The following is a 57,671-nucleotide window of genomic DNA, read 5'->3' as shown; positions in this document are numbered from 1 at the left end:
TCGAACAGGTCGATGTTCCCCGCTTTGAGCAGGGGGAGCGACAGCGTTTCCCGATCAAACAGCAGCGTTTCCGGATAAACCGCATATGCCTCGCCGGAAAACTGGCAGGGCAGGCCGCGGAAGCCCTGCTGCGCGGCGTGCAGCACGCTTTCGTCCGCGTCCGCCGCGGCGGCATACAGCGCGCCCGTATCCGTGCGCACGAACAGCCGGCCGCTGCCCGCCGTATAAACCAGCGTCTCCACCGCCAGATCGCTCTGCCAGGAGCCGCCCATCCAGCCGGCTGCAACGCTCAGCGGAATCGCGCCGTGATAGCGCAGCAGCGCGCAGTCCCCGGCCCGCAGGGCCGCGACCAGCTCCGCCTCTTCCGCCTGCTCCAGCTCTCCGTCCGACAGCACCGCCGCCCACAGCGGGCGGACCGCTTCCAGGCCCGCATCGATGTCGGTCAGGCTGTACTGCACGCCGTAAAGCTGTCCGTCCGTGGTCAGCGCGAGCTGCGCGGGCTCGGCCGCCGCCACGCCGGACGAGCGCAGCTCGTACCCGACCGCGCCGCCGAACACATGGTCGTACGCGCGCCGCAGCAGGTTGTCCGCCGGCATCTGGTCGACGTTCATGCCCGCCAGCCAGTTGGCCGCGCAGAGTATGCCCAGCAGCAGGACCAGCACGATCAGGGAAACGTTTTTCGCGGTGTTTTTCACCGAATGTCCGGCCTGGTTCATACCGGCCCCTCCTCGCGATTCGGGGTGAGGTCGGTCGGCAAGGTGATGGTCACGGTCGTACCCTTGCCATATTCGCTGGCCAGCGCGATCTTGCCCTCGTGCTGCTCCACGATCTCCTTGGCGATCGCCAGGCCCAGGCCGGTGCCGCCCGCCTCACGGCTCCTTGCCTTATCCACGCGGTAGAAGCGCTCGAACAGGCGCGGCACGTCCGCCGCCGGAATACCCACGCCATCGTCCTCCACCGTGATGCGCACGCGGTTGGCTCCGGCCGTGCGCGCGGACAGGCGCACATGGCCGCCCGCCGGCGTGTATTTGACCGCATTGGACAGGATGTTCACCACAACCTGCTCGATCCGCTCGCGGTCGCCCACGATCTGCGGCAGGTCGTCCGGCGTATCCACGGTCAGCTCATGCCCGCTGTCCTCCGCCGTGAATTTCATGGCGTTGGCCACGTTTTTCAGCATATCCCCCAGCGGGAAGCGCGTCATGCGCAGCTCCATCCGGCCATAGTCCAGCTTGGACAGTGTCAGCAGGTCGGTCACGATGCGCGCCATGCGCTCGGACTCGCTGGAGATCACGCCGAGGAACTGCTTTTCCGTATCGATCGGGATGTCGCCCGCCGCGTCCAGCAGCGTTTCGGTATACGAGCGGATATTGGTCAGCGGCGTGCGCAGCTCGTGCGATACGTTCGCCACAAACTCGCGGCGCGCGTCGTCCAGCCGGCGCTGCTCGGTGATATCGTGGATAACCGCGATCACGCCGCCCTCTCCGTCCAGCGCGCCGTACGGCGCGAGCGTGACCGAAAGCACGCGCCCGAAGCGCGTGATTTCGCTGGTCAGGAACGACCGCATGGCGGTCTCGTCCGAATTGGGCATATCCAGGTCGGCGAACATTTCGTCGAACGTCAGGCCGTCCTCCACCCGCACGCCCAGCAGACTTTCGGTCGCCGGATTCATATGGATGAGCCGGCCCGCGGTCGTGAACGCCGCCACGCCGTCCGTCATATGCAGGAACAGGGTGTTCAGCTTGTCGCGCTCGCCCTGCACCTCGCCGACCGTGTTCTTGAGCTGGCCCGCCATGTAGTTGAACGAGCGCGTCAGCTCGCCGATCTCGTCCGAGGACTGCACGCCCAGCTCCTGATCGAAGTTGCCCTCCGCGATCGAACGGGCGCCCTCGGTGATGCGCTCGATCGGGGTGGTGATGGTTTTGGAAAGCAGAAAGGAAAGCAGGATGGCCGCGAGCAGGCCGAACATCATCGACTGCATGACGATCTGGAAGAACCGCCAGGACATGTCCGACACCTCGCGCTTGTCATCCGCAATGTACACAATATAATCGACCTGGTCGCCGTCCCCCGCGCGGATCGGGACCGCGACGTCCATCACGCTGTCCGCGACCGACGAGCGGGTACCCGTCTCCCCCGCCATCGCCGCGACGACGTTGCTTGTCCGCGTGAACGAGGCTTCGCGGAGCGCGTTTGAGCTTGCCAGCACGCGCCCCTGGCTGTCCAGGATGTAGTAGGTACGGTAATTATCGATACCGAGCTGCCCCTCGTAGCTGTCCACGACCGTCTGGATATCCGTTGTGCCTGCCTGGGCCGCGTTTTCGAGCGACTGCATCACATCCGCCTGGTTGAACACGTTCTGCATATCCTCATAAAAGCTGTCGATATAGAACGTGCTGACGCTGTTGATCAGGAACGTACCCACCACGGCCATGACCGAAACGATCATCAGCACCAGGATCAGCACGAGCTTCATGTGTAAGGATCGAAACATAGCTTACTCCCCGTCGGCAAAATAGTAGCCCATGCCCCGCTTGGTCATGATGTGCCGCGGGCTTGCGGGCTGGTCCTCCACCTTTTCGCGCAGGCGCCGGATCGCGACGTCCACCGCGCGCAGGTCGCCGTAATATTCATAGCCCCATACCTGCTCCATCAGCTCCTCGCGCGAAAAAACGCGCCCCGGCGCCGCGGAAAGAAAGCACAGGATGTCGAATTCACGCGCCGACAGCTCCAGCGGGCGTCCGTTTTTGTACACCATGCCGTTGTCCTTGGAAATACGCAGCCCGCCGCCGGACGGCAGGGGCGCTTTTTCCCGCTCCTCGCCCGACACCGTGCGGCGCATATTGGTTTTGACGCGCGCCATCAGCTCGCGCATGGAGAACGGCTTGGTGATATAATCGTCCGCCCCCAGCTCAAGCCCCATGACCTTGTCGGTCTCCTCCTCGCGCGCGGTCAGCATGATGATCGGCGTGTTGTGGAATTTTTCGCGCACACGTTTGCAGACCTCGAAGCCGTCCATGCCGGGCAGCATCACGTCGAGCAGGATCAGGTCGGGCGCGTCCTCCAGCGCGTGCCGCAGGCCCTCCGTCCCGTCGTATGCCACGATGGTATCATAGCCCTCGCGCTGCAGGTTGAACACCAGGATATCCGCGATGGCCTTTTCATCCTCCACCACGAGGATCGTTTTCTTTTCCATAGATTCCTCCTTTTCAGAGGGTGGGTTACGCGGGAAACCGCCGGTCCGCCGGTTTCCGTTCTTACAGCAGGCCTTTCAGCCTTGCGCGGTACATCGCGACAATGGTTTTCGCGTCGCGTATCTCATCCCGCGCGATCATGGCCTCCACCTCGGCGATGGGCAGGCGCACGACTTCGACGAATTCGTCCTCGTCCGGCTGCATCTCCCCCTCGGTCAGGTCGAGCGCCGCGAACAGATGCACCACCTCGGTCAAAAAGCCGGGCGAGGGGTACTGCGCGCCGAGCGGCACGATGCGGCCGGCCGTGCAGCCGGTCTCCTCCTTCAGCTCCCGCGCGCCGCACGCGGCGAAGTCCTCCGCCCCGTGGTCGAGCTTGCCGGCCGGTATCTCCAGCAGCTCGGTATCATACGGGTAGCGGAACTGCCGCACCAGGATGACGTTGCCCGACCGGTCGACCGGCAGCACACCCACGCCGCCGACATGCTCGCACACCTCGCGCCGCGCCATCCTGCCGTTTGGCAGCAGGACCTCGTCCAGCCGCGCTTTCATGATCTTTCCCTCAAAAAAATACTGGTGGGAAAGCTGTTTTTCTCTCATATCCATCTTTTATGCTCCCTTTCTCACGGCGTGCCGAAGCAGCGCAGAATATAGGCGGTTTCCGGCGGCACCGTGACATGAACGCCGCGGCTGTCCGCGCGGTCGAACTCCGCCCCGTCCAGCATATCGACCGCATAGACCGCGCGCGCATGGGTGCGCACCGCATGGTGGCCGCGGTTGACCAGGATCAGCAGGCGGGAATGCTCGGTCTCCCGCTCGTACTGCAGCAGCGCGCCCTCGCAGTGGAGGAAACGCAGCCCGCCGCGCGCGAGCGTGTCGCTGTCCGCGCGCAGCGCGCACAGCTTGCGGTAAAAGCCCAGCAGCGTGCGGTCCTCCGCGCCCCACGGATAGGTACGGCGGTTGAACGGGTCCTCAAAGCCCTGCCGCCCCGCCTCGTCCCCATAGTAAATGGTGGGCGAGCCGGGCATGGTGAACTGGATGACCGCGGCCAGCCGCAGCCGGCGCTGCGCGCTTTCCAGCCGGTCGGGCGGGAGCGCATAATGCGCGCGCCCGTCGCGGTCCATGTGCCACTCCTCCTCGGACACGCCGAGGATGGTCAGCGCACGCGCGGTATCGTGCGTGCCGATCACATTCATCAGGTTATAAAATACATCGCGCGGATAATTTTCGCGGATGCACTCCATGGTTTCCGCGAAATGCTCGGCCGTGCCGCCGTTCAGGAACGCCAAAATCGCGTCGCGCAGCGGGTAGTTCATGACCGAGTCCAGCTCGCCGCCCTGGAAATACCGGCGGCGCTCGGAATAGGCGATTTTGTTGGAGGCGTCCTCCCACACCTCGCCAATGATGAGCGCATCCGGCTTTTCCTGCTTGGCCGCCGCGTTCAGGCGCCGGATAAAGGCGTCCGGCAGCTCGTCGGCCACGTCCAGCCGCCAGCCGGAGGCGCCCAGGCGCAGCCAGCGGCGAATAACGCTGTCCTCGTTGTCGATGATATAGTCGAGATAGCTCTCGTCCATCTCGCGCACCTGCGGCAGCGTATAAATGCCCCACCAGGAGCCGTATTGGTCCGGCCACTGCTGAAAATCAAACCAGCGGTAATAGGGCAAGTCCTGCGACTGGTGCGCGCCCACGCTGTCATACCGGCCGCGGCCGTTGAAATAGCGGCTGTCGTAGCCCGTGTGGTTGAACACACCGTCCAGCACGACGCGCATGCCGCGCGCCGCCGCCTCCGCGCACAACGTCCGGAAATCCTCCTCGCTGCCGAGCAGGGGATCGACGCGCTTGTAGTCGCCCGTATCATAGCGGTGGTTGGAATACGCCTGAAAGATCGGGTTGAAATAAATCGTGCGCACATGCAGGCTCTCGAGGTAATCCAGCTTTTCGATCACACCGCGCAGCGTGCCGCCGAAAAAGTCGTTATTGAGGATCTCGCCGTTCCCGTCCGGCTGATAAACCGGAATGTCGTCCCAGTTCTCATGCAGCACGCGCGGCGCGACGCCCTCGCCCTCGGGCTGGACGGGCATCCTGTCCCGACAGAAGCGGTCCGGAAAGATATTGTAGGTGATGCCTTCCCCAAACCAGGAGGGCGGCCGGTACGCCGGATCGTAAACCGTGAGCTGGTATTTGTCCCCCAGGGTGTCCAGAATCTCGCAGCGGCCGCCATAGCCGCGCATGGCGTACACCGGACCGTCCGAGCCGTCTACCGTGAAGTAGTACCAGTATAGCCCCGCGTGGTCGGGCGTGAACGACGTGCTGTACCGGTCCCGCGCGCCGGCCAGCCCGTACCAGCGCATCGGGAACGCTTCCGGCTGTCCGCCGTCCTCCTCGACCCACAGCGTCACATACTGGATGCCGTGCTCGCGCCTGGGATAAACAGAAAACTCGACCGTTTCCCCTGCCTTTACCGCGCCGTAGGGATTCTTGCAGGCAAGCTCACGGGAGTGGAACATACAATCGGGAATGGCTTTCAAAAACAGTTCCCCCAAACATAAAAACTCTTTATATAGTATAGCACAAAACGGCCTGCCGGTAAACAGAAAACGGCCTGTACGGTCGTTTTGTTCACAATCTCTTCACTATTTGCCGCGAGCGCGGCGCTCTCTCCCACGGGAAAAAAGGGGCTGCCCGCGGGCAGCCCCTTTCCCTTTGTTGTGTTTTTTAGAATGCAAAGTTTGTTTTGACGCGCCAGATATTCTGCGCATATTCCGCGACCGAGCGGTCCGCGGCAAAACGGCCGGAATTGGCAATATTCATCAGGGACATATAGTTCCAGTTCTCCGGCCGGCGGTACATCTCGCCCACGCGCTCCTGCGCGACCGCGTAGGAGGAGAAGTCCTTCAGGCTCATATACCGGTCGGCCGGACCGCCGTTGCCGCCGTGCAGCAGCAGGTTCGCCAGGTCGGTATAATCCACCCCGTCGCCGAAGCCGTGGATCATATGGTCCATCACGCGCTTGATGACCGGATCGTTCTGGTAGATCAGCATCGGCTCATAGTTGCCGGAGGCGGCGAGCGCCTCGGCCTCGGGCGTTTCCATGCCGAAGATGAAGATATTCTCGCGGCCCACGGCCTCGCAGATCTCCACGTTCGCGCCGTCCATCGTGCCGATGGTCAGCGCGCCGTTCATCATGAACTTCATGTTGCCCGTGCCGGAGGCTTCCTTGCCCGCAATCGAGATTTGCTCGGAGATCTCCGCGGCCGGCATAATCATCTCCGCCAGGGAGACCTTGTAATCCTCGATGAACACAACCTTGAGCTTATCCCCGATATCCGGATCGTTGTTAATCATATTGGCGATCGAATGGATGAGCTGGATGGTCTTTTTCGCCACCGCATAGCCCGGCGCGGCCTTGGAGCCGAAAACAAACGTGCGCGGCACGAAGTCCATGCCCGGGTTATCCTTGAGCTTGTGGTACAGCGAGATAATATGCAGAATGTTGAGCATCTGGCGCTTGTACTCATGCAGTCGCTTGACCTGCACGTCGAAGATCGAGTCCATGTTGACCTCGATGCCGTTATGCTCCTTGATATACTCCGCCAGGCGCAGCTTGTTGTCGCGCTTGATCTGGCCGAGCTGGGCGAGCAGCGCCTTGTCCTCGCCGTAGTTAGCGAGCACCTGCAGCTCGGAGGGGTGCTTGCGGTAGCCCTTGCCGATCTTGCTCTCAATCAGCGCGGCCAGCTTCGGGTTGGCCTCGCACAGCCAGCGGCGGTGCGCGATGCCGTTGGTGACGTTGCGGAACTTCGCCGGATAGATCGTGTAGAAGTCCCTGAACACGCGCTCCTTGAGGATATCCGAATGCAGCGCGGACACGCCGTTGATCGAGAACGAGCCGGCGATGGCCAGATGCGCCATACGGACGATCCCGTCCGACACGATGGCGAGCCTGGAGATCTTCTGGAAGTCGTTCGGGAAGTAATTCCACAGGTCCCGACAGAAGCGCTCGTTGATCTCATGGATGATCTGCATGATGCGCGGCATCAGCTCCTGCATAAGCGATACCGGCCAGCACTCCAGCGCCTCGGGCATGACCGTATGGTTGGTATAGGCGACCGACTGGCTGGTGATGTTCCACGCGTTTTCCCAGGACATATCGTTATCGTCCATCAGAATACGCATCAGCTCAGGGATGACCAGCGTCGGATGGGTGTCGTTGATGTGCAGCACATGCTTGTGCGCAAAGTTGGCGAGCGTGCCGTACTTGGCCTTGTGCTTGGCGCAGATATCCTGCAGCGTGGCCGAAACCAGGAAATACTGCTGCTTCAGGCGCAGGGACTGGCCCTCGCGGTGGTTATCCTCCGGATACAGGACCATGGAGATCGTCTCCGCCATGGCGTGCTTTTCCAGCGCCTTGAGGTATTCGCCGGAGGAGAACAGCTTCATATCCAGCGCGATCGGGCTTTTCGCCTCCCACAGGCGCAGGCGCGCGATGTTGCCCGTATCATAGCCCGAGATCGGCATATCGTACGGCACCGCCAGCACCGGCGTGTAATCGTGGTATTCCACGACCAGCTTGCCGGTTTCGTCAAAATGGGTGTCGATCGTGCCGCCGATCTTGACCTCGCGGGTATCGTCCATGGCCGGTATCTGCCATACGTCGCCCGAGGCGAGCCAGGAATCCGGCAGCTCCACCTGCTGCCCGTCCTCGATCTTCTGCTTGAAGATGCCGTGCTCATAGCGGATGGAGTAGCCCGTGCCGCGCACGCCCGTGGTGGCCATACCGTCCATATAGCAGGCGGCCAGGCGGCCCAGGCCGCCGTTGCCGAGGCCGGGGTCGGCCTCCTGCTCGAAGATATCGGCCATCTCGTAGCCCATTTCCTTGAGCGCCGCGGTCAATTCGTCCAGCATGCCCAGGTTATAGGCGTTGTTGCGCAGGCTGCGGCCGACAAGAAATTCCATGCACAGGTAATGCACCTGCCGCTCCCCATAGTTCTCAACCTCGTTCTGGGTCTGGATCATATGCTCGGTCAGCGCGTCGCGGACAACGAGCGCGCAGGCTTCGTAAATCTGATCCTTGGTGGCGTCCGCCACTTCGCAGGCAAAATGCCGCTGCAGCTTGCCGGCGATGGCCTCTTTCAGCGCATTCTTGGTGTACAGGTTCTTTGGCATGGTATCTCTTGTCTCCTCACTTAATTTGCTTTGCGGGTTTTACCACCCCAGGGCAGAGTGGTAAACCTCTATGTATTTATCAGCCGAGCTGCCCCAGCTGAAGTCGCTCTTCATGCCCTGGAGCATCAGTTTGTTCCACGCGGGCTTGTTATAGCGGAACACGCCGCAGGCCTCGCGGATCACATGCAGCATGTCATGCGCGTTATAGCTGGCGAAGGTGAAGCCGTTGCCCGTGCCGGCGTAATCGACAAACGCCTGCACGGTGTCCTTCAGGCCGCCGGTCTCGCGCACGATCGGGATGGTGCCGTAGCGCAGCGAAATCATCTGCGCCAGCCCGCACGGTTCGAATTTGGACGGCATCAGGAACATGTCGCAGCCGCCGTAAATGCGGTTGGCCAGGTCGCCCGAGAACATGATGGACGCGGAGATCTTGGCCGGATAGCGGCGCTTGGCCTCCAGGAACATCTGCTCGTACCGCCAGTCGCCCTTGCCCAGCACGATCAGCCGCAGGTCGTCGGACAGGATATCGTGCAGCACAGCTTCGATCAGGTCCAAGCCCTTCTGGTCCACAAAACGGGTGACCATGCCGATGACCGGCGTGTTCTCGTCGCCTTCCAGGCCGCAGAGCTTGAGCAGCTCGAGCTTGTTGACCGTCTTGTCCTCCGGATTGCGCGGCCCGTAGTTTTTGAACAGCTTGGGGTCGGTTTCCGGATTGAACGCATCCATATCGATGCCGTTGAGGATGCCGTGCAGCTTGTAGCTGTTCATGCGCAGCACGGAATCCAGGCGGTAGCCGTAATACTCGGTCTGTATCTCGGCCGCGTAGGTGGGCGAAACCGTCGTGACCGCGGTGGAGGCCACGATCGCGGCCTTCATCAGGTTGACGTCCCCGTCCATCGCCATGAAGCCGGAGCGGAAATGCGCGTCGTCGATGCCGAGCACATACTCGAGGATCTCGCGGCCGTAGCGGCCCTGGTACTGGATGTTGTGGATGGTGAACACGGTCTTGATATTCTCATAGAAGGGGCGCGCGGAGAACATCAGGTTATAGTACACCGGCACCAGCGCGGATTGCCAGTCGTTGCAGTTGATGACGTCCGGCTTCCATTCCAGGTCGGGCAGCACCTCGAGCACCGCCTTGGAAAAATAGGCGAAGCGCTCCGCGTCGTCATACTCGCCGTAGACCTGGCCGCGGGCGAAATAGTACTCGTTGTCGATGAAATAGAAGGTCACGCCGTCCGACTCATAGCGGAACACGCCGCAGTACTGGTTGCGCCAGCCCAGGCGCACATAGGCGTTTTTCAGGTAATAGAATTTTTCCCGCCATTCCTGGCCGATCGACGAATACAGGGGGCAGAACACGCGCACGTCGTGTCCCTTTGCCGCGAGGGCCTTGGGCAGAGAGCCCGCGACATCGCCCAAGCCGCCGGTTTTTACAAACGGGGCGCATTCGCTGGTAACGTACATGATTTTCATAAGAGCCGAGCCTCCCCAATAGGCGGCGCGAAAGCGGGGAGAGGCCCCCGCTTCCGTACCTCGGTATTTTCATTATACTAAATTCTGTCTCCCTGCAATATAGGGAAATTCAACGAACATTTCTTGCTTTACAGCCTCATTTTGGCCTTTTTGTCATGGTTTTAACAATTTCTTAATCAAACCGTGGCGTTTTTGGCAATCGTGATCGGGTAGTTCTCATGGCCCATCATGGTGCGTCCGTTGCGGACAATGACGTTGCGGTCCGTGATCACATGGCGCAGCGACGCGTCGGACAGGATGCGCCCGCCCTCCATGATGATGCAGTCCTCGACCTTGGCGCCCTTTTCGATCACCACGTCGCGGAACAGGATGCAGTTTTTCACATAGCCCTCGATCGTGCAGCCGTCCGCGATCAGGCTGTCCTCCACCTCGGCCTTGTCGCCGTAATACGCGGGCGCCTCGTCCTTGATGCGGGTCAGGATCGGGCGGGTGCGCAGGAACACCTCGTCCCGCACCTCCTTATCGAGCATATCCATATTCGAGCGGAAATAATCGAACGTATCCTCGATCTTGACCGCGTATTCGTTGAACAGGTAGCCGGCGACCGTGCCGTCCATCTGCGCGCGGGTCAGGAACTCGCGCTCGAAGTGGATGCAGTTGTGTGTAACGCAGTCGGAGAGCATGTGGATGAGGTACTGGCGGCTCATCACATAGATGCCGAGCGAGGTGTGCTTGCACTTGCCCTCGTTGGAATCGCCCACGCGGATATCAACCGCCTCCTTTTTGCGGTTCAGCTCAACATAGGTCGCATACGGGGAATCCTTCTGCTTCTTGGTGCAGACCATGGTCAGGTCCGCGCCGGATTTGATATGCCGGTCGAGCACGTCGTCCAGCGGGACGTTGGCAACGATATCGCCGTCCGCTACCACAACGTAATCCGCCTTGTTTTTCTGCAGGAAATCGACCGCGCCAGCCAGCGCGTCGATCTTGCCGCGATACTCGCCGGTCACGAGCGGCGAGGCCTTGCGCGCATACGAATACGGCGGCAGCAGGGTGACGCCCGAGTTCTTGCGGGACAGGTCCCAGTCCTTTGCGTTGCTGATGTGGTCGATCAGGGACTGATACTTGTCCTTCATCAGCACGCCGATGCGGTAAATTCCGGAATTAACCATATTGGACAGCATAAAATCGATGATGCGGTACCGGCCGCCCCACTGCACCGCGCCCACCGTGCGGTGCTCGGTGATCTCACGCAGATCGTTGTCATTGTCAAACGCAATGATGATGCCTAAAACACTGTTCATCATGTCCGCCCCCTTAAATCATGTCCGGCAGGTCTTCGTCTGCCATTTCCTTCGCTGCCAGCTTGGCGCCGCGCCCGATGCGCACGCCCTCCGCGACAACGGCAACGCCCCATTTTTCCACGTCGCCATCCGACGGGCTGCCGCCGACAACCGCGTCCTTGGCGATCACGGCGTTCTCCGCCACGATCGAATACTGCACGGTCGCGCCCTCTTCCACAACCGCGCCCGGCATGAGGATGGAGTACTCGACCTTGGCGCCCTTGGCGATCTTCACGTCCGAGAACAGCACGGATTCGGAAACGTCGCCCGCGATCTCACAGCCCTCAGAAAGCAGCGTATGCTTGACGACCGCGTCCTTGGCCGTAAAGTGCGGGGGCGAGCCCGTGGTGCGGCCGTAGATCTTCCAGCTGTCGTCCTTGAGGTTGAGTCCGGAATTCGGCGAGAGCAGGTCCATGTTGGCTTCCCACAGGGATTCGATCGTGCCGACGTCCTTCCAATAGCCCTCGAACCGATAGGAGACCATCTTCTCCCCGTTGCCTAGCATGGCCGGAATGATATCCTTGCCAAAGTCGTTGGAGGACTTCTTGTTCTCCTCGTCCTCAATCAGATACTGGCGCAGCTTTTTCCAGGAGAAGATATAGATGCCCATGGACGCCAGCGTGGACTTCGGGTTCTTGGGCTTTTCCTCGAATTCGTAGATCGTGCCGTCCGGCTTGCAGTTCATGATGCCGAAGCGGGACGCCTCGGCCAGCGGCACGTCCAGCACCGCGATGGTCGCGTCCGCGCCGGTCTGCTTGTGCTGCTGCAGCATCTTGTTGTAGTTCATCTTGTAGATATGGTCGCCCGAAAGGATCAGCACATATTCGGGGTCATACTCGTCGATAAACGCGATGTTCTGGTAGATCGCGTTCGCCGTACCCTTGTACCACTCGGACACCTTGCCCTTCTGGTACGGCGGCAGGACGTACACGCCGCCGCGCAGGCGGTCGAGGTCCCAGGTCTGGCCCGAACCGATATAGGCGTTGAGCACATGCGGCTCGTACTGCGTGAGCACGCCCACCGTATCAATGCCCGAATTGGTGCAGTTGGACAGCGGGAAGTCGATGATGCGGTACTTGCCCCCAAACGGTACCGCGGGCTTGGCGACGTTCTTCGTCAGCACATACAGGCGGCTGCCCTGTCCGCCTGCGAGCAGCATGGCCACGCATTCTTTTTTCCGATACATTGATGACTCTCCTTTTTCTGCGGTTTACTCTATATATGCCGTGGGAACGGCATTTTTCCCTACTTTTCCCCGTCCGGACGAACGGCCGGCGCCTTTTCCGCCGGTTTGACGACCGCCCGCGTGCCGGTCTTGGCAACGGCTTTTTCGCCCGTTTTCGCCACCGCCCTGGTGCCGGTTGCCCGCACTGCGCGCGCCCCCGTCTTGGCGACCGCCTTGGACGTTTTGCCCTTTTTGGCTTCCGCGGCTTTCTTGGCCGCTTCGATCTCGGCCTTGGTGCGGCGCTTGGCGCGCGGCTTGCCCTTGAAGAACAGCACGCCGAACCGCGGGATCTGGATCTTGATGGACTGCTCCTGCCCATGCAGCGGCTTGTTTTCGCTCCTCACCCTGCCGTTGGACAGGCCGCTGCCGCCGAATTCCGTCCTGTCCGAGGTGAAGATTTCCTCATAGCTGCCCGCGAACGGCACGCCGATGCGGTAGCCCTCCTGCATCTCCGGCGAGAAGTTGACCACGATCACGATATCGCTTCCATCTGCCGCAATCCGCCGGAACGCGATGATGTTATTGCGGTTGTCCTCATGGCTGATCCATTCAAAGCCGCGCCAGTCGGTATCCTGCTCCCAGAGCTGCGGCGTTTCCAGATAGAAATGGTTGAGCGCCTTGACATAGGTCTGCATCTGCTTGTGCGCCGGATAATCCAGCAGCATCCAGTCCAGCCCGCGCTGATAGGCCCATTCGGAGAACTGCGCGAATTCACCGCCCATGAACAGCATCTTCTTGCCCGGGTGCGCGGCCATATAGCCGTACAGCGCGCGCAGGCCGCCGAATTTATTCTCATACGGGTCGGGCATCTTGCCGATCAGCGAGGCCTTTCCATGCACCACCTCGTCATGCGACAGCGGGAGGATATAATTCTCCGAAAACGCGTACATGAACGAGAATGTGATCTTGTCGTGCATATCCTTGCGGAAGAACGGGTCCGCCGAGCAGTAGCACAGCATGTCGTTCATCCAGCCCATGTTCCACTTGAAATTGAAGCCCAGGCCGCCGTCGTAGCCCGGCTTGGTGACCATCGGCCAGGCGGTGGATTCCTCCGCGATCATCATCACGTCCGGATGGTCGGTCAGGATATACTCGTTGAGCAGGCGCAGGAAATCGATGGCTTCCAGGTTCTCGCGGCCGCCGTGGATATTGGGGCGCCATTCATGCTGGCGGTTGTAATCCAGATACAGCATGGAGGCGACCGCGTCCACGCGCAGGCCGTCCATGTGGAATTTTTCGATCCAGAACATCGCGGAGGAGAACAGCAGGTTGCGCGTGGACACCTTGCCGTAATCGAACACGCGCGTTCCCCATTCCTTGTGCTCCATCTTGAGCGGGTCGGCGTATTCGTACAGGTACGAGCCGTCAAACTCGACCAGTCCGCAGCCGTCCTTGGGGAAATGCGCCGGCACCCAGTCCATGATGACGCCGATACCGGCCTGGTGCGCCTTGTCAATCAGGTACATCAGGTCCTTAGGCGTACCGTAGCGGCTTGTCGCCGCGAAATAGCCGATGACCTGATACCCCCACGAACCGTCGAACGGGTATTCGGTCAGGGGCATGAATTCGATATGGGTATAGCCCATTTCCTTAACATAGGGTACCAGCTCGTCCGCAAGCTGGCGGTAGGAATAGAAGTTCCCGTCCTCATGCAGCTTCCAGGAGCCGAGATGGCATTCGTAAATATTCACCGGACTGGAGTAAGGCAGGTGGCTTTTGCGCCATTCCATCCAGGAGGCGTCGCTCCATTCGTAGCCCTCGATGTCGAACACCTTGGAGGCGTTGCCCGGGCGGGTTTCGGCGTGGAAGCCGTAGGGGTCGGATTTATCGAACACATCGCCCGATTTTGCCCATACGCTATACTTATATGCGGCATATTCCGGAACATGCGGGATAAATTTTTCCCAGATGCCCTGCTCGTCCCGCTCCATGTAATCCACTTCACGGTCCCAGCCGTTGAACTCGCCCATGACCGAAACCTTTTCGGCCTCCGGCGCGTAAACGCGGAACAGGTATCCTGGTTCGCCGTCCTGCACCAGCGGGTGCGCGCCCATATAGTCATACGCGCGGCAGTCTCTTCCCGAATAAAAGAGCTTGCTCCGCTTCCCGCCGGCCGGCGATGCGCTTTTCTTCTTCACATTGCATCCTCTCCCTCTTACAAACCGCCAAAACAAGCTGATTTCCAGTTTTTTACGAATTTTTTGTCTATTTCGCTTGTTTTTCCGCAGCAAGCCTGGCTTTAGTTGGATATAGTATACATCAACAAAGAAAAAAAGTCCAGCAATTTTACACAATTACCAGACTTTTTTAATGAGAATTTTGTTTGGTTTCAACAGCTTTTGTCGGGAAATGTTGAGATAATGCACAATATCCCTATGTTCTGTTCAGAAAATGTTCCGGCGGATCATATCCAGCGCAGTGGAGGCCGCCTGCATGCGCACGCGGTCCCGCCCGTTCATGGACTTCATTTTACGGGTGAAGTTCCGCCCCTTGTGCCATACGCTGATGTACACCAGGCCGACCGGCTTGTCGTCGGTCCCGCCGCCCGGTCCGGCCACGCCCGTGATGCCCACGCCCACGTCCGCGCCCAGCGCCTGCGCCACGCCCGCAGCCATCTGCTCGGCCACCTCGGGCGACACCGCGCCGACCGTGTCCAGCGTCTCCTTCCGGACGCCCAGCAGGCGCGTTTTGACCTCGTTGGCATAGGAGCACACGCCGCCCAGATAATACGCCGAGCAGCCCGGCACGTCCGTGATGCGCTTGGACAGCAGTCCGCCCGTGCAGCTTTCCGCCACGGCGAGCGTCAGGCCGCGCGCCTGCAGTCCGTCGCCCACGACCTGCTCCAGCGAATCCACATCCACGCCGTACACATCCTCGCCCAGCAGGCCGCAGATCTTTTCCACAACCGGCGCGAGCAGCTTTTCGCATTCCTCCGGCGTGTCCGCCTTGGCGGTCACGCGCGCGAAGCACTCCGAGGTCTTGGCGTAGGGCGCGATGGTCGGGTTTTTGCTCTCGGCCATCATGTCGTGCAGGATGGTTTCCATATTGCTCTCACCCAGGCCGAACACGCGGATGTTGCGCGAGACGATGCAGCCGCCCGCAAACTTGTACAGGTAGGGCATCGCGCATTCCTTCCACATGGGGTTGCACTCGCGCGGGGGGCCGGGCAGCATGATGACATGCTTGCCATACGCCTCGAACGCGCAGCCCGGGGCGGTTCCCCATTCGTTGACGAACACGGTGCAGCCCTCGGGCAGCCAGGCCTGCTTTTCGTTGTTCGGCGTCATCTCGCGGCCGATGGTCTGGAAAAAGCCCTTGATGCGGTCGAGCGAGGGCTGGTGCAGCGCCATCTTTTTCCCGAAGACCGAGGCCAGCGTTTCCTTGGTCAGGTCGTCGAGCGTGGGGCCGAGGCCGCCGGTGGTGATGATGATGTCCGCGCGGTCGCGCGCCGTTTCGACCACATGGCGCAGGCGCGCCGGATTGTCTCCCACCACGGTCTGATAAAATACGTTGATGCCAAGCTCGCTCAGGCCCTGCGAGATGAGCTGCGCATCCGTGTTGACAATGTCGCCGAGCAGGATCTCGGTGCCGACGGCGATCAGTTCTGCATTCATAACTGCTTCTCCTTTCGCGCCCAATGCGCGCAGTAAATAACTCAATCAAACCGCAGCTTTGCCGCGGTTTGATACCACGACCCGCGCCGTGGCGGCGCGACCGCCTTTGGTTACAAAGGCGAGGGGGTTATCGAAAAAAGTTTCTTTGGAACTTTTTTCGTATCTAAGGGGGACAGCGTCCCCCTTAGAGCCGTTTACGGCAGATGGATGATCTCCACCCCCGCGACCGCCTCGTCCACCAGCGCGTCCACCTCCAGGCGGCTTTCCGCCTCGAGGATTTTCGGCATCTTGGGCTTGGTGTTCGGGTGCTTGGGAGTGAACACCGTGCAGCAGTCCTCATAGGGCAGGATGGAGGTTTCAAAGGTGTCGATCTTACGCGCGATGGTCACGATCTCCTCCTTGTCCATGCCGATGCACGGGCGGAACACGGGCAGCCCGCACACCGCGCCGGTCACGGCCATGGCGGGCATGGTCTGGCTGGCCACCTGGCCGAGCGATTCGCCCGTAATCAGCGCGCCGCAGCCGTATTCCACGGCGACCCTTTCTGCAATACGCATCATGAAGCGCCGCATGATGAGCGTGAACAGCTCCTCGTGGCACTTTTCGCGGATCTCTTCCTGGATTCTGGTGAACGGCACCACCATCACGCTCATGCGGCCGCACCACACGGTCAGCTTGCGCCCCAGCTCGAGCACCTTCTCCTTGGCGCGCTCCGAGGTGTAGGGGTAGCTGAAGAAATGGATGCCCACCAGCTCCAGGCCGCGCTTGGCCATCATCCAGCCCGCAACCGGACTGTCGATGCCGCCGGACAGCAGCAGCGCGGCCCTGCCGTTCGAGCCGATCGGCATGCCGCCCGCACCCGGCTCGGGGCCGGCATGCACAAAGGCGTACTTTTCGCGCATTTCGACATGCACGGTCAGGTCTGGGTGGTGCATATCCGGTTTGACCGCTGGAAAGCGGTCGGCCAGCTCGCCCCCGACCCGCTGGCTGATCTCGGTCGAGGTCATGGGGAGCTTTTTGTCCCCGCGCTTGGTTTCCACCTTAAAGGTCCCTGCCTGCGCAAAGCGCGGCGCCAGATAGGACTGCGCGGTCTCGATCACGCTTTCGAGCGTCTTTTCCGGACACACGGCCGCGCGCGAGATGGTCGCGAAGCCGAACACATGCCGCGCGCAGTCCATGACCGCGTCCGCGTCGGCCTCCTCCGGCACCTCGACGTACACGACCGACTGCCGCATGGAAATCCCGCAGTCCGCGACGTGCTTCATGCGCCGCGACAGGTTTTTGAGCAGCCGGTCCTCAAAGGTCTTGCGGTTGAGGCCCTTGAGGACGATCTCCCCGCATTTGAGCAATAATACTTCTTTCATACGATCTCCTTTTATTTTTTATGTATCAAACGAACCCGTTACCGGTCCACCGTGAGCGCGCCGCTCTGCACGTCCACCGCGACCACACGGATTTCCCCGTCTTTCTGCGCCTCAAAATGATACGCGCCCAGCCTGCCGTCATGGTCGCAGACATACCAGTAGGCCAATACGGGCTGCCGGTAGCCCTCCTGCTCCACGAGCCGCGCGGCCTCGTCCACCGGAAGCGGCCGCAGCGCCGCGAACCAGACAAGCGCAATGAGGAGCAGCACGCCGTAAAGCCCCGCCATCCCGCTGGGGGTATACTCCCGCCCGTTCCGGTCCAGCAGCAGGATGCAGCCCAGATACCCCACGCAGAGCCAGGTGTCCAGCAGCCAGGGGTACCTCGCAAAAAAGCACGCCAGCACCAGCACGCCGCACGAAACTCCCAGTTGTAACAGCCGCGTCAGCAGGCCGTCTGGACGGTGTTTTTCCGCCGTCTTCCGCACCGCGGTTTCGCTGTTCCCCGTATCCCTGTCCATCGAAAAACGCAGCGCGCCGCCGATTCCAGACCCCAGCACGATCGGAAACATCACCCTGCATCCGACCCTGCCGCCGTAATGCCCGCCAAACGTCAGCCAGCCGAACCACACCACGCAGGCGAGCCACAGCACCGCCGCAAGGCCGTACTGCCGCGCCGGATGCCGCCCCGCTTTCATGCGCCCACCTCGGACTGGGCGACCGCGCCGGACGAGGCGACCGGCACATAGACCATGAAGCGCCGCCCGTCCTTCTCCGCGGAAAACGCGTAGTGGCCGAGCGCGCGGTCCTCCACCGTCGCATCCTCATAGAATCCCATGCGGCCGCGGCCGTCCTCCTCCCACAGGCTGTCGCCGTGCGAGATACCCTCGTGCGCGAGCTGCTCATACCCCAGCCCGCGCGCGAGCTGCTCCGCCTGCGCCAGCGGGATAGGCCGCACGGCGAGGAAGTAGCCCGCCGTGCAGAGCAGCATGCTCAGCGCAATCAGGAACAGTCCCCGCCCGACGCGCGAGCTGTTCCGGATGGCCAGCAGCGATTCCAGCCCCGCAGCGGCGAACAGGCCGATCGTCAGGCAGCCCAGCAGCAGGCCGTGCATGCCCCCGCGGATCTGGAGCAGGATCACCACAGCGTCGATTACGGCGCCCGCGATGCGGGCTCTGGGCGATACCGCGGCCGACCACCGGCGGTTTTCCGGCTTTTTCCGAAGCTCGAACGCCAGCAGCGCCGCCCCCAGTATCACAAGGACCGCAAAAGCGATCTGTCCCCCGCCGAGCAGCGCGCCGCCGTACCACACGCGGTCCACCACCGGAAGCGCAGCGCACAGCGCGGCCAGCAGCGCCACGCTGACCACGGAAAGCAGTTTCTCTCTCTTTGCCACGGCTGTCCTCCCCCTTTTTCCCAGGCGGCGCGCTTACCGGCGCAGCATCCGCACACCCTTCTGCGCCGCGCGGATAAACGCGTCCACATCTTCGGTTGTATTGTGCGGCGCGAACGAGACGCGCAGCGCGCTGTCCGTGCGCTCCTTCGGCAGGCCGAGCGCGCGCAGCACCCCGCTCTGCCTGCCCTTGGAGCAGGCGGACCCGCTTGAAACGTACACGCCGTCGCTTTCGAGCACGCGCAGCATAACCTCGCTTTTGCAGCCCGGCAGCGACAGGTTGACCACATGCGGGATATCCCCCGCGCCGTTGAACGCCGCGTCCGGCAGGGACGCCGCCGCCTGTTCCCTGAGATAGGCCGCGAGCGCTGCCACATGCGCGTAATCCTCGTCAAAACGCGCCATGCGGATCTCACACGCCCTGGCGAACGCCGCGATATTCGGCAGCGCCTCGGTCCCCGGGCGCAGCCCCTTTTCCTGCCCGCCGCCGAACATCAGGGGCGGCAGGCGCAGCCCCTTCCTGACATACAGCGCGCCGATGCCCTTGGGCGCGCCGATCTTGTGGCCGGAAACGCTCATCAAATCGCACTTCCACTTTTTGGGCGCGAGGGGTACGCGGCACAGCCCCTGCACCGCGTCGACGTGGAACAGCGCCTGCGGCGCCCTGGCCTTGAGCAGCGCCCCCAGCTCGGCCACGGGCTGCACCGTGCCGATCTCGTTGTTGACCAGTTGGCAGGACAGCAGGACCGTGTCCTCGGTCAGCGCCGCTTCCAGCGCCGCAGCCGTGATATGGCCGGTCGCGTCCGGCGCGAGGAACGCCACGTCGAACCCCTCGGCCGCGAGCTGCCTGCAGGTGTTGAGGGTGGCCGCGTGTTCGATTTCGGTGGTGATGACGCGCCCCTTTTTGTGGCGGTTGAGGTGGGAAACACCGCGCAGGCTGATATTGGTGCTCTCCGTGCCGCAGGAGGTGAAGTACGTCTCCTCCGGCAGGCAGCCGAGCGCGGAAGCGACCGTCCTGCGGCTGTCCTCCAGCAGGCGCGACGCTTCTATCCCCATCCTGTGCAGGCTCGACGGGTTGCCGAACGCTTCGCACATGGCGCGCAGCGCGGCGTCGGCCGCCTCGGGCAGCACGCGCGTCGTCGCCGCGTTGTCCAGATAATGCATGCTCGTTAACTCCTTATGATTGCTTTACGCAATTATTTTACATCGCCGGCCGGCCTTTTACAAGCCAAAACCCGCAAAATCAGGATTGAAAAGCGCGCTCCCCTATGCTATACTTTGTCTGTATGGCATGCGGAAAGCATGCGCAAGTGCAAGAAAGGAATGAACTCCTATGCCAGGTAAGGTGATCCTCGGCGCGCAGTGGGGCGACGAGGGCAAGGGTAAATTTATCGATATTTTCGCAGGCAGGGCCGATCTGGTCGTGCGCAGCCAGGGCGGCAACAACGCGGGCCACACGGTCGTCGCGGGCGGCGAAAAATACAAGCTGCAGCTCATCCCCTCGGGCATCCTGTATCCGGCGTGCGTCAATGTGATCGGGCCGGGCGTGGTCGTCAATCCCAAAGCGGTCCTGGGCGAGATCGACGGCCTGCACGAAAAGGGCGTTTCGACCGACAAGCTGTTCATCGACGCCCGCTGCCATTGCATCCTGCCGTGGCACCTGGAGCTGGACGCGCTGAGCGAGGCCGAAAAGGCCAAGGATGGCACCGCCATCGGCACGACCAAAAAGGGCATCGGCCCGACCTATATGGATAAATCCGAGCGCAGCGGCGTACGCATGCATGATTTTGTCGATCCGGACCGGTTCGAAACCGTCGTCCGCGAGGCGTGCGCGTACAAAAACCGCGTGATTACGGGCGTGTACGGCGGCGAGCCGATCGACGCGGACGCGGTCGTCGCGGAATACCGCGCCTACGCCGAGCGCCTGCGCCCCTATGTGACCGACACCTCGCTCCTGACCTGGGAAGCGGTTCAGGCTGGCAAGGAGGTGCTGTTCGAGGGCGCGCAGGGTACGCTGCTCGACCTGGATATGGGTACCTATCCGTTCGTCACCTCGTCGCATCCGGTAGCGGGCGGCTGCTGCATCGGCTCGGGCGTCGGCCCGACCGCGGTGCGCAGCATCATGGGCATATTCAAGTCCTACACAACCCGCGTGGGCGAGGGGCCGTTCCCGACCGAGCTGTTCGACGACACCGGCGATTACATCCGGAATGCCGGCGGCGAATTCGGCACGGTCACCGGCCGCCCGCGCCGCACCGGCTGGTTCGACGCGGTTGTGGCGCGCTACGCGGTGCGTGTCAACGGCATGACTGAGGCCGTAATCAACAAGATCGACCCGCTGCGCGGCCTGCCCAAGCTCAAGGTGTGCGTGGCCTACCGGCTGAAGAACGGCGAAACCGTCACCGAGCTGCCCGCCAATTTCCTGGCGCTGGACGGCTGCGAGCCTGTGTACGAGGAGTTCGATGGCTTTGACGAGGATATCACGGACTGCCGCTCGTTTGCCGAGCTGCCGCAGACCGTGCAGAGCTACATCCGCGAGCTGGAGCGCCTGATCGGCTGCCCGATCACCATGCTGGGCGTTGGACCGGCGCGCGACCAGGTCATCGAGCTGGCCTGACGGACGCATAATAAAAACGGCTGCTTTAGGGGCGGTGACGTAAGAAAACATTTATGTGAGAGAATCGGCGTAGTTTAGGCTACGCCGGTTTTCTTTTCTTTTTGGGCTGCTTTGGATTGCTCCCTTGCTTCCTCAAAATCAAATGCACCAATGAAGTTGTAGACAATCTCGATTTCTCTGACCTTGATGCGCGGCTCGTTCTCGTCCGGCGTATAGACCTCGGAGATATAAATTTTCTCCACAAACTCCCGGAGAACAGAAGCGTCAAGCTGCTGCATATCGGTGTACTTCCTGACCGCTGCAATAAACTGTCTGACATTGACTTTCTGCTTTTCCTGTTCCTTGACTTCCTGCCGTAGATGTTCGACAAGGTTTGTAAGGTTGGTCTGTTCCAGCTCATAGTCACGGGACAGTTTGATGAAACGCTCGTCGGAGAGCTTGCCGGAAATGTTATCCTCATACAGTCGCTTGATGATAACATCCAGCTCGGCAATCCTCTTTTGCGATTGCGTCAGGGTATCTTTCTTTTGCGCCAGCTCCTTGTCCCGTTCCCGCAGGCTTTGATCCGCTGCCCGTTGCACAAAGTCGTCCTCATACTGTGTCACATACTGAATGGCTTCCCGCAGGTTCCGCAGTACGATTTCTTCAAGGACAACGCGCCGGATTGAATGGGTCGTACATAAGGTGCGGTCTTTACGGTAGGTAGAACAGATGTAATATTCCTGCTCTGGCTTGTAGCAATTAGCACGGCACAGGTACATCTTGCCGCCGCAATCCGCACAGTACAGCAGGCCGGAGAACATTCCCATGTCCCCCATTCTGGTAGGACGGCGACGGCCCTGCCGGATTTTCTGGACAATCAGAAATACACTTTCCTCAATGATGGGTTCCTGTGTGTTCTCAAAAATTACCCATTCCGACGGGTCGTTCCACAGCTTCTTCTTGCTCTTGAACGATTGCTTGGTGGTTTTGAAATTCACCGTATGGCCCAAATAGTCAAGGCGCTCCAAAATCCGTGATACCGTTTCATTCGTCCACTTGTAGGGACTGACAGGCGGCTTATTGGATACCGGCAGTCCCTTATCGTAGGCGTAAGCAGTAGGGTTTAGCACCCTATTTTGTGTCAGCCATTTTGCGATCTGCGTCGGCCCCATACCATCCATGCACAGTGCAAAAATCTTTTGGACAATGGCGGCAGCTTCTTCGTCCACGATCCACCGCTTCTTGTCCTCCGGGTCTTTCTTGTACCCATAGGGCGGGATGGTGGTAAGGTGTTCGCCGGAACGTCCCTTGGATTGCCATGTTGCCCGGATTTTCTTGCTGGTGTCCTTGGCGTACATTTCATTAAACACATTGCGGATGGCGGTAAACTCACTGTCCCCGCGTACACTGTCCACACCGTCATTGACGGCAATAAAGTGGACGCCATACTCTGGAAACAGCATTTCCGTGTACATCCCAACTTGAAGATAGTTACGCCCGAACCGGCTCATATCCTTAACGACAACGCGCTTGATCTTGCCCGCCTTGATGTCAGCAAGCATCCGCTGGAATCCGGGCCGGTTGAAGTTGGTTCCCGAATATCCGTCGTCCTCGTCATAGTGGCGGATGGCTGTATAGCCATGATCCCGGCAATACTTTTCCAAAATCCGCTTCTGGTTGCTGATACTATTGCTCTCGCCGTCCAGCTTATCTTCTTGGGAAAGACGCTCATAGCAGGCGGTAATGCCCTCGGCTTCCTCCTGCGGCTGGCTGTGGACATAGAATTGCAGCACCGTGTTTTGGATGGCCGTCTTGGTTTCCTCGCTCAACGGCGCGTCGTTGGACACGCGCTGAAAGGAAGTGACTGGCTGTTGGTACATTTGATTGTCAAGGTTCAAAGTAGTATCGTTATTCCGTGTCGCACGGCGGTTCCGTGCAATCACCATTTCCGGCTGTTTGCTCATAAGTTCCTCCTATTCCGCAGCCGGAAAACGAGGCATGATACAAGTATATTATACCATATCATGCCCCGTTCGTCTGCTCGTAGGAAATTAAAAAATCTTTAATTTTTAAGTCGCTGCTTTGCTCATATCGTTTTGGAGCAGCCGACGGATTTTCTTGACTGCGGTTTCTTTTGCGCCGTTTTTGACGGTCGCTTTCACAATATATCGAACGCCTCCGATCTCGTACTGACGTACTACGGGGGCGGTCTGGTTCTGACTTGTTACTGCACTCATACAGTAATCCCCCTTTCGCTTACATTGGTGTAAAACGAAATGGGCAGGACGGACGGCTGCTGGCACAGCTCCACGGGAGTTTCACCCCGGCCCATGCTGATGGGTGCGCCGCGCAATGCTTTGAGGGCGTTCAACGCGGGAGTATCATTGTCCTGCCTGTACGTCGTCGCCCGTAAGCTGCCACACTCACTTTACAGTATGGTGGTTCTCGCTCCGCTTTTCCCGTAGGGAAAAGCCTCATGGCGCACCTGCTGCACGGCTCGGCACAGACAGAATGTGTCCGTTTTGCCCTATGATGCGCCGCTGGTGCGGGCATATTTGTCAAAGAGCTGTGATGCCACAGACCTTTTGCTGGCGGGGAAAGGGTAAGCCGCTGCATCCAGCCGGGCAATTATCGTTAAACTTTAACGATGGCTTGGATCAACCTGATCTCTAAACACCGTTTCATGTACTCGTCCACGCACAAATGAGGGCAGCCGTCCTCGTCATAGAGCGTCCGGGTACACAGACAATTCATGTAATCGTCATAGTACCGAAGCAGCCGTTCTACGGCTTGGGGATCGCCCGCACGGGCAGACACATACACTGAAAGGGGCAAAGGCTCTTTGCCTTTGCAGGCAGGTTCTTTCATCCGCGTCAACCTCCTTCCGGCATGAGCGCCATCAATTTTACACGCAACTCTTTCAGTGTTTTTGTCCTGTGGCGCTGGACGGCGCTGCGGGACATCCCTGTGAGGCTGGCGATCTCGCTGTCTGCCATATCCAGTACGCAGTACAGGATCAAAATACTTTGTTCCTGTTGCGGCAGACTGGCAAAAGCGTCGGCCACAAGCTCGTTGTCGATATGTAAATCGTACCCATGAGAGCTAAACACAAAGCTGTCGCTGGGATAGCGGTCTACGGTGCAGAGCTTGTCCAACTCATGCTGCGGCAGGTCGCTGAATATCGTTTCACGATTTCTTTGACGCTTCATATTCCGCAGATAAGCCCGTGCCTCGTTTTTCAGCACTTTTTTGCAAAAGGCATCAAACTGGCCTCGTCCATAGTCGCGGGGGATAGCTTCCATCATTCTCACCCCCTTTCTGTTGGGGGATTAGGTGGTTCTCTCCCTTTCCGCTACTAATAATCCTGCGATACCCTTTGCTGCCCGCTGAACGCCTCCTTTTTAGACTTTTTTTGAAATCATCTTCGGGGTACAGAGCAGACCGCAGAAAACAACAAATTTCGCCCGGCAGGTCGTAGACCCACCGGGCGAAATTAGAAGTGTTATGAAATTGATTTACATAGTATAGTACATACTCATGGCCGCTTGTCCCCATTGCTGGGGACAGGCTTTTTTTGGCGGTGCAATCCCCGTCTTATTTTGTCGAAACGCTCTTTGCTTCATGGCGGCTCCCTCCTAAAGCCGCCGATCTCGCCAGCGTCAGGGCGTCGTCATTCTATATGAGGGCAAAAGAACGGCGGCCTTGATCTACTCAAAACCGCCGTATCGTCAGTGATACAGGAAAGCGCACGAAATCCTCTGCCCGTCAGCGGTTTTTTTCTTTCCTCCGCTGTGGAGGCAGATGTTTCTTATTGATTTACCACAAGCATAAACTACAAATGTTACACAAATGTCCGAGGTACCTTTAATTTCGACAAAAAAACAGGCTGAATTGTTACAATGCTCGGACATTTCAAAAAATATTTGAGAAATAGTAGAACCGGCAGGGTAGCATACGCCCCCCGCCGATTCCATACAGTTGCTATTCCGTTCTCAATCGTTCCACCAAAGTATCTTTCTCAATGGATCGGCTAACCCCATAGCTAATGCAAATCTGCAATCCGACGAGCAAAATGGAGAATAAAAGAATCGGGAATATATTAAACTCAAAAAGGATAAATTTCAGAGCCAATACCTTATTTGCCAAATAGCATAGCAAAGCACCTACTGTAACGCCCAAAAAGGTTGCCAATATTGCAGACTTTACACTAATGCTCATTCCCTCTCGGTAAAGCATTTTTCTTAGTTGTTGATTTGTCATTCCAACTGCCTGTAAAAGCGCAAATTCCCGTTTACGGACAATAGCGCTGCTGATTAGCATATTCACCATATTTAATAGCCCGAAAAGAATTACAAATGCAGATATACCGTACAGACTGCTTGTGGTTGCCTTTATGAATCCTCTAATTGTAGAAAATTCTTCATCGTAAATTTTGAGCCTCAAATTCGGATTTCCGCTTATAAGCGCCATGATCCCATCTTGAACAAATTCCTTATAATCCGGGTCGCAAAAAACGGATAAATGTGATGTATTATTATAAGGGGAAAGTTCTGCTATTGCTTCGCTGGTACAATAGAACAACCCTGTTGATGGGAAGTAAGCAATCCCGGCAACGGTAAAAGTTTTTTCAATGTTTTTTCCGGCAACATCAAAATGGAATAATAGTGTATCTCCAATTTTCAGATCGCCATAGTTTGTATCACTTCGATCTGTACGGTATTTATTGACAACTATGCCATCCAGACCGACTTCATCATAATTGATTGTACCGTCCACAAGTTCACTTGCATTAGCAACAAGTTCTGGTGATAGACTGTTTACAATTTCTAAATTGTCCTCTGGCGAATCGTAGACAACTTTTGATTCTACTAAGCGGCCCACGACACATCCATCCAATACAATCTTTTCTACGCCGGGAATTTTATATATTTGTGCCTGCAAATCCTCTGATAGAGGATTGTCTTGAATGATAGTCGGAAAACGCTCATAAAAGTTATCCATCTGTATGCCAATCTGGAAATCCTCGTCTAATGGATAGCTTTGTCGCAACATAGCCGGAAGATTGATGGAAGAAATAAGGATAGCTAATGCAATCATCAAGGTTCCACTAATACTCAATGAAATAATTGACATACGGTTTTTCTTCTGATTCATTTTCAGGTTGCTTTGCGCCAAAGTATTTGGTGTAATCCGCTTCAATGTTTTGTGTCCTTGTCTGGCCTTTTCCCCTTGAAATTTCATTGCTTCAATAGGAGAAGTTTTGGCAAGAAGTTTCGCCGGCTTTCTCAAAGCGAACTTGATAACAGCAAAAATCAAGAAACCAGACAATAAAACAATCGCCATGTCATATAAAAGCCATTGCACCCCGGAGAGAATAACTACAATCAAAATAGAAATCAATGCTCCCAAAGGGATAAACCGTAATGCCAGTAAATTCCCCTGCATTTTCAAAAAGTAACGCAACTGTTTTTTCGTCGTCCCTAATGAAATGAACTGGGCATACATGGGCATCGAATTGACAATGGAAATATAAAAAATACTGTAAATTACAAAACTGCTGGCGAACATAATGAATATCGCAAAAAAGATAATACCGACCACTACAGCACCATCAATATAGATTCCATCAATATATCTGTCATTTAATATGATGTCAAAATCTTCAATACCTTCGGCTTCGCCTTTACTTTTCAAAAAATCTTTTTGAGTGTCAGGACTCATATCGGCTTTTTCCGAATTAAGTGAAACTAATACATCAACCGTCGTAGCGGTTTGCGTGCTGTAAGTTAAAGAAAGCTCGCTGTACTGCTGTGCGTATTCTGTGCGGAAACGATCAGAGGTCAGAATATAAAACTGTTTTCCTTTTTCCTGTGTTTTGTTTTGGATAATGCCGCAAACAGTAAATGTGTTTTCTTTCAATTCATTTGTCAAGGTGTCTACATATTCAAAGGAAAATGTATCACCTAATACCAATTTGTGAATAGACAGATAAGTTTCAGATACAAGTACCTCTGTGTTATTTTGCGGCAGGTTTCCATCCAGCAGTTCAAAGCCCAAAAAGGACATTGCCGGATCATCCATGTATGCCAGATCAGTGCGCCCATCATCGTTCACAATATTACCAAAAGTTTTGTAAACACCAACTGCTTCAAAATCATTATCGGTCTGTAACTTATTTTTCGTATCTTCGCTCACAGCGCGAAACATAGCATGATAAGGTGCTTGTGTGGATTGTTTCAGTGCGTCATTTACTAAAATCGAAAAGACGGTTGCCATTAGGCAAGTCGCAATTACAATAATAATTGCAGTGATTAAAGTCTTGAGCCTATGTTCCTTTAGGTCAGCTTTCGCCAGTTTCTTTATAATAGTGCTGGTATCATTTTCAAAAGGCCATGTCATAGCCTGCCACCTCCTTACTCCACGATCTTGCCGTCCTCAATACGGACAATCCGATCTGCAAGACGGGCAATATCGTTATTGTGGGTAATCATCACGACAGTTTGCCGAAACTCCGCACTGGTACGCTTGATAAGCCCCAGCACCTCGGCGCTGGTCTTGCTGTCAAGATTGCCGGTCGGTTCGTCGGCCAGCACAATAGCCGGTTTGGTAATCAGGGCGCGGGCAATCGCCACACGCTGCTGCTGGCCGCCGGAAAGATTGTTCGGCATATTTTTCAGTTTATCTTCCAGTCCCAGCAGGTGAACAACTTCGTTCATAAACTTCTGATCTACTGTATCTCCGTCCAGCTCTACCGGCAGGACGATGTTCTCATACACATTCAGAATGGGAACAAGGTTGTAATTCTGGAAGATAAAGCCGATGTTTCTGCGCCGGAAGATGGTGAGCTGCTCGTCATTCATCTTCGCCAGCTCCTTGTCCCGGACGATCACATTCCCGGAAGTGGGGGTATCCAGCCCGCCCATCATGTGAAGCAGGGTGGACTTGCCGCTGCCGGAGGTTCCCACAACGGCCACAAACTCGCCGTCCGCCACGGAGAAGTTCACGCCGTCAAGGGCGCGGGTGATGTTCGGCTCTGTGCCGTAATACTTTTTCAGGTCAATCGTCTGTAAAACGCTCATATTCAAAACTCCTTTCAAGGCTTCCTGCCTGTTGATAAGGGTATTGTAAAACCCAAATGTCCGCGAAATGTTACAGCGGCCAAAAAATTTCATTGAAAATCGGGGTGAAATGTTACAGCACTCGGACATTTCAAAAAATTTTACGGCGGGCAGCCGGAAATGGCCGTCCGCCGCGTCCTATTTTGTTGGCAGCATAATGGAAAATTCCGAACCCTTGCCCTGCTCCGAAACCACTTTAATATAACCGCCCTGCCGCGCTACAATCTCGCGGGCCAGATACAGGCCAATACCCACGCCCTGCTGTTCGTGTACTTCTTCCTCACGATAGAAGCGCCGGAAGATGGCGGCCTGATTGCTTTCGGAAATGCCCTTGCCAGTGTCGGCTACTTTGATTTCTACATACATTTCCCACAGCACCACCGACACCGTGATTTTCCCGCCTGCCGGGGTGTACTTTACCGCATTGTCCAGCAGATTAAAGAGGGCTTCGGATGTCCACTTTCTGTCATGGGAAACGGTCAAATCCTCCGGGCAGTCCACGGACACGGTGATTTCCTTTTTCTCCGCTGCATACACGATCCCACTCATGGCCTGCGCCACGGTATCAAAAAGGCGGCCCGGCTTCTTATCCAACTGGATCACGCCTGTTTCCAGACGGGAGGTTTTCACAAGGGCTTGAAAGAGAAAGTCCAGCTTATCCGTCTGGCTGCGGATTCCCCGGATAAAGTCGGTGCGCTCCGCCTCCGTCATAGGCTTTTCCAGCAGGGTGTCCGTCGCCATTTTCAGATTGCTTACCGGCGTTTTTACCTGATGGGAAATATCCGATACAAGGGTCTGCAACTCCTGCCGTTCCTCGTCCACCCGGCGGCGGTTCTCCTGCATGATTTGGTAAAGCCTTGCCAGCCGGTATCCGATTCTGGCAAGCTGGGTTTCGCTGTCCTCTTGGCGCTGGGGCGCTTCATTCCCGGCGATCATGTGGTCTAAAGTCTGGCACAGGTCAGCGGTAAACTGCGACAGCCGCTTTCCAAACACCTGCGTCAGTACAAAAATCCCCACAAGGGCGCACAGCAGCAGCACCCCGCCCGTCAGCAGCACCGCTGTCTGTTTGGTCACAAGAAACAGGGCTATGGTGATCCCGGACATAGAGAGGACAAGCCCTATTGCCACCCGGCCAAACAGCCCCTTTACCGAGAGGTTTTGAAACTTCATTTTGCCTCGCCTCCCGTCCATTGATAGCCCATGCCGTAAACGGTCTTGATATAGGGCGCGCCGCCGTCGGATTCGATCTTGCTGCGAATCCGGCTGATGGAGGTTGTCAGGGTGTGTTCGTCCACAAACCTTTCGTCTATATCCCACAGCTTTTCTAAAAGCTGCCCACGGGTCAGCACTTGCCGGGGATTTTTGCGGAACAGGTTCAGCATTTTATACTCCATCGGGGATAGGGTCAGAGGCTTGCCATTTAAGGAAGCCGTCTGCTCCGAGAAGTCCAGAAACAGCCGCCCGTCGTCGTAAATGTCCTTGGCCGGTTTGTGGTGTTCCAGCATGGCAAACATAGCTTTGATTTTCCGCTGCAAGGCCCCGATCACAAAGGGCTTTGTGATGTAGTCCACCGCGCCCACCTCATAGCCCCGTATCTGGTCGCTCTCCTGATCGTTGGCGGTCAAGAAAATTACGATGGTGTCCGGGTGCTGGGGCTTTATCAGCTTGCACAACTCAAAACCGTTCCCGTCCGGCAGGTTGATGTCCAGCAGCACCAAATCAAATTCCCGCTGGCGGATGGCGTCGGCTGCGGTTCTGGCATTTAGGGCAGAAGTCACGCCGTAGCCGTCTGCGGTCAGGTTGTAGGCCAACATCTTATTCAAAAAACTGTCGTCCTCGACAATTAAAATCTGCTTCATATCCTCACTTCCTTTGCTTTTTGCAGATAGTATAACAGGCAAATGTCCGCGAAATGTTACAACGGACAGATTTTTACAAAAAATCTATCATCAAAATATAGCTCTATTAAAAAGCAGCACCAAAGAAGATATTTTCATATTCCTCTTGGTGCTGTTTATATATTATTTCAGCTTATCCTTATTATCTTCTTGTTTCTTTTTATCCCGATATTTCCGTATGAGTTTATTACGGATAGGAACGCCTACACCAATCAAAAGTACAACTGCCAAAATTGTGAAATCCATACAATCACCTCACATTTCTTTCTTCTTCATAATCCGAATGGACAAGATGATAGAAACCGCATACATCGCGACAATAGAAAAAACCGCAAGGAAAACGAGAAGTATCGGAGAAGATTCAACGATTGAAATAATTGACTTCCCGATAGCTGGCATTTTCGAGAGAAGAAGTAAAGTCACCAAAAAACCGGCCACTGGAATATACATAAATACCCGTCCTTTAATTGAGCCGTACTTGTAATATCCCGGAATCTGGAACACGGTATAGAGCGCAAATAAGAATACTCCTGCAATAGCGGCAGTCACAATGTCAAATACGCCAACTGTTTCACCCAGCACTTTCAAGACAAGCGGCTGTGCAATCAAAGAAATAATCAGGGAAAGAAGTCCCATTGCAAGGACGAAAACATAGCGTCCGATCACAAGCTCGCTTTTACGAACAGGTAAAATACCAAACAGCCGATCCATGCTGTTTTTCTCTGTGATGGAAAAGGTATATCCTGTCGTCATGGCAATAAAGCACATGGCAAATGATACCCCTGTCAGTAAAGAACGATTGATTGCGGCAAACACAATCGGTAGAAGCAGGGTAAAGCAAATTGTCTTAAAATATGGTTTTACCAATGCAATATCTAATTTTGTGGATTTCAAAATATTACTCATAATCGTCACCTTTCTTGCTTGTAAACACTACAATTTCATCAATGGTGGCAGGCTCAACGGTCAGGTTAGGGAAACCGCTAATATCTTCGGTTTTCATCAGCGCCTCAAATCCCGTAGGGAATGTACGAATACCAGCCGCCTTATTTTTCAGATCATCGGACAGTTCCTCAATTCCACCTTTTACAATGCGGAACATATCTACAAAATCATCTTTGCTGCCAGTAAAGTACAGCTCGCCATAACTGATGTAGGTAATATAATCGGCTGCACGCTCCAAATCGCCTGTGATATGGGTAGAGAACAAAACACTATGCTCGCCATCTTCAATATACTCTGAAAGAATTTTCAAAAGTTCATCTCTGGAAACCGGATCAAGTCCACTGGTCGGCTCGTCAAGGATCAGCAGTTTGGCGTCGTATGAAAACGCACAGGCAAGCATTAACTTCATCTGCATACCTTTGGAAAGTTCTTTTACCTTTTTGGTTGGTGCAATGTGAAATTTCCGTAACATATCCGCAAATTTCTGGCTGTCCCAATTTGGATAAAATACCGAAATGGATTTTTCAACCTGCGACACTTTCCAATCATCACTGAAATAATTTGTATCGAAAACAACGCCCAGCTCTGATTTTACTTTTTGTTCTTCTGCGATATTATCCAGCCCCATCACTTTGACTGTACCGCCGGTGCGCTTGAGCATATTCAAAATCAGTTTGATTGTCGTTGTTTTGCCAGAACCATTCGGGCCGATCAAGCCCATAATATATCCCTTTGGCAAAGTAAAGCTGATATTGTGAAGCTGGAAAGAATCAAAAGATTTTGAAAGGTTCGTTACCTCTAAATAATTATTCATCTGTTTTTACCTCCGTTAAAATGTCCAAAAGGCGATGTAATTCCTCTGTGGATAGATTTGCCATTCTTGCAGCTTTTATTGCTTCGGTGAGATTGTTTTCTACTTTGCAAATGAGCTGCTCCTTAATCAGTTCTGAACCAGAACCCATTACGAAACATCCGCGCCCCTGCACATTTTTAACAAAACCCTCTTGCTCTAATTCTGTGTATGCCTTTGTCGCTGTTAAGACGCTGATCTTTAAGTCTTTGGCAAGTGTTCTAAGGGAGGGCAAAGTTTCTTCGGCTTGAAGCTCGCCGGATAAAATAGCCGCCTTGATCTGCTGCTTAATCTGCTCGTATATGGGGACGCCAGATACATTTGAAATAATCAGTTTCATTGTTGCATCCTCCGTGTGTTTTAACTGTTATGCTGTTGTGTATAACAGTATAACATGATAGGCGTATCTTGTCAATATTTCAAGGGGGGGGTGGAAATGATTTCCTCTGTCTATGTTTCGAGATATGAATTATAAAGTTTAATCTTCCTGCATATAGCAACATTCCATTGAGAAAATATGAAATATACAATGTAGATGGGTGGTGCTATATGGCAAATATCAAAGATTGTCCCGGCTTTGAAACTTTTGGCGCGGATGTAAAAGCGGCGCGGAAAGTCAAGCAGTTATCGCGTAAGACGCTGGCGGAACAGGTCAATATCGACTGGCGCTATCTTGCCAACATCGAGAATGATGGAACGATCCCCAGCCTGCCGGTTATCATACAGCTTATCAAAGAGTGCGGCTTACCTGTGGAACGGTACTTCAACCCGGAGATCATGCGGGAAGAAAGCCCACAGAGGCAACGGGTCAGCCACAAACTGAAACTTTGTCCAGAGCAGTATTTGCCGATCATCGAGGGCGCGATTGACGGGGCTATTCAAATCCAAAATCCAAAGAAGAAAAACGAAACGGGGGATGTGTGAAAGCATCCTCTGTTTTCCATTTTATCAGAGAGCCGCAAGGCTCTCTGATTTTTTTGCCTTTTTTCAGAAAAACTTCGTGTTTTGCGGGCAGTTGGACGTGTTTGTAGCGTTTTAGTAGCGGAGAAGAAGAAACGTAGCAAGCATAGGAAGTGTAGCCACACTTCCGAAAACCGGCCCGCCTCTGTCCCTGCGGGCCGTGGCCGGTTGCTTGTTGGGGAAAGCCCCAAACCCCTGTTCAGAAAGGACGGTGAATGAATGACAAACCGAACGCGAAACATTGTGCTGCGTGTCCCTGTTACGCCGGAAGAACGGGCCTTGATCCAGCAGAAAATGGCCCAGCTCCACACGAAGAACTTTTCCGCCTATGCCCGGAAAATGCTCATTGACGGATATATCGTCCACATGGACACCAGCGACATCCGAGCGCAGACCGCCGAGCTGCAAAAGATCGGCGTCAATGTCAATCAGATTGCCCGGCGTATCAACAGTACCGGGACTGTGTACGCGCAGGACATTGAGGACATCAAAGGGGCGCTGGCGAAGATATGGCAGTTACAAAGATACATCCTATCAAGTCAACGCTGAAAAAGGCGCTGGACTACATCGAGAACCCGGACAAGACCGAGGACAAAATGCTGGTGTCCTCCTTTGGCTGCTCCTATGAAACAGCGGATATAGAATTTGAAATGCTGCTGGCGCAGGCCATCCAGAAAGGCAACAATCTGGCCCACCACCTGATCCAATCCTTTGCCCCCGGCGAGGCCACGCCGGAACAGGCCCATGAGATCGGCAGGCAGCTTGCCGACGAAGTGCTACAAGGCAAATACTCCTATGTGCTGACTACCCACATCGACAAGGGCCATGTCCACAATCACCTGATTTTTTGTGCTGTGGATATGGTGAACCACCGCAAGTACAATTCCAACCGGCAGAGCTATGCCTATATCCGGCGCACCAGTGACCGGCTGTGCCGGGAAAACGGCCTGTCCGTGGTACAGCCCAGCCGGGATAAGGGCAAGAGCTATGCGGAATGGGATGCCGGTCGCAAGGGCAAGAGCTGGAAAGCCAAACTGAAAGCTGCTATTGACGCCGTAATCCCGCAGGCCAAAGACTTTGACGATTTTCTCCGGCTCATGGCGGCGCGGGGCTATGAGATCAAGCAGGGCAAATTTATTTCGTTCCGCGCCCCCGGACAGGAACGCTTCACCCGCTGCAAGACCTTGGGCGAGAACTACACCGAGGAAGCCATCACCAGCCGGATCAAGGGGCTTGCCGTGGACAGAGGCCCGAACCGGCAGCGCAAGGGTATCACCCTGCGAATCGACTTGGAGAACAACATCAAGGCCCAACAGAGCGCGGGCTATGCACGTTGGGCGAAGCTCCAAAATTTGAAACAGGCCGCAAAGACAATCAACTTTCTTACCGAGCATGGCATAGAGCAATATGCCGAGCTGGAAAGCAAGGTAGCGGAGATCAGCGCGGCCAACGACGAGGCGGCTGCGGCCCTCAAAGACGTGGAACGGCGTCTTGGGGACATGGCGGTGCTGATAAAGAACCTCACCACCTACAAGCAACTCCGGCCCGTGGTGCTGGAATACCGCAAGGCCAAAGACAAGGCCGCGTTCCGGCGCGAACATGAAAGCCAGCTCATTTTGTACGAGGCAGCGGCAAAGGCCATCAAGGACGCCGGGATCACAAGGCTGCCTGCTCTGGCCGCCCTAAAAGCCGAGTACCGGGAGCTGGACAAGCAGAAAACGCGGCTGTACGAACAGTACGGCGAAGTCAAGCGAGAACTGAAAGAATACGGTATCATCAAGCAGAATGTGGACAGCATTTTACGGGTGACGCCGGGAAAGGAGCAGGCACAAGAGCTATGAGCATACCGAGAATGAATTACCCTCAATACCGCAAGGCCCGGAAGCTGACACATGAGTGCTGCAACTACTGTGACGGAAACTGCCTCTTGCTGGACGACGGCGAGGAATGTGTGTGCGTCCAGAGCATTTCCTATTCGTTGCTGTGCCGGTGGTTTCGTGCCGCTGTTCTCCCGCTGGACGGGGCGCTGTATGCCGAGATCACCCAGAGCAGGGACAGCGTGAAACGGTGCGCCGTGTGCGGGGCTGCATTTACACCGAAATCTAACCGGGCGAAATACTGCCCGGATTGTGCGGTTCGGATGCGCCGGAAGCAAGAGGCCGAAAGGCAGCGGAAAAGATACCTGCAATCTACGCAGTTAAGCCGCTGAATAGGCCGCCGCAGCGGGCTTCTGGCAAGCGATTGACGGGGCGGCAATAGGATTGCTCCAATCCCCGCCGAAACAGGCTTTGAAATGCGTAGAATAAATCCATAGGAAAATGCCGGATGCAGGGCCAGCAAGCCACCGCGTCCGGTGTTTTCCTATGGGCTGTTCAGGATAATGAATTACAGGGTGTATCAGTGCCACAAGCTATATGCTGAATACGAGAGCTGAAAGCCCCTCCTATCTACGCATTTAGAGGGTAAAAAGTCCACGGAAATCAAGGCTTTTCGGTGGTGGTCGGTGGGGTGGCAGAATGATTTATCAAATACCCTCTGAATAGCGGGTCTAAATGCGTAGGAAAAACTTTCCGGCACTGGTTTTCATGCTGCTTCTGTGGTATGCTTGACAGGACGATAATCAAGACAGGAGTTGACACGATGGCCGAACAGGAAATGTTGCTGGACACCGCTACCATCAAGGCCGCCGTCGCCGGTGAGCTATGGGCTAAAGAAAAGGTAGTTGAACACTACACCCCCATGATCGACGAGCTGGCCGTTGACGAGGACATGAAGCAGCACTTGATTATGAAGCTGCTGGAAGAACTGCCAAACTTCCCGATGGATCAGGCATAAGAAAAAAAGCGCCGGACGCAGAGGCATACAGCCCCCGCGCCCGGCGCTCTGCATAGTAGAACATGGCCTATTTTTCTGGTATAATAAAAGAAAAAACAACTTAGCTGGGAGATATATCTATGGGAAAAAATGTGTTTTCTTTGCTTCGTTCCAAAGAAATAATTGCAATTTTAGATGGGGATAAGGAATTTGGTGATATGACCTTTGAAGATAAATACGGCAATGAAAAAAACATAAAAATTGCCATGCCATATCTTAGTGGGCCAGCTATATGCGAAATTTCCTCCCTTTTTGGGCTACCCTCAACTTATTCATGGTCTGGTGGTGCATTAAGTCGCTGGCAATATTTCGATAAAATAATGGAATTTTGTATTAAGCAAAATAGGATGTCTGATTTCCTTGCCTACATATTTTCCAAAGATAAATTTGTTGAATCGTTAAAGGGCCTATCGCCAGAAGATATTGAGGAAGCGTATCGGACTATTGTGCAGAAAATCTTAGAGCAGATTAACAGTATTCTATATTTCGGCGGCAATGAACTCCGTGTGGTTGGCAAGTCATATCAAATTGGGCAAATCGGTAAGGTTGTTACCGTTGCTGCACCAACAGTAAAGGTTATAGACCGTGCTTACATAAAAGATTTAGCTGAAAGAGCTAACAAAGACATTGATGATGGAAATTTTGATAGTGCAATAACAAAAGCTCGCACAATACTTGAAGAAACATTTTGCTATGTTATTGAGAAAAAGGGAGAAGTGCCATCAGATAGCGGTGATATTGGAAAACTTTACGGTCAGGTAAAAGCTCTATATAATATGCACGCACACAAAGATTTGGATAGGCGTATAAACACTTTACTTTCCGGCTTGGAAAAAATAATTTCTGCAATCGCAGAAATGCGAAACAAGGAAAGCGACGCTCATGGTGTGGGCAGTAAGCGCATTGGTATAGCAGATTATCATACAAGGCTTTTTGTTAATGCTGCAATCGCAATGGCAGATTTTATATTGTCTGTATATCAAAATGCAGAGAGGGACATCAAAAATGGGACAGACTTATAGAATTGATCGGCTACACATTATTACACACAAGTGTAAGCCAAAAAAAATAGTCAAAGAAGCACGATGTCGTTATTTAGCAAAAAGCCAAATAGTAAACGGTAACGCAAAGGGAAAACATTTTGATTATTTGAACTTTCGCGGTTCTCATTTCAAAAAAGTGGATTTTTCTCACGCCATAGTTTCTGGATGTGATTTTTGGGGAGCAAGTTTTAATAAGTGCAATTTTCGTAATGCACATATTACTGACTGTGTATTTATGGGATGTCGGTTTACTAACTGTGTGTTTGATGGTGCCAATGTAGAATATACAACCATAGTCAATACAAATTTGGCTGGATGTAGAAATATCGTTCTTGGCAAAAATACAGAAGTTCTATCGCAATATCCGAATGTTGATGTCACATCGGAATTAGAGGAAGTATTAAACGCATTAAGAAATAATGTAAACATCCGTAAGTATAAGCTCCTTCACCTTCCGGGTAATAAAATTAACTATCTCAATATTTATCTATTGCAAAAGAAATTTTCACTGGAAGAATTACCCAAACTACTATGGCATATTTATAGTAAATCAAATAAAAATGTGACAACATACAAAAAATTAGAGTTAGCATTGAAAGCTGAAAAAAGAATGTTATAATATATTTGTCCCGCCCCACACAATCGAGAGGTTGTGTTGCTAATGAGGCTTGGAAACAAGAGATCGGGGACTGTAACATGATAGCTAACATTCGAGGAGGGATGTCTATGATTTCTAATATGAGTACTATCATCAGCTTTATTTGCCTGATTGCTGGAAAAATGTTAAATGTTGTAGCCCCTCTCGATTGTTTGGGGTAACAGAAAAAATTAACGCCGGACGCAGAGGCCATACAGCCCCCGCGCCCGGCGCTTTGCTATGCTTGGATCACTCATCCGTGAAATGGAATTGCTGCGCTTCAAAGTCGGCGTTGTTCATGGCGTCCAGCTTATCGGCGGTCTGGCGGGCCAGCGCCGCTATGTCCTCGTCCATATCCGGCAGGGCGGCCCGGATGTTGGCCGCCGTCCTGCGCCGGTCGCTCTTGTGATACATACAGATCAGGTTTTCTTCTTCCACGGTAAACTGTACCATTGTCATACCTCCAATTCATTTTTCTTGGTTCTGGCCGGGGGCTTTTTCGGGGTTTGGGCCTGTTTGGTTTCGGATAGCTGCCTGCGGATGGAAGCGCGGGGCCTCCGCGCTTCCTTATCCCGGTTCTCGTCCTTGCCGATCACCGCATACAGGCCGTGCCGGTCTTTCATGCCGGTAAAGCACAGGGATTTATAGGGCAGCATGGAAAACAGCCGGTCGGTGTCTTTGCTGGACGCAATCTGCACGAAATACGGGGACAGCTCCACCATGAAATGCGTCTTGTTGGGGCTGTTGGGGGCAGGCAAGGTTTTCAGCTCGGCCACGATCCGCTGCGCCTCGGCCAAAATCATGCCGTCATGCAGCGCCGTGACGTGAGCCTTGAAGTCGCCGGGCGCAAGCTGCGCCCGGCCTTTCTGTTCTTGCCGCAACAGCTCCCGCAGGTGTTCCGGCTCATTGGGTTTGGCCTCATACCGCAGGAACGCCCCCAGCTTAGGATCGGGCCGCCCGTCGAAGTACAGACCGGCGGGCTGCTCCCGGTCGCCCTTTTCATAGTGCAGGATAATGTTGTCGGCCTGTACCGCCTCGGCTGCGACGTGCCGGAAGTGCTGGGGATAGTCCAGCTCATAGAGATTGCCGCGAATGACACCCCGCACCTTGCCGATCAGCTCCACAGCGTAGGCCAGCACCCGGTCACGGGTCTGCTCCCCGTAAAACTTCCATGTGTTGTGCTGCGCGGTGCCTTGCAGGTACACATCACTTTCCCGGAAACAATGTGTCCCGGACGGGCGGGACATCCACAAAAGTGTCTTGTCCTCGGCCTTGTCGCTGGCAGCGGCCCGCCCGATGATCTCTTTGTCGATCTCAAAATCGTTGCGATAAAAGGCGGTGTTCTGCCGCATGAGCTGTTCCAGCGCGGCCAGAACATCCACATTCTCAAACCTGTTCATGGTGTCACACCTCCAATTCCTGTGTCTTTTCCCGCTGCGGCGGTTTCTTCTGCTGTTCCTCCTTGGCGGCTTTGAGCTGCGCCCGGATGGACGGCTTTTTCTGTTTCTGCGCCGGGCGCTGGGGCTGCTTGGGCTTTTGGGCCTCCGCCTTGGCTGCCTCGGCCACGTCAAACAAGGAAATCTGTTCCCCGGCTTTGGCCTTGGCTTCCAGCTCGCTCATGGTAGGGGCATTATTCAGAACGCCGTCAATCATGTTGTAGTTTTGCTCGGTCATCATTTCAGCGGCCTTGATGGGGCTTTCCTGCTGGGCGGGGATGGCAAAGGCGTCTGTGCCGTTGCCCATGATAAGATACTTGCCGTCCTCGGATTGGTGGTGGAAACCATAGCCTGCGGCCTCCAACTGCTCCCGGCTCATGTCGGTTATAAGGAAGCTGCCCCGTGGGGTCTGGATGCTCTCGCCGGTCAGCAATTCCCGTGGCGTAAGCTGTTTTTCCCGCTGCAAGAAGAACTCCGGCACCGGCGTAAAGCCGAAGCTGTCACAGTAATGGGCTTCCTCCTTGCCGCTGCGGGTCAGCACCACAACGTCGGAAACGGAAAGGCTGTGGCCGGTGAAGTCGGCGGGACGGTCAAGGTTGAATGTGCGGTAAATGTCCTCCAGCGTGGTTTTACCGTCCAGCGGGGCCGTGTAAACCAGATTGTAATTCTGCCGGTCAACGGCCAGCCCCACCGCCTGCAAACGCTCGTAAGGCTCAAAGCGATAGTCCCGTGTTTCCGGCCCGCCTTTGAGCTGGTAGATGGTAAAGGTGTCGCCCTGCTCCTGTGCCGGGGGATCGACGGTGAAATACGGGTTTTCCCATTGGGTGAAAGGCATATCCGGCATGGCCTTATAGCTGCCGTTCTCCATCACATAGGGCCGCACCCGGTCAAAGCCGATTTCCTGTGCCACACGGGAGAGGCTTTCCAGTACCACGGGATCACTCCGCAGCCGTTCCATGCGGGTGAAGTCCTCCACAAGATAATTCTGGCCCGCCCGCACATGGAGAATATCGGCGGCGCTCATGCCGTCCTTGCTTTCCATGCCCAGCGTCAGATGGGCGTAGGGTCGGCCATCGGTGTTCAAATCCTTGGCCTCGCTGTTATAGGGCTGGCTCCGCAGCTCGTTGAACCGGGCCTTGGCTTCCTCAAAGGTGGCAAAATGCTCTATCGGGGTCTGCTGCTCGGCATTGGTGGCCCATGTTTTCAGATCGGGAATGATGTAAAAACCCCATTCCCGGCCAGCCTCCGGCTCGGCGGCGCTGCGCTCGGCCAGTGTCTTTTCGGCCCGTTCCCGCACATCGTCCCGCAGCGGCACCGTATAGAGGCTGGAATCAGAAGAAAAGCCCACGTTATTGAAAACGTAGTCCACATCGGCCTCTTTCAAGGCACCTGCCGGATAGTAGTCAGCCCGTGTGGGGGTGTCGCTCACCTTGCCGCTGGCAATATCATGGTTCAATCCCGTTTCCAGATGGGTACAGATTTTGCCGTCCACGGCCAGCGTCACATAGTACCAGCCAATATAACCGCCGGTCTTTTCGTCGGCTCCCTCGTTGAACTCCACATTGAGCAGCGTGTAAGGCTTCAAGCCCTTTTGGGCCGCGATCTCGTTGTCCTTGACCTCCCGCTGCAACAGCGCAGGCAGGGCCGCTTCCTTGGTGGCCTTGACGATCTCCGGGTTGTACTGCACCAAAGTACGGTTGACACATTCCGTCTGCACCTTAACCGTCTTGGCTTTCGGTGTCAGGTGGTTGCCGATAAACAGGGACGCGCCGTTGTCAAAACGGATCGTCATGTCGCTGGTGCCGCGCCATTTGCCGGTACAGGGGGACGTGTGGATTTCGCCGGTCTTACAGCCAAACGACTGCGCGATCACATCAATCTTGGCCTGCAAGGGCAGTTCTTTGTATCGGTCAGCGATTTCCAGCGCCTTTTCCTGCAACTCCGTCAGGGGTTTTGCGGGGGCCGCCTGCGGCTCGGCGTCGGAAGTGACTTCCTGCGCCGGGGCGGTTTCCGGCTCCGGCTCCTGCACGGGTTCTTGTTCCGGCTCCGGCTCTGGTGCCGGTTCCTGTTCCGGGGTGGGTTCGGGTGTCGGCTGTTCCTGTTCCTTGGCATACAGCTCTTTGACGGCCTCCTGCGTCAGCTCCCCGGTATTGAGCTGATCCATCAGCTCCCGGCACCGTTCCGGCGTCCCGACGTAGAGAATATCCCCGATCTTGGCCCTGCCGTTGTCCTGCGGAACATAGGCTTGCAGCAGATACAGGTTTTCCCGGCTGTCGCTGCTGGGGGTGGCGTGTACCCGGTAGAAGTAGTCCGGCTCGGTCTGATCCTGTGCCATCTGCGCCCGCTGCTCCCGGCTGCTGTTGCGTTGCAGCTCCGTGGGCTTGATGCCGGAAAGGGGCTGAATACAAGCAATTCTGTCCGACGCACGGTAGGCATTGTCGTTCAAAAGCCGCTGCCATGCGCCCACACTCGGCGCCCAACGGAAACCGTTCTCTTTCAACTGCTGGCGGGCATCCGCTTCCGGCTTGCCGTCAAAGAACACCTGCAAGCGGCCCTGATCCCGGTTGGCCTCCACATGGCCGCCGTCAAACTCCCAGCCCACATAGGCCACTTCGTTTGCGCGGGTCAGGCTTTCGATCCGCTGCCGAACGCGGCGGATTTCCGCATTGTTGTTGGACAGCTCCCAGCTCTGAAACGGCTTCTTTTCATAGTGCCAGCCGGACGCCATATCCGCTTTCAGGTTTTCGATGTTTTCAGGAGAGAGGTGCGGGCAGCCGTCCAACGTGCCGTGTTTGCGGTAATAGGCATTGACCGCTTTCATGGTTTCCTGTGCCTTTTCAAGACCGTCCAGCTTCTTTTGCAGCTTGGGAATGGCCTGCGGATCGTCCTGCCGGATGCCGCCCATGCCGGTGCTGCGGATTTTATCAAGCAGCCCTTGGATGTACTGCCATTCCTGCATATTGCTGTCGCGGGCCGCGTTCTGTTTCTCTTTCTTCCGTACCGGGAAATTGGAACCACCGGCAATCAAAATGGACGGAACACGGGCGTCAATCTCATAGCCGTGGTTCATGTTGGCAGCCAGCTTCCGGGCATAGGTGTCAAGCAGGCTGTCGATTTTCTCATGGTACATGGGATCGACGCGCTTTTTTTGTTCCTGTGCCAGTGCAAAGGCTTCATCCACATAATGCCGGTACTCGGCTGTGGCGCTGCCGGGCTTGTAGTCGGAAAAGCTGTTCATTTCCTTGGCTCGACGGGCCGCGCCCTCATTGATGGAATAGTAGTAGTCGGACGCCGCAGGCTCTTTCACCGGCTGTTCCGGGGTTTCCTGCTGGGGCGGCTCTTGGGCTTCCTGCGGCTGGGCCGGGGCCTCATAGCCAGCCGCCGCATATTCCTCCACGGTCATACCGGCGTCGGCGGCCTCCTGTGCAATTTCGGCCTCCACCTGCGCTTTGTAGTCCTGCAAGCTCTGGTCGAAGTCGGTCAGTTTCGGCGGCTCCGGCAACTGATACTGGCCCTGATTGAGAAGCGGACGGCACTCTTTCACATAGTCCAGAACCGCTTGGAAATAGGCTGTCTGTTCCGGCGTCAGGGTTTCCCCGGATTGCAGAGGACGACGGGCCTCTTGCTCCATAGCGGCCAAATTACAGTGCAGCGACATATACGGAACAAATTCATGCAGCAGCATATCCCGCTGGGCCTTGTCCGCCTCCCATGCTTCCGGCCCATCATGTTTCAGAACATGGTTTTTCCAGCTCTCGTCCTGTGCGTAGTATTCGTGATAACCACGGATATGCTCGATCAGAGAACCGTCGCCGTCGCCAAAGTCCTGCCGTCCCTCGTAGTTGTCCGGCTGTCCCTGAAAGGTGAAGTCGATGCGGAACTTGGTCTTGTCGTACCAGCTTCCCTTGTAGTCGGGCTGTTCCCGTTCATAGCGTTTGGCGCTGTCCAGCTCTTTGAAAATGGCGTCGGCCTCATGCAGCGGCATTTGCTGACCGTCTTTCAGGTGGGGACTTTCACTCCAAATAATCGTGACAACCGGCTCCGCTGCCGGATCAAGGGCGGTTTGCTGTTCTGCCTTGGCAACGGCAATCTCACTTTCGATCTGGCTTCTCACAAAATCATCCATGTGGCCGTGCTGCATTTCATAGCCCTGTTCACACAGACGGTTGATAATCTCGATCACCTTGTCCGTGTCGCCCACAGCCTCGGCGTACTCCACGATCAACCGGCGTTCCTCGTTGCCCATGCGCTGTCCGTCACGCTCGGCCCAGTCGATCAGAGCGTTGGCCCGTTCCGTGGGGGTGGCATCCGGCATAATGGGCTTGTTGTTCAAAAGGCCGTCAATCCCATTCCACGGCTGCGGCTCCGGCTGTACGGAAATAGCATTGGCCTGTTCTGCGGCCTCCTGAAAATCTTCCAGTGCGTCGCCGGTGATGGTTTCCGTCACATGGCCCTGTGGTGCAATCCCGGAAAGAATTTCGTCGCGAGCCTCCGACAAAGAATACTCCGTATTGTCCAACTGTCCGCCGTCGATCTCTTTGTAGTCAGGGCCATACATGGTATAGTCAAAGCCGTTTTCGCTGGTCTGGATAAAGAGAATATTGCCGCTTTCCAGACGGTAGGCAGCTTCTTGGGCCTCGGCCCGTTGCAGCGTACCGTCGCCGGAAAGGACAAAGCCCTGTGTCTGAATGGCGTCCAACGTGCCTTGCGTCACTTCGCCGGTGGATTTCACATCGGCGTCAATCAGGGTTTGCAGCATGGCTTTCACACTGTCGGTCATTTCCTGCTGCTGTTCCGGGGGCAGCTTGGAAAACACACTGTCGGGGGCAGGCTGCTCGGCGGCCTGTTCCACGGTCGGCTCCACAGTTTGCTCCACGGCCTGCTGCGCCTGCCGCTGTTGCTGAAGCTCTAACAGGTGGGCTTCCATTTCATTGATAAGATTGTTGGCGGTGGATCGGATAGTTTCAAGGGACGCCTGCAATTCCTCCAAATCCTTGCCGGAACTCCAATTTGCAATGTACCCGAAAGAATAGTCCGACGTGTCCAGCCCGAAATACTGGCACACCGTATAGGCCACGCTCTCGGCCTGTACCTCACGGGTGGCTCTGTCCGGCATCTGTTCCTCCGGGAGATTGCTGTTTTTCTCATACAAGCGGGCGTGGGCAACTTCATGGATGCTTGTCTTTAAGGTCTGCAATTCGCTCATGCCCTCATTGACTGCAATCCTCTGTTCCAGATAGAAGCAGCGGCCCTTGGCACCATCTAAAATAGGCTCAATGGAAATGGGATAAGGGGACGCCTGTGTTAAGGCGGCCTGCAAATCCTGAAAATGCTCCACGTCACCGTCCAGCACATCCACATGGGTTGTGGGCAGCTCTTTTCCCTCGGTCTGGCTTACGTCATAAACCGATACCGCACGATAGTCCGGCACAGTGATTGTCTGTTCCTCCATCACGGTTTTGCCGTCTTTGTCTTTGATGGATTCGCCGGTATCAGGGTCTATTTTGGGAACACGCTTTTTGACTTTGTAGTAGGCGGGGGCTAAAATTTTCAGCCCGATTTCTCCTTGTTTTCGGGTGCGCTCAAATTCCGATTTCCATTTTCCCAGCCCGGCTACCAAAGAGGCGTCCGGCTTCTGCATGAAAATCAACATGGTATTTCGGAAGCTGTAACTGTGGAACTTGGACATAGAGGCAAGATAAGATTTGTAGTTGTCGCTGCTCATAATGCCCCGTACACCAGCTTCCAGCCGGTCGGTGATCTCTTTCATGTATTCATCTTTGGACTTGTCCTTGGTGATGATGGGAGCTGCCTCCGGCAGTACAGCAGCGGGAGCCGGTTGCTCCGTGCGAAAGGCGTCACGGTCAGCCTCCGGCGCGGGATAGGCCATCACCCGGTATTCCTCCGGCACCGGCTGGCCCTCATGGACGCGCTGCCACTCGTCGCCGCTTTTCACCAGATAGCCGTAATCGGTGAAAACACCATGCTCCGTATTGGCAATATGCAGGCCGAAACGGGGCAGGAAAATTCCCGCTTTCCATTCCTCCGGCATATCCACCATGCCGGAACGGTTCAGGTAGTAGTCACCCAACTGGCCCGTGCCGGTGACATCCGGCAGATGCACATAGTAGTCCACGTTGTCGGGGTAGTCGATGATCTGGCCGATGCTGTGGAAGTCGCTCTGTGGGCTTGTCAGGGCGGCGTTCAGCTCCGCAAGCTCGGCGGCGTCCAGCTTTTCCAGCCTCGCGGCAAGGAAGTTCAGCTCGTCCACATCGGCGGACAGCACCAGATCGCGGGGCAGCTTAATGGGACGCTCCTGTGGGCTTCGGTAGTCGTACAAGAAAAAGTCCTGCGGATTGTCGGCACTGATCCCGATTTCCCGCAGGGCTTCTTGCAGCTTTTCGGTTGTGGTCGGTAAAGAAAACCAAAGGCCCTCTTTGCCTTGCTCATAACGCTGTCGGTTATGCAGCAGGATAGAAAACACTTCGCTCATGGGTTCACTCCTTTCAAAAATCAGTTTGGATAACGGCTGCTCCCATACATCCCCAAAACCGCGAATAACGGTTTTGCCGTTGGCTCCATTTCGCGCAAACATCTCCACCGTGGAAAACGCACGGTCAAACTGTTCTGGATTGCTGGCGTCAATCGCCGGAGCAAAATGGATAACGCCATCTTTGTATTGCTTGCCCGTCCCGATCCAGCCGCGAAGAAAACTGTCAAAAGGGGCTTTCGCGCCGCTTTCCCCGTGTTCCTCGGCGTGGCTCTTGACAAGGGCATTACCCCGGTACTGCCTGCCTAAAATCAGTTCCCCGGTCTGCGGGGAGAACATGAAGCGCCGGTTCTGGATGGCCTGCATATCAAAAGTGGTATGGTTGGTATCAATCAGCAGCAGGCCATTTGCAATCTCTACTTTCTGCTTTTCCGTTTTGTCAGCTCCTTCTTTCAAAATAGGGGTTTGGGGCTTTCCCCAACAAGCAAAATCCCCGGCCCGGCAGGGTGGCCGGGTCAGGGATTTATCGGAAGTGTGGCTACACTTCCTATGCTTGCTACGTTACTCCGTCAGCTCCTTTTCTCCACGCGGTAGTTGACGTACTTCCCGCCGGTATCGGCCAAAAGCACCGTCCCGTCGTAGGTTTTGCCGGTTTTCATGGAGCGCAGGCCCTTTACCTTTGCTTTTCCGTCTTTGAGCAGCGCGGCGGCGATCTTCGGGGTGAACGTCTTGCCCCGTTCCTCAAAAAATCGGTCATTTTTCCACATGACAAACTGGCAGGCCCGGTTTCCGCAGTAATAGTTTTTCTTGCCCTCGTAGACGGCTTCGCCGCAGCGGGGACACTTGCCGATAACAACACGCTCGGCCTGAAACAACTTCTGCGCGTCCTCGCTGATCTGCGAATAACGGGAAATCAGGCTCCGGGTCATTTCCTCAATGCCTACCATGAAGCCCTCCGGGTCGGCCTCGCCCTTGGCAATGGCCGTCAGCTTGGTTTCCCATTCCGCCGTGAGCTGGGGAGAAGTCAGCACTTCCGGCAGGACGCACACAAGGTTGTGGCCGTCCTTGGTGGGAAGTAGCTGTTTGCCTTTGCGCTCCACAAAGCCCATCTGCACCAGCTTTTCCAGAATGGAAGCGCGGGTTGCCGGGGTTCCCAAACCTTGGCGCTCGGCGTCCTCCGGCATATCCTCGGCCCCGGCACGTTCCATAGCAGACAGCAGCGTATCTTCGGTATAGGGCTTGGGCGGCGTAGTGAAATGCTCGGTGATGCTGGCCTCCACCGGGTCAAAGGTCTGGCCCTCGGTGATCTCCGGCAGCTCCCTTGCCAGCTCCGGCGCGTCCTCGTCGGCGTCGGTCTTGAACGACGCCTTGAAGCGGCGATCAATCTCTTTCCAGCCGGGGGTGAGAATGGTTTTGCCCTTGGCGGTGAACTCGTTCCCGGCGCAGGTGAATGTGGCGGTGACAGCCTCATACACATGGGGCGCGGCCACGGCACACAGCAGCTTGCAGCACACAAGGGACAGCAGTTTCTTTTCGCCCTCGGTCAGCCCGTCAAAGCCTTTCTGCACAAACTCCATCGTGGGGATAATGGCGTGGTGGTCGGACACCTTTTTGCTGTTCAGCACCCGGCCAAACTGCGGGGCAATGTCCAGCCCAGCCGCAAAGGAAAGCAGCGGCCACAGGCCGGACACGATGCTTTCCGCTGTGGGCTGCATATCGTCGGTAAGGTACTGGCTGTCGGTGCGGGGATAGGTCAGCAGCTTCTTTTCATAGAGCTGTTGGGCATAGTCAAGGGTCTGCTTGGCGGTAAATCCAAACAGGCGGTTGGCCTCCCGCTGCAAGGTGGTGAGGTCGTAAAGACGGGGCGGCTGCTCCGTCTTTTTCTCACGCTTTACTGATACACAAACGGCCTGTGCTCCTGCACAGGCCGTCTTGGTGGCGTTGGCGTCGTCAGGGTTCAGGAAGCGGTCGCTGGCCGCCTCCATGCCGCCCGCCGCGATATGGACGACGTGATATTTCTCTTTCTTGAAACCGCTGATTTTTGCCTCCCGGTCAACCAGCATTTTCAAGGTGGGCGTCTGCACCCGGCCCACAGTCAGGGTCTTGTGGTAGAGGATGGAGAAAAGCCTTGTGGCGTTTATCCCCACCAGCCAATCCGCCTGCGCCCGGCAAAGGGCCGATTGATAGAGGGCGTCATAGTCCGCGCCGGGTTTCAGGTTGGCAAAGCCCTCCCGGATAGCCCCGTCCTCCATACTGGAAATCCAAAGGCGCTTGAACGGCTTTTGACAGCCTGCCATCTGATAGACGAAACGGAAAATGAGTTCCCCCTCGCGCCCGGCGTCGGTAGCGCACACAAGGCCGTCCACGTCGGGGCGCTCCATCAGGGAACGCAGGGTGTCAAACTGCTTTTTCTTGTCGTCCGGGATGATGTACTGCCATTCCTGCGGCAAAATCGGCAAATCCTCATAGCGCCACTTCTTAAAGCGGGGGCCATAGGCCCCGGCGTCGGCAAGGGAAACAAGGTGGCCGATACACCAGCTTACCAGATAGCCGTTCCCCTCAAAGTAGCCGTCCTGTTTCTTATCCGCGCCGATCACGCCCGCAATACTGCGGGCGACGCTCGGCTTTTCTGCGATTACAAGTGTATGTGAAGCTGTCATTCCTCGTCCTCCTTATCTGTTTCTTCCTCCATTAACAAATCTTCCTCCGGCTCTTGGGCGTCCCCGCCGGTGGCGTCGTCCGGCTCCGGGGCTTCTTCTTCGTCCTCGTCCTCGCCAAAGTCGTACTCGTCCAGATCATCGCCGCCCTTGACATCCGCTTTCGGCTTACGGAGCTTAAAGAAATAAAGGGCCGCGCCGCCGCCTGCCAGCACTACCACAAGGAACACCACAAGGCCGCCCATGCCGCCGCTTTCTTTCTCCGGCGCTGCCGGTTCTTCCTCGTCTGCGGGTTCCGGCTCCGGCCCGGCGCAGGCGGTCAGGCTATTCTTACAAACCGGGCAGGCCGTGTTGACGGCCCCGGCCTCACACTTGGCCGTGCAGGTGCAAACTTGCGGCTCCTGTTTGCCGTCCTCCAACAGTGCTTGCAGGTCGGCGTCGTCCACTTGGTTGAGGAAATGGACGGACGTTTCCTTGTCCTCGTTGGCCCGGTCAATCAGGATATAGAAATAATTCCCGGCCTTGGTGGTGACGGTGATAAGCTGCTTATCCCCGTAGAAATCATCCACCAGCGCCGCGTTGCCCTCCGGGGTGACGGGTACGCCCTCCGGCTCCATCTCTATGCCGCCGGTGGTGGGTTCCTCTGTTTCCTCCGGCAAAGGGGCCTCGGTGGTTTCCGGCAGCGGCTCCGGGTCAGGGTCAACGCCTCCGGCGTAGGCGGTGACGGAAAAAGCCGCCATGCAAAGCACAGCGGCCAGTGTCACGGCAAATCTGCGAATGATCTTATTCTTCATCGGCGTTTCCCTCCTGTTCAAACTCCGGCTGCGGGGCCGGGGGCGCTTGCAGAGCGCCGCCGCGCACAAAGGCGGCGAACTCCTGCGGGGTCATGTTCAGGCCACGCACAAGCTGGACGATCTGCAAGTTTTCCTGTTCGGTCTTTGCCGCTTCCAGCTCCCGAAGCTGCTTTTGCAGCTCCGCGATCTTGCCCTTGGTTTTCTCAATGTCCTTTTCAATACGGTCAAGTTTATTTGCCATAACTGATTACTCCTTTCCAAATCGTTCCTGCCATGCGTAGTTGCGCCCCAATCCTTTTACAGTTTTCAGATAGGGCAGGGCGTTGGCTTCCAGCGCAAGCGCCCGCTGATACAAGGCGGGATAGTGGTCTTTCAAATATAGGATTTCGGGTTTCTTCATGCTGGGGCAGAAAAAACAGGAGGATTTGCCCGGCTGCGGCAAGCCTGCCGCCTGAATCGCCCGGACGCAATCGCTCCTGTCCCAGCCCCATTCTTCTATCAGGGGATAACAGTTATAATATTTTTTGTCGGCCTCGTCAATCTTGCGGGAACGGAGATACCGCTTCATTTCCCCGGCGTCATATCCGATAAAGCGGTTGACTTTCCCTCCGCCTTTCCAGACTTCCCGGCACGGCTCATAGTGGTTGCAGAACTTTTCCTGCGGCCCGACTTTGTGCTTTAGGGAACAACGCTTGTAGCCGTAGGCGATTGACGGGAGGGTGCAGGATTGCAGACATTCCTTTTCCAGCGTCAGCCGGTTTCCCTCACGGTCAAACTTCTGTACGGTTGTGATCTGCGGCATACCATGTCCGGCCAGCCATGCGTCCATTTGCCGGATAAATTGATAAGTGTGGGGCTGCTCGGCCCCAGTATCGGCAAATAAAATCAGATCAACAGGGATATGGTGCTGATAAAGGCCAACAAGTAAGGCGGCGCTGTTTGTACCGCCGCCAAAAGAAACGATATTGATTGAAAATCCTCCTTTCTGGCGTCAGGGTAGACGCCCGTAACAGTACAGGTGAGATTGCCAGTAACTTGAATTTAGACTTGTGTAAGAAATGGGGTCGCCACAGTGCAACATGACGGAATTACCCACATACAGCCCCACATGGGACACGCCGGGGGTGTCGTAGGTGCCGACGAAAAACACCAGATCGCCGGGCTTGGCCTGCCCCGCCGTGACGGGAGTACAGAGGTTATAAAGCCCCTGCGCCGTCTGCCGCCCGACGCTCCATCCGCTGTGATTGAGTACCCAGCTAATAAAGCCGGAACAATCAAAAGACGTGGACGGGCTGGAACCGCCCCACACATAGGGATAGCCCACATACTTGTCCGCCTCCGCAATCATGGCGGCAAAGGTTTCATCCTCCAAAGCCTCCGGGGGGATTTCATAGTAGGTCGGCTCCTTGACGGTGGAGGCATGAGGATAGCTGCTGTTTGGAAAGAGGTCTGGCCGGTTGCCTAACGTCTGCATATAGGCCGCGTACAGGCTCAACTGTTCCTCGTCCATGATGTAAACAGGCAGGTGGGACAAGTCGTTGTTGGTGAGCGTCACGTTGCAGATATAATAGGTATAGGGGACTTCTACCTCGTACTCGTTGCCCTCGCTGTCTGTCCTCGTTTCCGTGCGGTAACGGATTTCCGTTTCAATGGTCTGGGTCAGGGTGTATTGCTGTTCAAAGAGCATGGCAAGGTCGCCCTGTACCTCGTCCAGCATAAACGCCCCGCCGTGGAGCGCGGAGAGGATAGAGGTCAGCACATAGGGGTCATGGCTGATTTCGTCCAAATCAAAACGGTACTCATCATAGCCGGGGTGCAGGCTTTCGTAGTTGTCAAGCTCATGCTGTAAGTCGGCCTCCATCCCGGCATAGGCGTCCTCGGCCCCCAGCATATCGCTGTCCTCGGACAGATAGGAGGTGGCCGCAAGCCCCGTCCCGGCACTGCCAAACATGGCGGTGCAAGATTGCAGGCCGCCCATCACCAGCAGGAGAAGCAGGCCCACGCCGCCGATCAGCAGCGCCCCTTTCCAGTGGCGGGCCACAAAGGAGGCGGCTTTTTTGCTTTCCTTGGCGGCTTTTTGGGCTGCGGTGGCCGTGGTCTTGGCGGTGCTGGCTGCGCCCTGTGCCGTCTGGCCCGCCGCCCGTGCTGCCTTGGCGTACTGCCGTTTGATTTTCTGTTTCTGCCAGAAGCGGGAAACCGGGTTCTTTACCGCCTGCGCCATTTCCGGGTTATCCCGCAGGGATTTTTGATACACATACTCGGCGTTGGCGGCTATGGATTTCCTTTCGGCCTTGGCTGCGGCCCAGTAGGGCTTTAATTTCTGCCGCCTCCGGGCGCTTCTTAGGGCCTTGCCCGCTTGACGTTCGGCCAGTTCTTCCCCCTTGTGGCCGCCCTCCACGCCCACGTTTTCGTGTTCTACCTCGTGGATTTTCCCGTGGAGGTATAGCCCTGCCTCCTGCACGGAGCGGCTGGCCGGGCTGGGTTTGAGCTTGGGCGGGTCTTTCTCCACTTTCTCAAAGTGAAGTTTGCTTTTGGCCTTTCCCTTGGCCTCGTCATAGACGGTTTCCTTGGTGACGACGCGCTTTTTCGGGAGGGCGTCTTTGGCCGCGTCCAGCTTATCCGCCCGCTTCTCGGCCTTTTTGATATAGGGGGCAAGCTCCGGGGAGGCCCGTTCCTCGGCGGTAAATTGCAGGCGGGAAGTAGGACGGTGCAGGGCTTCGCCTCCCTCCGTCACCACTTCCCCGGCGTCCTTGGCCGCCTTTTTTGCCTTGTGGCGGCTGTGGAGTTGATCGGCCCGTTCCAGTACCTTTTCCGCCGCGCCGCCCGGCTCGGCGGTATATTCCTGCTCGGCCTCCCGGCTGGATATGTTGACGCTCTCGCCGGTGGTCTGGTTATCCAGCGCCAGTCCGTCGCGGGTCATGCGCTGGGTGATTTTATCACGGGGTTTTAAGGGCTGTTTCATAGCAAATCACCTCCCATCCGTTCCTTTGCCATTTCGCAGTAAAGTGGGTTTAACTCAATGCCGATATAATGCCGGTTTAACCTTTTGGCGGCAAGCCCGGTTGTTCCGCTTCCGAAAAACGGGTCGAGTACAAGGCCGCCCTCTGGACAGCCAGCTAAAATACAAGTTTCTGCCAGCTTAGGAGGAAAGGCCGCAAAATGGCCGCCCTTATAAGGAACAGTGTTAATCAGCCATACATCCCGCCGGTTTCGGACTTGTGGAATTTCACTTTCTGCATATCCACATGGACGGCTGCTATTGATGGTCTGGTGCCGTTGGCCGGGAATGTCAGTGCCATATTTATGAGAATCACTGTAACGGTGACGCATACGGTCAGGGGTGGAGGCGGCTACTGGCTCCGCGACACTTTCCCAGTCATAGAAATATCGGCGTGACTTGGAAAGCAGAAAAACGTGTTCGTAACAGCGCGTAGGCCGGTCTTTTACACTTTCGGGCATGGGATTGTTTTTCATCCAGATAATATCTGAACGCAGATACCAGCCGTCAGCCCGGAGAGAAAAAGCCAACATCCACGGTATTCCAATCAGGTCTTTTGCCTTGCAGCCCTCTACTTTGTGATTCAGTGCGATTGCCTGCCCTGTCCGGCCATTTGGATATTTGGGGTCTGTAAACTCCCCCTGATTTCCTTTTCCGCAATAGGTATCTCCCACGTTCAGCCAGCAGGTTCCGTCCAAACGCAATACCCTACGCACTTCCCGGAAAACTGCGGTCAGCCGCTTAATGTACTTTTCCGGTGTGTCCTCCCGTCCAATCTGCCCATCTATACCATAGTCCCGCAGCGCATAGTAGGGCGGAGAGGTGATACAACACTGGACACTGTTATCCGGCAGTTTTTTTAAGATTTGCAGGCTGTCCCCGCAAAGGATTGTGTCAAGGGGCGGCGTCATATTGTCGCCCCCTCGCCTAACCGGGTCGTCATAATCTGGTAGAGCTGCGTGTTCTTCGGGATAGGGTTCTTGAATGGCAGAATCACGTTCTCATAAATGAGAAGCCCCTCACCGGGTTCGGAATTGTCCACATACCGTAGCTGCTGGGGGGAAATGTTCAGCCGTTCCGCAAGGATTTTCCTATCGCCGGACGCCTGATTTAACAGGCAGATAAAGTCGCTGTTCTCCAAAATATTTTCGATTTCCGGGGAGGAAAGGAGGTCTTTCACGTTCTGGGTGGCACCTGTCGGAATCCCGCCCCACTTACGAAAACGCTTCCAAATCTCACAGGAAAAGGCCGCCGTTTGTTCCTCCCGCAAAAGCAAATGGAACTCATCACAAAAGAACCATGTCGCTTTGCCCTGGCTGCGGTTTTGCGTCACCCTGCCCCAAATCTGGTCTTGGACAATCAGCATACCGATTTTCTTTAGCTGCTTGCCTAACTCCTTGATGTCAAAGGCCACAATCCGGCTTTCAATGTCCACGTTGGTGCGGTGGTTAAAGACGTTCAGGGAGCCGGACACATACAGGTCAAGGGCCTGCGCCACCCGGTCAGCCTCCGGGATATGCTGCGCCAGAAGCGCCGCGTGGAGGTCGGAAAGAATCGGCATATTTTCCGGGCGGGGGTCTGCCAGATAGGGCCGGTAGATCACCTGCACGGCCCGGTCAATTACCGTCTTTTCGATGGCTTCCAGCCCGTTCTTGCCGCCCATCACAAGCTCACAGAAAGACAGCACAAAGTCGGATTTTAAGGCCAGCGGGCTTTCATCCTCGGAGTAATTCAGGTTGATGTCCAGCGGGTTCACATAGCTTTTGCTGGTGGGCGAGAGCTTCACCACTTGGCCGTGAAGCCGCTGGACAAGGGGGTAATACTCCGCCTCCGGGTCACAGATATACACGTCGTCCGGCGTACAGAGGAACACGCTCAAAATCTCGGATTTACAGCTCATGGACTTGCCGCTGCCGGGGGTTCCCAGCTTCAAACCGTTGGGACACCGCGCCCGCTTCCTGTCCAGCATAATCATGTTGCCGGTCTTGGCGTTGACGCCGTAGTACATGGCGTCGCCGCCCTGAAAAAGCTCCTGCGTCACGAAAGGCACGAACACGGCCACGCTGGAAGTCGTCAGGGAACGCTCAATTTTGATGTGGCTGGCCCCCAGCGGGAGGCTGCTCATAAGGCCCTGCTCCTGCTGGTAGTCCAGCCGGACAAGGGAACAGTTGTATTTCTGCGCCACGCCTGCGGCCCAAAACACATCGTTGTCCAGCTTTTGCCGGGTATCGGCGGTGTTCAGCACCAAAAAGGTGAGCTGAAACATCCGCTCATTCCGGCTCTGCAAGGTCTTTAGCAGCTCCTTGGCGTCCTGCCCGTAGGTGGCAAGGTCACTGGGCAGGATGTCCATGTCATAACCGCTGCGGACGGCCCGTTTCTGCTCTTGAATCTTCATGGCGTCAAGGTCGGTGATTTTCCGCTTGACTGTTTTAATGGCCTCGCTCTGGTCGATGGCCTGCACATGGAGGTTGACGACAATCCCGTTTTCCGTGTTGAGGAAGTCCGCCAGCATTTCGTCCGACAGCTCCGGGGAGAGGATGTTTAGGAAGCTCACGGCCCCATATTTGCCGCCCAGCCCAAACAGCCGGGCATTTCCGAAACGGAACGACGATGGGGCGATAAAGTCCTTGGTGGAAAGTCCAGAGGGGGCCAGCCATTTCCAATCGAATTGAAACGGCTCCCCGTCCGGGTGGAAAATGCTGTGCATGACTTCCAGCCGGGCTTTCGCGTCCAGCCCCCACGCCACGGCCCCCATGCTCTTGAAATAGCCTAAGAGGTCGGTTTCAATGCGGCGTAGCCTTGCGCGGGCCAGTTTCAGGTTATCGGCCTCGATGGTGTAGGTCAGGAATTTCCGTTTTATCAGGCCGTTGTTCCCGCTTACAAGCTGGTTTTTCAGGATGGCGGAATACTCCGCCCGGATGTCGTCAAAATCATCCCCCTGCGCCCGGATTTCAAAGCTCTTGGCATATTGCTTGGGGTCGATCTTGTGGTTGATAAAAGAAAACTGGACGTGGATAGAGGCGTCCAGATAGTTGTATAAATCGCACAGGTTTTCAAAGATGGCCGTCTTGGTGTCCGCCTGCGCGAGCTGGTAGCTGATGTCCGCGAACTCAATACACTTGGAGAACGTGCGGGGCGTCAGGCGGCAAATCCCGTCCTGATACATGGCCTCGTAGGGAATACTCTCCTGCGCGGAGTGGGGCTTGCCGTCGCCTTTATACTTGCGGATGACGGCCTGAATTTCTTTCTTTTCTGCGCGGGTCAGCTTTACCGGCGTTCTTTCCGGCGCTTCGTTCCTTTGCTTTTTGGACAATGGCATTTACCTCCTTTTCCATTTGTCGCTGCCGCACAAGGGCAGAATAGGCGTTGTTGGTCTGGTAGGGGCGTTCTTTCGGCATAAGAAAGCAGCACTGGATGATCTGCCATACCACTACTTCAAGGGGCTGGCCGTGGCGCTCATAGAGGGCCAGAAGCAGGCCAGGCAGCATGGCAAACACCATAATCAGCGCCGCCGCGCTGGTGGGGACGCGCCCCCGGAGCAAAAAGAAAAGCGGGACGCCTACAAGCAGCGCACCGCCAAAACAGATCAGTTGCCGTTTGGTTAGCCCAAACACCACCTTGGATTTCACACGGGTAAAATCCTTGGGGACAGTTACATAAGCCATAAAATATCACCTCGTTTCTGATACGGACAGTGAAACGTCGCTGTCCACTTCGTTGCCCCACGCATCCCAGCCGGGGGTTTTCTGTCTTGCGAACAGTTCCACGCGGGGCAGGTCGCCCGCCAGCTCTATGATTTTCTCGCGGGTAATGTCTGGTTTCTTGCTGTGTTCTTCAATAGGGGAAATGATAAACTGATGGACGCTTTTAGAATGGCGCTTCGGCTGGCCCCGCTTGGCAAGCAGGCAGATTTCCGCGTTTCCCCTTGTCCAGTAGCCCAGCCCATAAAACCATGTGGGGCTTTTTCGGTTTAATTTCAGCCAGACAAAAGCCACGGTCTTGAATGTGAAGCCCCACGCCTGAATCAGCCGCAAAGCCTCTGGAAGCTGCGGGAATGTGGCCCACAAAAACAGCAGGCAGTCCCGGTCAGCCAGCGTTTCCACCGGCAGGGCACACAGCTCGTCAATCCCCATCGTGGGATAGTGCTTTTCCGCCGCCCCCTGCACCGCTTTCCGTTCATAGCGCCACGGCGGGTCGGCGTAAATGATATTGTAGGTTTTCTTTTGTGTTTCCTCTATGGTTGGGGTTCCTCCTGTCTGTCAGTGTGCAGTAAATACGGCTTTCGATATGCTGCCGGTTTTGAACAGACAGAAGCAAAGCAGCACCGTATAGCCCATACAGCCCCATATCGCGCCGGAAATGTCGTCCGCCGTGCCGATCTCCTGAATCAGCACCGCGTAAATCCCGACAACCACCATAATGAGAAAGGCTTGGAAGCCCAGCGCCAACAGGGATTTCAAATAGTTCTGGCCGACGCCGCGCCACTCCGCGTTTCCCAGCGTGGCAAGGGGGATAGGCCCCAGTGCGGTCACGGCGTATATTTCAATCATTCTCCCGTAGGTCACAAGGAAAATGCAGATGGAAAGAATGTTCATTGTCAGCCCCACAACAAGGGTCTGGAACCACAGGCCGAGCAGCGGCCCAATGTCCATCGCGTCGAGGCGGCTTTCCAGATCAGGCAGCAGCGTGTCAAAGTCAATGCTGGTTTCCCCGATGATTACCCCGGCGCTCTGGTTGACGACTTGCTGGGTGGCGTCAAACACGCCCATGACGATATTCCATGTGTTCGTCACAATGAGGATGGCAAAGGCGCTCTTGAACATCCAGCGGAAAAACATGGAGCTGTCAAAATCGTGCATATTGTTCTTTTCCACAATCATTTCAATCAGCTCATAGCACATCACAAGGGCGAGAATGGCCGCCGCGATAGGGACAATGACCGTTTCGGACAGGGATTGCAGCATAGAAAAAATGCCGCCGTTCCAGTCCTGCGGGGTACTTCCCACATCCGACGCGATTTCCCCAACTTTGGTATTCACGGTGTTAAACAGCCCCGACAGGTTCCCCATGATACCGTCAATCAGGATTCCTTTTATCCATTCCCCAATCAAATCACCGATCATGTGGGTACACCTCCTTTCCCGCGCCCTCCCGGAAAGGGGGAGGGCGCGGAGGCGATTCTATGGTTAGCGGTTAGGGATGGCCGGGCCGGTTAGCCCAGCAGCCCGGACAGCAGCGGGACAAGGGTAATGCCGATCAGGGCAACGCCACCGCCCGCGACAAGCTGCTTAACGCCCTGTGATTTTACTGATGTGCGATAAAGAAGTAATAGAAATGTAAAAAATTTTGCCGTTCCTATCCGGCACTTGGCCATTGTGTCGGATAGGTCGGGCGTTAGGCTTCGGGCAAGTCAATCTTGCCGACAAAGCTGTAATAAATCTCAATGTCCTGCCTGCGGGTGCCGTTCTCGTCATAGCTACACTCATGCACGACGATTTTTTCAATCATTTCCCGCAAGAGGGTGGGGGTCAATTCCTCAAAGGCAAGGTGCTTTCGGACGATACCCATAAACTTTTCCGCGTTGACGGTGGCGGCCTGCGACTTGT

49 protein-coding genes and 1 pseudogene (1 of these 50 running past the window's edge) are annotated in these 57,671 nt (G+C 55.8%); 8 read left to right on the top strand and 42 right to left on the bottom strand.

Going from position 1 to position 57,671, the window contains the following annotated elements; translation table 11 throughout:
• From ACYQ3S_RS10345 to ACYQ3S_RS10275, 15 genes are all read right to left on the bottom strand, one after another.
• Positions 1-716, bottom strand: the 5' portion of a protein-coding gene (locus ACYQ3S_RS10345; RefSeq protein WP_459688936.1) for a hypothetical protein. It extends 577 nt beyond the left edge of the window; 716 of the gene's 1,293 nt are visible here — the first part of the coding sequence; it begins with the start codon at positions 714-716; the stop codon falls past the left edge of the window.
• Positions 713-2,494, bottom strand: a complete 1,782-nt coding sequence (locus tag ACYQ3S_RS10340; RefSeq protein WP_459688934.1) for an ATP-binding protein — start codon at positions 2,492-2,494, stop codon at positions 713-715. The genes ACYQ3S_RS10345 and ACYQ3S_RS10340 overlap by 4 nt, the downstream gene beginning before the upstream one ends.
• Before the next feature lie 3 nt (positions 2,495-2,497).
• Positions 2,498-3,196, bottom strand: a complete 699-nt coding sequence (locus ACYQ3S_RS10335) for a response regulator (RefSeq protein ID WP_054327402.1) — start codon at positions 3,194-3,196, stop codon at positions 2,498-2,500.
• Positions 3,197-3,257: 61 nt separating this feature from the next.
• Positions 3,258-3,797 (bottom strand): NUDIX domain-containing protein, encoded by a 540-nt coding sequence (locus ACYQ3S_RS10330; RefSeq protein WP_459688932.1) that lies wholly within the window; start codon positions 3,795-3,797, stop codon positions 3,258-3,260.
• Between the two features lie 17 nt (positions 3,798-3,814).
• Positions 3,815-5,719: a glycoside hydrolase family 13 protein gene (locus tag ACYQ3S_RS10325; protein ID WP_459688931.1), complete on the bottom strand. Its 1,905-nt coding sequence runs from the start codon at positions 5,717-5,719 to the stop codon at positions 3,815-3,817.
• Positions 5,720-5,906: 187 nt separating this feature from the next.
• Positions 5,907-8,354, bottom strand: coding sequence for a glycogen/starch/alpha-glucan phosphorylase (locus tag ACYQ3S_RS10320; RefSeq protein ID WP_459688930.1), 2,448 nt, complete (start codon positions 8,352-8,354; stop codon positions 5,907-5,909).
• 39 nt (positions 8,355-8,393) lie between these two features.
• Positions 8,394-9,830: a glycogen synthase GlgA gene (gene glgA, locus ACYQ3S_RS10315; RefSeq protein ID WP_147573793.1), complete on the bottom strand. Its 1,437-nt coding sequence runs from the start codon at positions 9,828-9,830 to the stop codon at positions 8,394-8,396.
• Between the two features lie 176 nt (positions 9,831-10,006).
• On the bottom strand, positions 10,007-11,137 hold the full coding sequence (gene glgD / locus ACYQ3S_RS10310; protein ID WP_107631494.1) for a glucose-1-phosphate adenylyltransferase subunit GlgD: 1,131 nt from the start codon (positions 11,135-11,137) through the stop codon (positions 10,007-10,009).
• A gap of 10 nt (positions 11,138-11,147) precedes the next feature.
• Positions 11,148-12,359: a glucose-1-phosphate adenylyltransferase gene (locus ACYQ3S_RS10305; RefSeq protein WP_459688928.1), complete on the bottom strand. Its 1,212-nt coding sequence runs from the start codon at positions 12,357-12,359 to the stop codon at positions 11,148-11,150.
• Between the two features lie 59 nt (positions 12,360-12,418).
• Positions 12,419-14,536, bottom strand: a complete 2,118-nt coding sequence (glgB, locus tag ACYQ3S_RS10300; protein ID WP_459688927.1) for a 1,4-alpha-glucan branching protein GlgB — start codon at positions 14,534-14,536, stop codon at positions 12,419-12,421.
• A 246-nt stretch (positions 14,537-14,782) separates the two neighbouring features.
• Positions 14,783-16,012 (bottom strand): competence/damage-inducible protein A, encoded by a 1,230-nt coding sequence (locus tag ACYQ3S_RS10295; protein ID WP_459688925.1) that lies wholly within the window; start codon positions 16,010-16,012, stop codon positions 14,783-14,785.
• Between the two features lie 194 nt (positions 16,013-16,206).
• Positions 16,207-17,376, bottom strand: coding sequence for a tRNA uracil 4-sulfurtransferase ThiI (gene thiI, locus ACYQ3S_RS10290; RefSeq protein WP_459688924.1), 1,170 nt, complete (start codon positions 17,374-17,376; stop codon positions 16,207-16,209).
• Positions 17,377-17,414: 38 nt separating this feature from the next.
• The gene (locus tag ACYQ3S_RS10285) at positions 17,415-18,071 is read right to left on the bottom strand and encodes a hypothetical protein (protein ID WP_459688923.1); all 657 of its coding nucleotides are present in this window, start codon (positions 18,069-18,071) and stop codon (positions 17,415-17,417) included.
• Positions 18,068-18,769, bottom strand: a complete 702-nt coding sequence (locus ACYQ3S_RS10280) for a hypothetical protein (protein ID WP_459688921.1) — start codon at positions 18,767-18,769, stop codon at positions 18,068-18,070. The genes ACYQ3S_RS10285 and ACYQ3S_RS10280 overlap by 4 nt, the downstream gene beginning before the upstream one ends.
• A 33-nt stretch (positions 18,770-18,802) precedes the next feature.
• Entirely contained in the window at positions 18,803-19,930 is a 1,128-nt protein-coding gene (locus ACYQ3S_RS10275) for a cysteine desulfurase family protein (RefSeq protein WP_459688920.1), read from the bottom strand.
• A 169-nt stretch (positions 19,931-20,099) separates the two neighbouring features.
• On the opposite strand from ACYQ3S_RS10275, the gene ACYQ3S_RS10270 reads away from it, so the two are divergent.
• Positions 20,100-21,383: an adenylosuccinate synthase gene (locus tag ACYQ3S_RS10270; RefSeq protein WP_054327390.1), complete on the top strand. Its 1,284-nt coding sequence runs from the start codon at positions 20,100-20,102 to the stop codon at positions 21,381-21,383.
• A 74-nt stretch (positions 21,384-21,457) separates the two neighbouring features.
• On the opposite strand, the gene ACYQ3S_RS10265 is transcribed toward ACYQ3S_RS10270, so the two are convergent.
• From ACYQ3S_RS10265 to ACYQ3S_RS10210, 12 genes are all read right to left on the bottom strand, one after another.
• Entirely contained in the window at positions 21,458-23,329 is a 1,872-nt protein-coding gene (locus tag ACYQ3S_RS10265) for a recombinase family protein (RefSeq protein ID WP_459688918.1), read from the bottom strand.
• A 105-nt stretch (positions 23,330-23,434) separates the two neighbouring features.
• Entirely contained in the window at positions 23,435-23,602 is a 168-nt protein-coding gene (locus tag ACYQ3S_RS10260; RefSeq protein WP_459688916.1) for a transposon-encoded TnpW family protein, read from the bottom strand.
• 397 nt (positions 23,603-23,999) lie between these two features.
• On the bottom strand, positions 24,000-24,233 hold the full coding sequence (locus tag ACYQ3S_RS10255) for a helix-turn-helix domain-containing protein (RefSeq protein WP_459688915.1): 234 nt from the start codon (positions 24,231-24,233) through the stop codon (positions 24,000-24,002).
• Between the two features lie 5 nt (positions 24,234-24,238).
• Positions 24,239-24,667, bottom strand: a complete 429-nt coding sequence (locus ACYQ3S_RS10250; RefSeq protein WP_459689007.1) for a sigma-70 family RNA polymerase sigma factor — start codon at positions 24,665-24,667, stop codon at positions 24,239-24,241.
• Between the two features lie 679 nt (positions 24,668-25,346).
• The gene (locus ACYQ3S_RS10245) at positions 25,347-27,764 is read right to left on the bottom strand and encodes an ABC transporter permease (protein WP_087227068.1); all 2,418 of its coding nucleotides are present in this window, start codon (positions 27,762-27,764) and stop codon (positions 25,347-25,349) included.
• A gap of 14 nt (positions 27,765-27,778) precedes the next feature.
• On the bottom strand, positions 27,779-28,444 hold the full coding sequence (locus ACYQ3S_RS10240; protein WP_459688912.1) for an ABC transporter ATP-binding protein: 666 nt from the start codon (positions 28,442-28,444) through the stop codon (positions 27,779-27,781).
• A gap of 177 nt (positions 28,445-28,621) precedes the next feature.
• Positions 28,622-29,653: a sensor histidine kinase gene (locus tag ACYQ3S_RS10235; protein WP_459688911.1), complete on the bottom strand. Its 1,032-nt coding sequence runs from the start codon at positions 29,651-29,653 to the stop codon at positions 28,622-28,624.
• Positions 29,650-30,342 carry a response regulator transcription factor gene (locus tag ACYQ3S_RS10230; protein ID WP_154268661.1) on the bottom strand — a complete coding sequence of 231 codons (693 nt, stop codon included), beginning with the start codon at positions 30,340-30,342 and terminating at the stop codon, positions 29,650-29,652. Before ACYQ3S_RS10230 ends, ACYQ3S_RS10235 begins: the two co-directional genes overlap by 4 nt.
• A 162-nt stretch (positions 30,343-30,504) precedes the next feature.
• A complete protein-coding gene (locus ACYQ3S_RS10225) occupies positions 30,505-30,627 on the bottom strand; it encodes a hypothetical protein (RefSeq protein ID WP_262348839.1) in 123 nt (40 codons plus the stop codon).
• Between the two features lie 9 nt (positions 30,628-30,636).
• Entirely contained in the window at positions 30,637-31,287 is a 651-nt protein-coding gene (locus ACYQ3S_RS10220) for an ABC-2 transporter permease (protein WP_459688909.1), read from the bottom strand.
• Positions 31,280-32,140, bottom strand: coding sequence for an ABC transporter ATP-binding protein (locus ACYQ3S_RS10215; RefSeq protein WP_459688907.1), 861 nt, complete (start codon positions 32,138-32,140; stop codon positions 31,280-31,282). The genes ACYQ3S_RS10220 and ACYQ3S_RS10215 overlap by 8 nt, the downstream gene beginning before the upstream one ends.
• Positions 32,133-32,516, bottom strand: coding sequence for a GntR family transcriptional regulator (locus ACYQ3S_RS10210; RefSeq protein WP_459688906.1), 384 nt, complete (start codon positions 32,514-32,516; stop codon positions 32,133-32,135). Before ACYQ3S_RS10210 ends, ACYQ3S_RS10215 begins: the two co-directional genes overlap by 8 nt.
• Before the next feature lie 209 nt (positions 32,517-32,725).
• Between ACYQ3S_RS10210 and ACYQ3S_RS10205 the strand changes: the two genes are divergently transcribed.
• The 7 genes from ACYQ3S_RS10205 to ACYQ3S_RS10175 all read left to right on the top strand — a co-directional run bounded on the left by ACYQ3S_RS10205 (position 32,726) and on the right by ACYQ3S_RS10175 (position 37,672).
• Positions 32,726-33,100 carry a helix-turn-helix domain-containing protein gene (locus ACYQ3S_RS10205; RefSeq protein WP_459688904.1) on the top strand — a complete coding sequence of 125 codons (375 nt, stop codon included), beginning with the start codon at positions 32,726-32,728 and terminating at the stop codon, positions 33,098-33,100.
• A 255-nt stretch (positions 33,101-33,355) separates the two neighbouring features.
• The gene (locus ACYQ3S_RS10200; RefSeq protein ID WP_459688903.1) at positions 33,356-33,685 is read left to right on the top strand and encodes a plasmid mobilization protein; all 330 of its coding nucleotides are present in this window, start codon (positions 33,356-33,358) and stop codon (positions 33,683-33,685) included.
• Positions 33,646-34,977: a relaxase/mobilization nuclease domain-containing protein gene (locus tag ACYQ3S_RS10195; RefSeq protein ID WP_459688902.1), complete on the top strand. Its 1,332-nt coding sequence runs from the start codon at positions 33,646-33,648 to the stop codon at positions 34,975-34,977. Before ACYQ3S_RS10200 ends, ACYQ3S_RS10195 begins: the two co-directional genes overlap by 40 nt.
• Entirely contained in the window at positions 34,974-35,345 is a 372-nt protein-coding gene (locus tag ACYQ3S_RS10190) for a cysteine-rich VLP domain-containing protein (protein ID WP_459688900.1), read from the top strand. The genes ACYQ3S_RS10195 and ACYQ3S_RS10190 overlap by 4 nt, the downstream gene beginning before the upstream one ends.
• A 431-nt stretch (positions 35,346-35,776) precedes the next feature.
• On the top strand, positions 35,777-35,971 hold the full coding sequence (locus ACYQ3S_RS10185; protein WP_459688898.1) for a helix-turn-helix domain-containing protein: 195 nt from the start codon (positions 35,777-35,779) through the stop codon (positions 35,969-35,971).
• Between the two features lie 119 nt (positions 35,972-36,090).
• Positions 36,091-37,032, top strand: coding sequence for an abortive infection family protein (locus ACYQ3S_RS10180; protein ID WP_459688896.1), 942 nt, complete (start codon positions 36,091-36,093; stop codon positions 37,030-37,032).
• Positions 37,016-37,672, top strand: a complete 657-nt coding sequence (locus ACYQ3S_RS10175) for a pentapeptide repeat-containing protein (protein WP_459688895.1) — start codon at positions 37,016-37,018, stop codon at positions 37,670-37,672. Before ACYQ3S_RS10180 ends, ACYQ3S_RS10175 begins: the two co-directional genes overlap by 17 nt.
• A gap of 267 nt (positions 37,673-37,939) precedes the next feature.
• On the opposite strand, the gene ACYQ3S_RS10170 is transcribed toward ACYQ3S_RS10175, so the two are convergent.
• The 15 genes and pseudogenes from ACYQ3S_RS10170 to ACYQ3S_RS10100 form a co-directional block, all read right to left on the bottom strand.
• A complete protein-coding gene (locus ACYQ3S_RS10170) occupies positions 37,940-38,143 on the bottom strand; it encodes a transposon-transfer assisting family protein (RefSeq protein WP_459688893.1) in 204 nt (67 codons plus the stop codon).
• A 2-nt stretch (positions 38,144-38,145) separates the two neighbouring features.
• The gene (locus ACYQ3S_RS10165; RefSeq protein WP_459688891.1) at positions 38,146-39,090 is read right to left on the bottom strand and encodes a hypothetical protein; all 945 of its coding nucleotides are present in this window, start codon (positions 39,088-39,090) and stop codon (positions 38,146-38,148) included.
• A gap of 4 nt (positions 39,091-39,094) precedes the next feature.
• The gene (locus ACYQ3S_RS10160; protein WP_459689005.1) at positions 39,095-45,619 is read right to left on the bottom strand and encodes an LPD25 domain-containing protein; all 6,525 of its coding nucleotides are present in this window, start codon (positions 45,617-45,619) and stop codon (positions 39,095-39,097) included.
• Between the two features lie 566 nt (positions 45,620-46,185).
• Positions 46,186-48,276 (bottom strand): DNA topoisomerase 3, encoded by a 2,091-nt coding sequence (locus ACYQ3S_RS10155; protein WP_418507771.1) that lies wholly within the window; start codon positions 48,274-48,276, stop codon positions 46,186-46,188.
• Entirely contained in the window at positions 48,273-49,067 is a 795-nt protein-coding gene (locus ACYQ3S_RS10150; protein ID WP_418507770.1) for a DUF4366 domain-containing protein, read from the bottom strand. Before ACYQ3S_RS10150 ends, ACYQ3S_RS10155 begins: the two co-directional genes overlap by 4 nt.
• Entirely contained in the window at positions 49,057-49,308 is a 252-nt protein-coding gene (locus tag ACYQ3S_RS10145; protein WP_418507768.1) for a DUF4315 family protein, read from the bottom strand. The genes ACYQ3S_RS10150 and ACYQ3S_RS10145 overlap by 11 nt, the downstream gene beginning before the upstream one ends.
• A gap of 6 nt (positions 49,309-49,314) precedes the next feature.
• Positions 49,315-49,869 (bottom strand): phosphoadenosine phosphosulfate reductase, encoded by a 555-nt coding sequence (locus tag ACYQ3S_RS10140; RefSeq protein WP_459688888.1) that lies wholly within the window; start codon positions 49,867-49,869, stop codon positions 49,315-49,317.
• 189 nt (positions 49,870-50,058) lie between these two features.
• Entirely contained in the window at positions 50,059-52,029 is a 1,971-nt protein-coding gene (locus ACYQ3S_RS10135) for a C40 family peptidase (protein ID WP_418507767.1), read from the bottom strand.
• Positions 52,026-52,976, bottom strand: a complete 951-nt coding sequence (locus ACYQ3S_RS10130) for a DNA-methyltransferase (protein WP_418507766.1) — start codon at positions 52,974-52,976, stop codon at positions 52,026-52,028. Before ACYQ3S_RS10130 ends, ACYQ3S_RS10135 begins: the two co-directional genes overlap by 4 nt.
• A complete protein-coding gene (locus ACYQ3S_RS10125) occupies positions 52,973-55,384 on the bottom strand; it encodes a VirB4-like conjugal transfer ATPase, CD1110 family (protein ID WP_459688886.1) in 2,412 nt (803 codons plus the stop codon). Before ACYQ3S_RS10125 ends, ACYQ3S_RS10130 begins: the two co-directional genes overlap by 4 nt.
• Positions 55,281-55,730 (bottom strand): PrgI family protein, encoded by a 450-nt coding sequence (locus ACYQ3S_RS10120; RefSeq protein ID WP_459688885.1) that lies wholly within the window; start codon positions 55,728-55,730, stop codon positions 55,281-55,283. Before ACYQ3S_RS10120 ends, ACYQ3S_RS10125 begins: the two co-directional genes overlap by 104 nt.
• A gap of 6 nt (positions 55,731-55,736) precedes the next feature.
• Complete coding sequence (locus ACYQ3S_RS10115; protein ID WP_459689003.1) at positions 55,737-56,273, bottom strand: MT-A70 family methyltransferase; 537 nt, start codon at positions 56,271-56,273, stop codon at positions 55,737-55,739.
• A gap of 51 nt (positions 56,274-56,324) precedes the next feature.
• Positions 56,325-57,188, bottom strand: coding sequence for a VirB6/TrbL-like conjugal transfer protein, CD1112 family (locus ACYQ3S_RS10110; protein ID WP_003505008.1), 864 nt, complete (start codon positions 57,186-57,188; stop codon positions 56,325-56,327).
• A gap of 89 nt (positions 57,189-57,277) precedes the next feature.
• Positions 57,278-57,370, bottom strand: a pseudogene (locus tag ACYQ3S_RS10105) (Maff2 family mobile element protein); the annotation flags it as partial.
• 89 nt (positions 57,371-57,459) lie between these two features.
• Positions 57,460-57,671, bottom strand: a 212-nt coding sequence (locus ACYQ3S_RS10100) for a DUF4368 domain-containing protein (RefSeq protein ID WP_459688882.1), incomplete at its 5' end; no start/stop codon positions are given.

The organism is Agathobaculum sp. TL06, from assembly GCF_054658635.1.
This window is presented reverse-complemented; position numbering and strand designations above follow the sequence as displayed.

Bases quoted from the DNA above. Each gene is read 5' to 3' on its own strand.
- ACYQ3S_RS10340 (WP_459688934.1), bottom strand. From the start codon at position 2,494: ATGTTTCGATCCTTACACATGAAGCTCGTGCTGATCCTGGTGCTGATG.
- ACYQ3S_RS10335 (WP_054327402.1), bottom strand. From the start codon at position 3,196: ATGGAAAAGAAAACGATCCTCGTGGTGGAGGATGAAAAGGCCATCGCG.
- ACYQ3S_RS10330 (WP_459688932.1), bottom strand. From the start codon at position 3,797: ATGGATATGAGAGAAAAACAGCTTTCCCACCAGTATTTTTTTGAGGGA.
- ACYQ3S_RS10320 (WP_459688930.1), bottom strand. From the start codon at position 8,354: ATGCCAAAGAACCTGTACACCAAGAATGCGCTGAAAGAGGCCATCGCC.
- glgA (WP_147573793.1), bottom strand. From the start codon at position 9,830: ATGAAAATCATGTACGTTACCAGCGAATGCGCCCCGTTTGTAAAAACC.
- glgD (WP_107631494.1), bottom strand. From the start codon at position 11,137: ATGATGAACAGTGTTTTAGGCATCATCATTGCGTTTGACAATGACAAC.
- ACYQ3S_RS10305 (WP_459688928.1), bottom strand. From the start codon at position 12,359: ATGTATCGGAAAAAAGAATGCGTGGCCATGCTGCTCGCAGGCGGACAG.
- ACYQ3S_RS10295 (WP_459688925.1), bottom strand. From the start codon at position 16,012: ATGAATGCAGAACTGATCGCCGTCGGCACCGAGATCCTGCTCGGCGAC.
- thiI (WP_459688924.1), bottom strand. From the start codon at position 17,376: ATGAAAGAAGTATTATTGCTCAAATGCGGGGAGATCGTCCTCAAGGGC.
- ACYQ3S_RS10285 (WP_459688923.1), bottom strand. From the start codon at position 18,071: ATGAAAGCGGGGCGGCATCCGGCGCGGCAGTACGGCCTTGCGGCGGTG.
- ACYQ3S_RS10275 (WP_459688920.1), bottom strand. From the start codon at position 19,930: ATGCATTATCTGGACAACGCGGCGACGACGCGCGTGCTGCCCGAGGCG.
- ACYQ3S_RS10270 (WP_054327390.1), top strand. From the start codon at position 20,100: ATGCCAGGTAAGGTGATCCTCGGCGCGCAGTGGGGCGACGAGGGCAAG.
- ACYQ3S_RS10265 (WP_459688918.1), bottom strand. From the start codon at position 23,329: ATGAGCAAACAGCCGGAAATGGTGATTGCACGGAACCGCCGTGCGACA.
- ACYQ3S_RS10260 (WP_459688916.1), bottom strand. From the start codon at position 23,602: ATGAGTGCAGTAACAAGTCAGAACCAGACCGCCCCCGTAGTACGTCAG.
- ACYQ3S_RS10255 (WP_459688915.1), bottom strand. From the start codon at position 24,233: ATGAAAGAACCTGCCTGCAAAGGCAAAGAGCCTTTGCCCCTTTCAGTG.
- ACYQ3S_RS10250 (WP_459689007.1), bottom strand. From the start codon at position 24,667: ATGGAAGCTATCCCCCGCGACTATGGACGAGGCCAGTTTGATGCCTTT.
- ACYQ3S_RS10245 (WP_087227068.1), bottom strand. From the start codon at position 27,764: ATGACATGGCCTTTTGAAAATGATACCAGCACTATTATAAAGAAACTG.
- ACYQ3S_RS10240 (WP_459688912.1), bottom strand. From the start codon at position 28,444: ATGAGCGTTTTACAGACGATTGACCTGAAAAAGTATTACGGCACAGAG.
- ACYQ3S_RS10235 (WP_459688911.1), bottom strand. From the start codon at position 29,653: ATGAAGTTTCAAAACCTCTCGGTAAAGGGGCTGTTTGGCCGGGTGGCA.
- ACYQ3S_RS10230 (WP_154268661.1), bottom strand. From the start codon at position 30,342: ATGAAGCAGATTTTAATTGTCGAGGACGACAGTTTTTTGAATAAGATG.
- ACYQ3S_RS10225 (WP_262348839.1), bottom strand. From the start codon at position 30,627: ATGGATTTCACAATTTTGGCAGTTGTACTTTTGATTGGTGTAGGCGTT.
- ACYQ3S_RS10220 (WP_459688909.1), bottom strand. From the start codon at position 31,287: ATGAGTAATATTTTGAAATCCACAAAATTAGATATTGCATTGGTAAAA.
- ACYQ3S_RS10215 (WP_459688907.1), bottom strand. From the start codon at position 32,140: ATGAATAATTATTTAGAGGTAACGAACCTTTCAAAATCTTTTGATTCT.
- ACYQ3S_RS10210 (WP_459688906.1), bottom strand. From the start codon at position 32,516: ATGAAACTGATTATTTCAAATGTATCTGGCGTCCCCATATACGAGCAG.
- ACYQ3S_RS10205 (WP_459688904.1), top strand. From the start codon at position 32,726: ATGGCAAATATCAAAGATTGTCCCGGCTTTGAAACTTTTGGCGCGGAT.
- ACYQ3S_RS10200 (WP_459688903.1), top strand. From the start codon at position 33,356: ATGACAAACCGAACGCGAAACATTGTGCTGCGTGTCCCTGTTACGCCG.
- ACYQ3S_RS10195 (WP_459688902.1), top strand. From the start codon at position 33,646: ATGGCAGTTACAAAGATACATCCTATCAAGTCAACGCTGAAAAAGGCG.
- ACYQ3S_RS10190 (WP_459688900.1), top strand. From the start codon at position 34,974: ATGAGCATACCGAGAATGAATTACCCTCAATACCGCAAGGCCCGGAAG.
- ACYQ3S_RS10185 (WP_459688898.1), top strand. From the start codon at position 35,777: ATGGCCGAACAGGAAATGTTGCTGGACACCGCTACCATCAAGGCCGCC.
- ACYQ3S_RS10180 (WP_459688896.1), top strand. From the start codon at position 36,091: ATGGGAAAAAATGTGTTTTCTTTGCTTCGTTCCAAAGAAATAATTGCA.
- ACYQ3S_RS10175 (WP_459688895.1), top strand. From the start codon at position 37,016: ATGGGACAGACTTATAGAATTGATCGGCTACACATTATTACACACAAG.
- ACYQ3S_RS10170 (WP_459688893.1), bottom strand. From the start codon at position 38,143: ATGGTACAGTTTACCGTGGAAGAAGAAAACCTGATCTGTATGTATCAC.
- ACYQ3S_RS10165 (WP_459688891.1), bottom strand. From the start codon at position 39,090: ATGAACAGGTTTGAGAATGTGGATGTTCTGGCCGCGCTGGAACAGCTC.
- ACYQ3S_RS10160 (WP_459689005.1), bottom strand. From the start codon at position 45,619: ATGAGCGAAGTGTTTTCTATCCTGCTGCATAACCGACAGCGTTATGAG.
- ACYQ3S_RS10155 (WP_418507771.1), bottom strand. From the start codon at position 48,276: ATGACAGCTTCACATACACTTGTAATCGCAGAAAAGCCGAGCGTCGCC.
- ACYQ3S_RS10150 (WP_418507770.1), bottom strand. From the start codon at position 49,067: ATGAAGAATAAGATCATTCGCAGATTTGCCGTGACACTGGCCGCTGTG.
- ACYQ3S_RS10145 (WP_418507768.1), bottom strand. From the start codon at position 49,308: ATGGCAAATAAACTTGACCGTATTGAAAAGGACATTGAGAAAACCAAG.
- ACYQ3S_RS10140 (WP_459688888.1), bottom strand. From the start codon at position 49,869: ATGCCGCAGATCACAACCGTACAGAAGTTTGACCGTGAGGGAAACCGG.
- ACYQ3S_RS10135 (WP_418507767.1), bottom strand. From the start codon at position 52,029: ATGAAACAGCCCTTAAAACCCCGTGATAAAATCACCCAGCGCATGACC.
- ACYQ3S_RS10130 (WP_418507766.1), bottom strand. From the start codon at position 52,976: ATGACGCCGCCCCTTGACACAATCCTTTGCGGGGACAGCCTGCAAATC.
- ACYQ3S_RS10125 (WP_459688886.1), bottom strand. From the start codon at position 55,384: ATGCCATTGTCCAAAAAGCAAAGGAACGAAGCGCCGGAAAGAACGCCG.
- ACYQ3S_RS10120 (WP_459688885.1), bottom strand. From the start codon at position 55,730: ATGGCTTATGTAACTGTCCCCAAGGATTTTACCCGTGTGAAATCCAAG.
- ACYQ3S_RS10110 (WP_003505008.1), bottom strand. From the start codon at position 57,188: ATGATCGGTGATTTGATTGGGGAATGGATAAAAGGAATCCTGATTGAC.